The 57671-nt window shown below is 36.1% G+C and carries 46 protein-coding genes (2 of these 46 cut by a window edge); 19 read left to right on the top strand and 27 right to left on the bottom strand.

The features are described from left to right. The 7 genes from rfbA to BLT95_RS01520 all read right to left on the bottom strand — a co-directional run. A protein-coding gene (rfbA, locus tag BLT95_RS01550; protein ID WP_089664318.1) for a glucose-1-phosphate thymidylyltransferase RfbA crosses the window boundary here: on the bottom strand, nt 1-556 show its 5' portion. The gene continues 305 nt to the left of window position 1, outside the view; 556 of the gene's 861 nt are visible here — the first part of the coding sequence; it begins with the start codon at nt 554-556; its stop codon lies off the left edge, out of view. Nucleotides 557-563: 7 nt separating this feature from the next. Then, the gene (gene rfbB, locus BLT95_RS01545) at nt 564-1607 is read right to left on the bottom strand and encodes a dTDP-glucose 4,6-dehydratase (protein ID WP_089664317.1); all 1044 of its coding nucleotides are present in this window, start codon (nt 1605-1607) and stop codon (nt 564-566) included. A gap of 2 nt (nt 1608-1609) precedes the next feature. Continuing rightward, on the bottom strand, nt 1610-3004 hold the full coding sequence (locus BLT95_RS01540; protein ID WP_089664316.1) for a UDP-glucose 6-dehydrogenase: 1395 nt from the start codon (nt 3002-3004) through the stop codon (nt 1610-1612). Nucleotides 3005-3042: 38 nt separating this feature from the next. Next, the gene (locus BLT95_RS01535) at nt 3043-4323 is read right to left on the bottom strand and encodes a nucleotide sugar dehydrogenase (RefSeq protein WP_089664315.1); all 1281 of its coding nucleotides are present in this window, start codon (nt 4321-4323) and stop codon (nt 3043-3045) included. Next, nucleotides 4320-4988, bottom strand: coding sequence for a GNAT family N-acetyltransferase (locus BLT95_RS01530; protein ID WP_157718001.1), 669 nt, complete (start codon nt 4986-4988; stop codon nt 4320-4322). The genes BLT95_RS01535 and BLT95_RS01530 overlap by 4 nt, the downstream gene beginning before the upstream one ends. A gap of 64 nt (nt 4989-5052) precedes the next feature. Next, nucleotides 5053-6054, bottom strand: coding sequence for an SDR family oxidoreductase (locus tag BLT95_RS01525; RefSeq protein WP_089664313.1), 1002 nt, complete (start codon nt 6052-6054; stop codon nt 5053-5055). Nucleotides 6055-6364: 310 nt separating this feature from the next. Further along, nucleotides 6365-7372 (bottom strand): LacI family DNA-binding transcriptional regulator, encoded by a 1008-nt coding sequence (locus tag BLT95_RS01520; RefSeq protein WP_089664312.1) that lies wholly within the window; start codon nt 7370-7372, stop codon nt 6365-6367. A gap of 117 nt (nt 7373-7489) precedes the next feature. On the opposite strand from BLT95_RS01520, the gene BLT95_RS01515 reads away from it, so the two are divergent. The 4 genes from BLT95_RS01515 (at nt 7490) to BLT95_RS01500 (ending at nt 10007) form a co-directional block, all read left to right on the top strand. Next, the gene (locus BLT95_RS01515) at nt 7490-7954 is read left to right on the top strand and encodes a DCC1-like thiol-disulfide oxidoreductase family protein (protein ID WP_089664311.1); all 465 of its coding nucleotides are present in this window, start codon (nt 7490-7492) and stop codon (nt 7952-7954) included. A gap of 242 nt (nt 7955-8196) precedes the next feature. After that, complete coding sequence (locus tag BLT95_RS01510) at nt 8197-8517, top strand: phosphoribosylpyrophosphate synthetase (RefSeq protein WP_089664310.1); 321 nt, start codon at nt 8197-8199, stop codon at nt 8515-8517. A gap of 98 nt (nt 8518-8615) precedes the next feature. After that, nucleotides 8616-9113 carry a Dps family protein gene (locus BLT95_RS01505; RefSeq protein WP_089664309.1) on the top strand — a complete coding sequence of 166 codons (498 nt, stop codon included), beginning with the start codon at nt 8616-8618 and terminating at the stop codon, nt 9111-9113. Between the two features lie 12 nt (nt 9114-9125). Then, nucleotides 9126-10007, top strand: a complete 882-nt coding sequence (locus BLT95_RS01500) for a mechanosensitive ion channel family protein (RefSeq protein ID WP_089664308.1) — start codon at nt 9126-9128, stop codon at nt 10005-10007. A gap of 152 nt (nt 10008-10159) precedes the next feature. Here BLT95_RS01500 and BLT95_RS01495 read toward each other — a convergent pair whose 3' ends face one another. Then, nucleotides 10160-13879: a metallophosphoesterase gene (locus BLT95_RS01495; protein WP_089664307.1), complete on the bottom strand. Its 3720-nt coding sequence runs from the start codon at nt 13877-13879 to the stop codon at nt 10160-10162. 57 nt (nt 13880-13936) lie between these two features. On the opposite strand from BLT95_RS01495, the gene BLT95_RS01490 reads away from it, so the two are divergent. Next, the gene (locus BLT95_RS01490) at nt 13937-15121 is read left to right on the top strand and encodes a Pycsar system effector family protein (RefSeq protein WP_089664306.1); all 1185 of its coding nucleotides are present in this window, start codon (nt 13937-13939) and stop codon (nt 15119-15121) included. Here BLT95_RS01490 and BLT95_RS01485 read toward each other — a convergent pair. Beyond that, nucleotides 15113-17479 carry a GAF domain-containing protein gene (locus tag BLT95_RS01485; RefSeq protein WP_089664305.1) on the bottom strand — a complete coding sequence of 789 codons (2367 nt, stop codon included), beginning with the start codon at nt 17477-17479 and terminating at the stop codon, nt 15113-15115. The two genes, BLT95_RS01490 and BLT95_RS01485, sit on opposite strands and share 9 nt — an antisense overlap. 135 nt (nt 17480-17614) lie before the next feature. Here BLT95_RS01485 and BLT95_RS01480 point away from each other — a divergent pair, with 135 nt between their 5' ends. Further along, nucleotides 17615-18739, top strand: a complete 1125-nt coding sequence (locus BLT95_RS01480; protein WP_089664304.1) for a TlpA disulfide reductase family protein — start codon at nt 17615-17617, stop codon at nt 18737-18739. 43 nt (nt 18740-18782) lie between these two features. Here BLT95_RS01480 and BLT95_RS01475 read toward each other — a convergent pair whose 3' ends face one another. Both BLT95_RS01475 and BLT95_RS01470 read right to left on the bottom strand, forming a co-directional pair. Continuing rightward, nucleotides 18783-19469, bottom strand: coding sequence for an SIMPL domain-containing protein (locus tag BLT95_RS01475; protein WP_089664303.1), 687 nt, complete (start codon nt 19467-19469; stop codon nt 18783-18785). A 48-nt stretch (nt 19470-19517) separates the two neighbouring features. Then, nucleotides 19518-20165 (bottom strand): rhomboid family intramembrane serine protease, encoded by a 648-nt coding sequence (locus tag BLT95_RS01470; RefSeq protein WP_089664302.1) that lies wholly within the window; start codon nt 20163-20165, stop codon nt 19518-19520. Nucleotides 20166-20217: 52 nt separating this feature from the next. On the opposite strand from BLT95_RS01470, the gene BLT95_RS01465 reads away from it, so the two are divergent. Next, the gene (locus tag BLT95_RS01465) at nt 20218-21123 is read left to right on the top strand and encodes a lysophospholipid acyltransferase family protein (protein WP_089664301.1); all 906 of its coding nucleotides are present in this window, start codon (nt 20218-20220) and stop codon (nt 21121-21123) included. Here BLT95_RS01465 and glmM read toward each other — a convergent pair. After that, entirely contained in the window at nt 21120-22505 is a 1386-nt protein-coding gene (gene glmM, locus BLT95_RS01460; RefSeq protein ID WP_089664300.1) for a phosphoglucosamine mutase, read from the bottom strand. The genes BLT95_RS01465 and glmM overlap by 4 nt on opposite strands. Before the next feature lie 204 nt (nt 22506-22709). Between glmM and BLT95_RS01455 the strand changes: the two genes are divergently transcribed. After that, complete coding sequence (locus BLT95_RS01455) at nt 22710-23240, top strand: acyl carrier protein phosphodiesterase (protein WP_347584295.1); 531 nt, start codon at nt 22710-22712, stop codon at nt 23238-23240. A gap of 188 nt (nt 23241-23428) precedes the next feature. Here BLT95_RS01455 and BLT95_RS01450 read toward each other — a convergent pair whose 3' ends face one another. From BLT95_RS01450 to BLT95_RS01425, 6 genes are all read right to left on the bottom strand, one after another. Further along, entirely contained in the window at nt 23429-24511 is a 1083-nt protein-coding gene (locus BLT95_RS01450) for a M12 family metallopeptidase (RefSeq protein WP_089664298.1), read from the bottom strand. 216 nt (nt 24512-24727) lie between these two features. Next, nucleotides 24728-25768 (bottom strand): M12 family metallopeptidase, encoded by a 1041-nt coding sequence (locus BLT95_RS01445; RefSeq protein WP_089664297.1) that lies wholly within the window; start codon nt 25766-25768, stop codon nt 24728-24730. 462 nt (nt 25769-26230) lie between these two features. Beyond that, nucleotides 26231-27853, bottom strand: a complete 1623-nt coding sequence (locus BLT95_RS01440; RefSeq protein WP_157718000.1) for a hypothetical protein — start codon at nt 27851-27853, stop codon at nt 26231-26233. Nucleotides 27854-27953: 100 nt separating this feature from the next. Then, nucleotides 27954-29855: a hypothetical protein gene (locus BLT95_RS01435; protein ID WP_157717999.1), complete on the bottom strand. Its 1902-nt coding sequence runs from the start codon at nt 29853-29855 to the stop codon at nt 27954-27956. 70 nt (nt 29856-29925) lie between these two features. After that, on the bottom strand, nt 29926-31356 hold the full coding sequence (locus BLT95_RS01430; protein WP_157717998.1) for a hypothetical protein: 1431 nt from the start codon (nt 31354-31356) through the stop codon (nt 29926-29928). Nucleotides 31357-31756: 400 nt separating this feature from the next. Further along, nucleotides 31757-32764, bottom strand: coding sequence for a LuxR C-terminal-related transcriptional regulator (locus tag BLT95_RS01425; protein ID WP_089664293.1), 1008 nt, complete (start codon nt 32762-32764; stop codon nt 31757-31759). Between the two features lie 379 nt (nt 32765-33143). Between BLT95_RS01425 and uvrA the strand changes: the two genes are divergently transcribed. The 5 genes from uvrA to BLT95_RS01400 all read left to right on the top strand — a co-directional run bounded on the left by uvrA (nt 33144) and on the right by BLT95_RS01400 (nt 43172). Next, nucleotides 33144-35975: an excinuclease ABC subunit UvrA gene (uvrA, locus tag BLT95_RS01420; RefSeq protein ID WP_089664292.1), complete on the top strand. Its 2832-nt coding sequence runs from the start codon at nt 33144-33146 to the stop codon at nt 35973-35975. 12 nt (nt 35976-35987) lie between these two features. Then, on the top strand, nt 35988-36677 hold the full coding sequence (locus tag BLT95_RS01415; protein ID WP_089664291.1) for a TIGR00730 family Rossman fold protein: 690 nt from the start codon (nt 35988-35990) through the stop codon (nt 36675-36677). 77 nt (nt 36678-36754) lie between these two features. Continuing rightward, a complete protein-coding gene (locus BLT95_RS01410) occupies nt 36755-39565 on the top strand; it encodes a metalloprotease (RefSeq protein ID WP_231896391.1) in 2811 nt (936 codons plus the stop codon). A 197-nt stretch (nt 39566-39762) separates the two neighbouring features. After that, the gene (locus BLT95_RS01405; protein WP_089666813.1) at nt 39763-42162 is read left to right on the top strand and encodes an alpha-ketoacid dehydrogenase subunit alpha/beta; all 2400 of its coding nucleotides are present in this window, start codon (nt 39763-39765) and stop codon (nt 42160-42162) included. 137 nt (nt 42163-42299) lie between these two features. Continuing rightward, the gene (locus BLT95_RS01400; protein ID WP_089664290.1) at nt 42300-43172 is read left to right on the top strand and encodes an alpha/beta hydrolase; all 873 of its coding nucleotides are present in this window, start codon (nt 42300-42302) and stop codon (nt 43170-43172) included. Between the two features lie 44 nt (nt 43173-43216). Here BLT95_RS01400 and BLT95_RS01395 read toward each other — a convergent pair whose 3' ends face one another. Next, the gene (locus tag BLT95_RS01395; protein WP_089664289.1) at nt 43217-44056 is read right to left on the bottom strand and encodes a 1,4-dihydroxy-2-naphthoyl-CoA synthase; all 840 of its coding nucleotides are present in this window, start codon (nt 44054-44056) and stop codon (nt 43217-43219) included. 99 nt (nt 44057-44155) lie between these two features. Continuing rightward, on the bottom strand, nt 44156-44563 hold the full coding sequence (locus BLT95_RS01390; protein ID WP_231896390.1) for a DUF2059 domain-containing protein: 408 nt from the start codon (nt 44561-44563) through the stop codon (nt 44156-44158). A 154-nt stretch (nt 44564-44717) separates the two neighbouring features. Between BLT95_RS01390 and BLT95_RS01385 the strand changes: the two genes are divergently transcribed. Next, nucleotides 44718-45164, top strand: coding sequence for a hypothetical protein (locus BLT95_RS01385; protein WP_089664287.1), 447 nt, complete (start codon nt 44718-44720; stop codon nt 45162-45164). On the opposite strand, the gene BLT95_RS01380 is transcribed toward BLT95_RS01385, so the two are convergent. The 5 genes from BLT95_RS01380 to BLT95_RS01360 all read right to left on the bottom strand — a co-directional run bounded on the left by BLT95_RS01380 (nt 45161) and on the right by BLT95_RS01360 (nt 49870). Beyond that, a complete protein-coding gene (locus BLT95_RS01380; protein WP_089664286.1) occupies nt 45161-46006 on the bottom strand; it encodes a S1-like domain-containing RNA-binding protein in 846 nt (281 codons plus the stop codon). The genes BLT95_RS01385 and BLT95_RS01380 overlap by 4 nt on opposite strands. 98 nt (nt 46007-46104) lie before the next feature. After that, complete coding sequence (locus tag BLT95_RS01375; RefSeq protein WP_089664285.1) at nt 46105-46449, bottom strand: DUF2853 family protein; 345 nt, start codon at nt 46447-46449, stop codon at nt 46105-46107. Between the two features lie 69 nt (nt 46450-46518). Next, nucleotides 46519-48252: a 2-succinyl-5-enolpyruvyl-6-hydroxy-3-cyclohexene-1-carboxylic-acid synthase gene (gene menD / locus BLT95_RS01370; protein ID WP_089664284.1), complete on the bottom strand. Its 1734-nt coding sequence runs from the start codon at nt 48250-48252 to the stop codon at nt 46519-46521. Nucleotides 48253-48302: 50 nt separating this feature from the next. Continuing rightward, nucleotides 48303-49448, bottom strand: coding sequence for a chorismate-binding protein (locus BLT95_RS01365; RefSeq protein WP_231896389.1), 1146 nt, complete (start codon nt 49446-49448; stop codon nt 48303-48305). After that, the gene (locus BLT95_RS01360; RefSeq protein ID WP_089664282.1) at nt 49448-49870 is read right to left on the bottom strand and encodes a hotdog fold thioesterase; all 423 of its coding nucleotides are present in this window, start codon (nt 49868-49870) and stop codon (nt 49448-49450) included. Before BLT95_RS01360 ends, BLT95_RS01365 begins: the two co-directional genes overlap by 1 nt. Nucleotides 49871-49918: 48 nt before the next feature. Here BLT95_RS01360 and BLT95_RS01355 point away from each other — a divergent pair, with 48 nt between their 5' ends. Further along, complete coding sequence (locus BLT95_RS01355; RefSeq protein WP_089664281.1) at nt 49919-50554, top strand: esterase; 636 nt, start codon at nt 49919-49921, stop codon at nt 50552-50554. Nucleotides 50555-50644: 90 nt separating this feature from the next. Then, nucleotides 50645-51901 (top strand): Nramp family divalent metal transporter, encoded by a 1257-nt coding sequence (locus tag BLT95_RS01350; RefSeq protein WP_089664280.1) that lies wholly within the window; start codon nt 50645-50647, stop codon nt 51899-51901. A gap of 223 nt (nt 51902-52124) precedes the next feature. On the opposite strand, the gene BLT95_RS01345 is transcribed toward BLT95_RS01350, so the two are convergent. Continuing rightward, complete coding sequence (locus BLT95_RS01345) at nt 52125-52757, bottom strand: hypothetical protein (protein ID WP_089664279.1); 633 nt, start codon at nt 52755-52757, stop codon at nt 52125-52127. Nucleotides 52758-53059: 302 nt separating this feature from the next. Further along, the gene (dnaK, locus tag BLT95_RS01340) at nt 53060-54985 is read right to left on the bottom strand and encodes a molecular chaperone DnaK (RefSeq protein WP_089664278.1); all 1926 of its coding nucleotides are present in this window, start codon (nt 54983-54985) and stop codon (nt 53060-53062) included. A 214-nt stretch (nt 54986-55199) separates the two neighbouring features. Between dnaK and BLT95_RS01335 the strand changes: the two genes are divergently transcribed. The 3 genes from BLT95_RS01335 to BLT95_RS01325 form a co-directional block, all read left to right on the top strand. Next, complete coding sequence (locus tag BLT95_RS01335; RefSeq protein ID WP_089664277.1) at nt 55200-56633, top strand: L-serine ammonia-lyase; 1434 nt, start codon at nt 55200-55202, stop codon at nt 56631-56633. Nucleotides 56634-56647: 14 nt separating this feature from the next. Further along, complete coding sequence (locus tag BLT95_RS01330) at nt 56648-57337, top strand: CPBP family glutamic-type intramembrane protease (RefSeq protein ID WP_089664276.1); 690 nt, start codon at nt 56648-56650, stop codon at nt 57335-57337. A 144-nt stretch (nt 57338-57481) separates the two neighbouring features. Then, nucleotides 57482-57671: the beginning of a formylglycine-generating enzyme family protein gene (locus BLT95_RS01325; RefSeq protein WP_089664275.1), read on the top strand. It continues 845 nt past the right edge of the window; only the first 190 of its 1035 coding nucleotides appear in the window; it begins with the start codon at nt 57482-57484; its stop codon lies off the right edge, out of view.

Below are 57671 nucleotides of genomic sequence, written 5' to 3'. Positions count from 1 at the left end.
CTTCTTTGGCATAATCAACCACTTTATTATCATAGAAATAAAGTCCCGGCACAGCATATTTTGACTTTGGTTTTGTTGGTTTTTCTTCTATGCTTATCGCCTTATTATTCATATCAAACTCAACTACACCATAGCGCTGGGGATCTTTAACCGGATAAGCGAAGATTGAAGCGCCTTCTATATTGATCTTACTCCTTAAAAGCGCGCCCAAACCATTACCATGAAAAATATTATCTCCAAGCGCAAGGGCCACTTTTTCTGAGGCTATAAATTTTTCTCCTATTAAAAAGGCTTCCGCTAAACCCTTAGGCTCTTCCTGTACTTCATACTCAAAAGAGCACCCCAAGTGAGAGCCATCTCCTAAAAGTTTTTTAAAGGCTTTCTGATCATGAGGAGTTGTAATAAATAATATTTCCCTTATTCCCGCAAGCATTAATACAGAGATAGGATAATATATCATAGGCTTATCATAAACAGGTAATAATTGCTTACTAACTGCAATAGTTATAGGATATAATCGTGTCCCACTTCCTCCTGCTAAAATGATACCTTTCATACTTCTCTTAATTATATTGTTTACTATAATATCCCTGATATACTCCAGAAGTTACATTTTGCAACCATTTGTGGTTTGATAAATACCAGTTTATAGTTTTTTCTAAACCTTCTTCAAAAGTTACTGACGGTTTCCAACCTAATTCATTATTAATTTTATCTGCATCAATGGCATATCTTTTATCATGACCAGGCCTATCTTTCACGTATGTAATTAACTTTGCTGAATCTCCCTCATTTCGGCCTAATTTAATATCCATCAGTTTGCATAGTATGTGAATGAGATCTATATTTTGCCATTCATTAAAACCTCCAATATTGTAGGTTTCTTTTATCCTTCCCTGATGAAAAGCAAGATCTATAGCAGCAGCATGATCTTTGACAAAGAGCCAATCCCGTGTATATTTACCGTCTCCATAAACCGGGAGTTCTTTTTTATTTAAAATATTATTGATGAATAAAGGTATTAACTTCTCTGGAAACTGATTCGGACCATAATTATTAGAACAATTAGAAATTATATAAGGAAGTCCATAGGTTTCACCATAAGCCCTCACAAAGTGATCTGAGCCAGCCTTGGAAGCTGAATAAGGAGAGTTTGGATCATAAGGAGTATTCTCAGTAAACAACCCATCGTCACCTAACGTACCGTAAACCTCATCTGTACTTATATGATAAAAGACCTTATTAGTAAAATTATCCCAATATTTCCTTGCAGCATTCAAAAGGTTCAATGTTCCAATAATATTTGTTTTGACGAAAATTAAAGGATCATTTATAGAACGGTCTACGTGAGATTCTGCTGCAAGGTGTATTACATTGTCAAATTTATATTTCTCAAAAAGCGTTTCAATTTCTTCAGCATTATTAATATCTGCTTTCAAAAATGTATAGTTATCCTCTAATTCTACATCCCTCAAATTTTCAAGATTTCCGGCATAAGTTAGCAAATCAAGGTTGAAAATTTCGTATTCAGGATACTCTTTAACAAACAACCTCACCACGTGTGAACCTATAAATCCTGCTCCTCCAGTAATTAAAATTCGCTTCATATTTAACTTCCTATTGCATAAAATTCAAATCCAATTTCTTCCATGGTTTGCTTAACCAGTAACCTTCTACCGTCAAAGACAAATGCCGGTTTCAGCATATCTTTATAAATATTTTTCCAGTCCAGCTGCTTAAACTCATCCCATTCCGTTAAAACCGCAACGGCATGGCTCCCTTTTGTAGCCTCATAAGCATCGTTTACAACACTTACCAGGGAGCGGTTTTCCTGTTCACTTCTGGTTTCCAAGGAATCCAAATCAGCATAGATCTGTTCCATCTTAACCTTAGGATCATATACCACTATTTCGGCTTGTTCATTTAACAAATAGTCTGCCACATAGATAGCCGCCGATTCGCGGGTATCGTTCGTGTCTTTTTTAAAAGCCCATCCCAGCAAAGCAATTTTTTTACCGGAAACCGTATTAAATAAAGTCTTTACCATATTGGCCGCAAACCTTCGCTTCTGATGATCGTTCATTAAAATCACCTGCTCCCAGTAATCCGCTACCTCGTTTAGACCTAAAGATTTTGAGATATATACTAGGTTTAGAATATCTTTCTGAAAACAAGATCCTCCAAAGCCTACCGAAGACTTGAGGAATTTCACGCCAATCCTGGTATCCATTCCCACAGCTTTCGCCACATCGTTTACATCGGCTCCGGTTTTTTCACATAATTCAGACATTGCATTAATACTGGACACCCGTTGCGCTAAAAACGCATTGGCTGTAAGTTTAGATAATTCGGAGGACCAAACATTTGTAGTTAATAATCTTTCTCTTGGTACCCAGTGAGCATAAATATCTACTAAAGCTTCCACGGCTTCTTTACCTTCTATAGTATCAATATCTCCTCCAATAAGTACCCGATCGGGATTCATTAAATCATCTATCGCAGTTCCTTCCGCTAAAAACTCAGGATTAGAAAGGATTTGGTAACTCACACCATTTCCGGTATTATCTAATATATTCTTCAAGGCCTCCGCCGTGCGAACGGGCAAAGTAGATTTTTCTACGACGATTTTATCATTTTTTGAGACCCTTGCAATTTGACGGGCACAGAGCTCAATAAATTTAAGATCAGCAGCCATACCCTTACCTATTCCGTAGGTTTTGGTTGGCGTATTTACCGAAATAAAAATCATATCGGCTTCGTTGATAGCAGCATCGACATCGGTTGAAAAGAATAAATTTCTATCCCGAGTTTCTTTTACTACGTCCGACAAGCCGGGTTCGTAAATTGGAATATTCTCTACATCTTCATTATTCCAGGCTTCTATTCTTTCCTCATTTATATCTACTACGGTGACGTTTATTTCAGGACATTTTTGAGCTATCACTGCCATTGTAGGTCCGCCTACGTATCCAGCTCCTATGCAGCATATATTTTTTATTCTCATTCCCAATTATTTAGCTTAAAGTCCAAACAAAAATTAAATTATAATTTTTTATCACATTTATCACCAAGCACTCCCTTCACGTCATATACAACAGCATTCTCATTTTTCAACTGGCTAAAATCTAATTGTAAAAATTCTTTATGAGCAACCGTAAGAACAACGGCATCATACTTCGCTTTCGGAAGTTCTTTTACTGTGTGAAGTCCGTACTCGTACATTACCTCTTCGGGATTGGCTAGCGGATCATAGATAGTAACCTCTGTACCATATTCCTTAAGGTTCTTGATCACATCTACAACTTTGGTATTTCTAACGTCAGGACAATTTTCTTTGAAGGTAATCCCCATCACTAAAATATCGGCTTTTTTGATCCTTTGATCATTCTGGAGCATTAATTTAACAACCTCTGATGCTACATATTGCCCCATCGAATCGTTCATTCTCCTACCTGCAAGAATTATCTCAGGATGATAACCTATTTCCTGAGCCTTCTGAGCTAGATAATAAGGATCAACTCCAATACAATGACCACCTACCAAACCAGGTTTAAATGGAAGAAAATTCCATTTCGTTCCAGCAGCTTCTAAAACAGCCTGAGTATCAATCCCCATCATATTGAAAATTTTAGCAAGTTCGTTTACAAAAGCAATATTAATATCTCTCTGAGAATTCTCAATAACTTTCGCAGCTTCAGCTACTTTTATAGTTGGAGCTAGATGAGTTCCAGCTGTAATCACTTCAGCATAAAGCTCATTGACTTTTTTCCCAATTTCCGGTGTTGAACCTGCCGTAACTTTTAATATTTTATCTACAGTATGTTCTTTATCTCCAGGATTGATACGCTCCGGTGAATAACCTACAAAGAAATCCTCATTAAATTTCAAACCACTAATTTCTTCGAGAACCGGTATACACTCATCTTCTGTCACTCCGGGATACACTGTAGACTCATAAATAACAATATCTCCCTTCTTTAAAACCTTTGCGACTGTCTGACTACTCTTATATAATGGAGTTAGATCTGGCCGGTTATTTTTATCCACAGGTGTAGGGACCGTAATTATGTAGTAATTACAATTTTTTAAATCCTCAAAATTTGCTGAACAATAAAGCCCCTTTTTATTATCATCATCTTTTTTTAAAACATCCTTTAGAACTGAATTTTCTACCTCAAGAGTCGAATCGATACCATCCATTAATTCCTTTACTCTAGATTGGTTTATATCAAAACCAACAACGGGATATTTAGTAGAAAATAACCTCGCTAATGGAAGTCCAACATATCCAAGACCTATTACGGCGATTTTTTTTCTATTCATTTATTATAATTTATTTTCCAAAGGTGATAAACGAATTCCGGAGTTTGAAGTTCAAAGCCGAACCTTCTAAAAGCACCTAGGGCTTTTTTATTAATCTCTTGAGTACCGCTCACAAGATATTTGCATTTTTTTTCAATTAACTTGTTTTCAATTGCTCGCATAAGGGCAAAAGAGACTCCCTTCCCTTCATAATCCCGGTTCACTGCAAATAAAGGACCAAAACCATTATCTCCCTCTATTTTTAGAGTCCCAAAACCAACAACTTTTTCATCCACCTTATAAACTAAAACCTCATCAGCTACAATTCTTTTTACAGAATTGGTTATCCACTCTTCAAAAATTTTATCGTATGTTTCTTGAGATATTCGATGATCACGCCCAAATCTTCCCTCTTTTCCTGCCAATTTCGCTAAATCGATTAATTCAGGAGAAGGTATTTCATCTTTATAACTAAATATTTTAGGATGATTAATAGTTTTCGACTTAACTTCTTTAATTATTGGAACACGATTGTAAACCTTAACAATCTCATAATATCTATTTTCAAGCTTTTCAAAATCCGGTTTTGAAGAATTAAAAACTATTAGTTCTATATCCTGTTCATTTAATTGTCTTAATTTGTTATTTGAATTTTTCCAGAGAAAATCCTTCTTGGCCTTAGCCACTTGAAAACCAAAAAAATTTGTATCCCACTCTAGTAATTGAAAATTATCTGACATTTAAGTTTATCTATCTAAGGTTATTCCAATACCAGTTAACAGCCTCTTTAAGACCATCTTCAATATGAAACTCTGGTTTATATCCTAAAAGCTTCTCAGCTTTTTCAACAGAAGCTAACGAGTGTGGAATATCACCTGGCCGATTTGGACCATGCTTAACTTCCACTTTAGCAATTTCAGAGTCATATGCGGAAAGGTGCTTTTTCAAAAGTTGAGTAAGCTCTACAAGGTTCGTTCTATCACCTACGGCCGTGTTATATACCTGGTTTACAGCTTTAGGATCATCAGCTAATATTGCTAGTAAATTCATCTGAATCACATTGTCTATATATGTGAAGTCACGTGAATAAGTGCCATCACCGTTTATCAACGGACTTTCGTGCTTCATAAATTGCATAACAAACTTAGGTATTACCGCAGCATAAGCTCCATTTGGGTCCTGCTTTCTTCCAAAAACATTAAAATACCTTAATCCAATGCTGTCAAAATCATAAGATTTTTTAAAATTATCTGCATACAATTCGTTTACATATTTTGTAATTGCATAGGGAGAAAGTGGCTTTCCAATGTTATCTTCAATTTTGGGTAATGCTTCGGAATCTCCATAAGTAGAAGAACTTGCTGCATAAACTAAACGTTTTACGCCAGCATCCCGAGCAGCAACTAACATATTTAGAAAACCTGAAATGTTGACCTCATTACTAGTAACGGGGTCTTTTAAAGACCTTGGCACAGAACCTAAAGCTGCTTCATGAAAAACATAATCAACATCCTTGCAAGCTGTGTTACAGGTATTAATATCCCTTATATCACCTTCAATAAGTTCAAATGCAGAATTATTGATAATTGCATCCAGGTTCCTTTTATGGCCTGTAGCAAAATTATCCAGGCACCGCACTTCAGCGCCAAGAGAAATTAATGTTTCACAGAGATTGGAGCCAATAAAACCTGCTCCACCAGTTACTAATATTTTTGAAGTTGTAATTTTTTCTTTCTGATGTTCAGTGATCAAGATTTAAATTTTTAACAATTTGCAATGCGCAAATATAAAATATCTAGACAAAAATTTATTAATGCCGGACTTAAAGAATTGCCAAAATAGATAAGACCCTTATACCAAACCCATACCACGGAATAATTTAGTGTATATTCTTTTAATTAAATGCAATAATAATCTAACCCTAATAGAAAATTATTTTATGATTATCGTTCCCAACCGTATCATTTATTGATTCTCAAACAAAACTTTTGTAGAATTTGAGATTTAATAAAAACTTTTCTGTCTATTATTTCAATTATTGACCTTATTATTAAATTTAATTTTAAAACCTCGTAGACTCCAAATGAACCAAAGTCGTTGCGATAATTTTCTCTTGAAATTTACCCGATTCATATTTGCCATCCAGACGATTATTTAAAACCTCCACAGCGGTAGAACCTAATTCCTGAGGATGTTGTTCTATATAACTTAAGGAAGGAGTTAAAAATTCAGCGATATCTTTACTTATATAACCTATTAATTTCAAGTCTCCAGGAATATTTACATTTTCTTCGTAAGCGATTCTTGTAGCCATCATTGCACTCTCAAAATCTGTACACAGCAATGCTTCAACTTTTTCCTCAGTTATAAGTCTTTTAATTTTTTTTCTTAACTCATCTGGTTTCGTGCTGGTCGCTTTTAAAATCGCATTTTCGTAATCCAAAGCCTCCTCATAGCCTTTTATCCTAAGCTGACCTATGCCAACATGATGTATCGCTGATGCCAGTCCAATTTTTTCTAATCCCTTTGCCCCAAAATATTTAGCGGCATCATAAAAACTTTTCTCATCATCCACTCCTACCTTATCAGCCGGGAGACCTAAATTAATCCTGTCATAGATCACTACGGGAATATCATAATCTAAAAGAGCGAAAAGATGATCGTACTCCTGTTTTTTCTGAGTTTCTTCTGATACTGCTATCAAAACACCGTCTACAAAACCGGAAGTCAATAAATCACAAATTTGCTTTTCACGATCGAGGGACTCATTAGATATGTAAGTGATCACCTGCTGACCATGTTTTTGTGCTTCGGCTTCCATTCCTGAAAGTACCCTGGCAAAAAAACTATTTGAAATATTTGGGATTACTACCCCTATAGTGCCGGTCTTGCTTTTTTTAAGATTAACCGCAACAGGATTTGGCCTGTAATTGTGCAGTTTGGCAAGCTCCCTAACCCTTTCAGCAGTTTTAGGGCTTATTTCCGGACTATCATGCAAGGCTTTGGAAACTGTTGAAACGCTTACATTCAGTAGTTTTGCCAACTCTTTTAAAGTTATTTTACTTTTCATAGGCCATGTGGAAATTAAGTATAAAGGTTAAAAAAAATACTGAATTGGCACAAATAAAGATTTTAGTTTTGTTTTAAAATTAATTTTTAAGCCTCTATCTTTAAAAAAAGAAAAACATTGTTTGAAAAGATTAAATACACTAAAAACCCGCCTGCTAACAATATTCTGATATGGGATGGGGATTGCGGATTTTGTAAGTTTTGGAAAACCAGGTGGGAGATAAAGACCAAAGGGAAGGTTGATTTTAAAACCTTTCAGGAAGAGGCAGTCAAATTTCCAGATATTCCAGTAAAAGAATTTAAAAAAGCCAGCAGACTTATAGAAACTGATGGACAATTATATAGCGGACCAGATTCTGCTTACCGTAGTATGTGGCATTCTGGGAACAGGAAATGGCATGAATTATATTCTTCAAATACTATATTCAGATCCTTAAGTGATCATAGCTACAATCATATTGCTAAAAACAGAGCTTTATATTTTAAACTTACTAAAATTTTAGTTGGTGATAATCCTCTAAAGTTCAAACCCTATTGGCTATTATATCTAATTTTATTCATCATATTTTTTAGTTTTATATGAAAATGCCTAATTCATATTGGTTTTACATCCTTGCTGCGATGATAACAATTGTTGGCATAGTTACCGGATGGTATTTCTTTTTGTTGTTGGTGTTCCCATTAGGTTTTTTTAATTCCAACAAAGAAGACAATTAGGCTTCTCAACTCCCATATACACGGAGTTAAACTTATCCTAAACCTCCCTTAGTTTTTGCTTAAATGCTGCATTCAGTGTAATTTAATTTTAAATAAAATTGAACTAAAATGAAAGATTACGGTACACTATCACAAGCAATCAATAAATTGAAATTAGAAGAAGGATATGAAGAAGATTTCAATTTACTTGATGAAAAAATTGAACTAAAATCCAAAAAACAAAAATTCGGTGTTGAAGAATTTGAAGTAGATAAAGTATTACGATTTGAAGGTATGAGCAATCCAGATGATAATGCCATACTTTATGCGATAACTACTTCGAACAATCAAAAAGGAACCTTGGTTGATGGCTATGGGATTTCTAGCGGACAGATTTCAAAAGAAATGATGAAAAAACTAGACCTCAAAGACCATAGAGCTTTGGATTAACTATAGTTAAACTTCTATTAAAACCGTTTTGCAGGTTGGGCAAACCGCTTAACTATTATATTTTTGTATAGAAAATTAAAAAACAATAAATAAAAACTATGAATTATTTAGGTTTGGACTCAAACAAAACAAAAAAAACCGTTGAGGAACTTAACGTGCTTTTAGCCGATTATCACATATACTATCAGAAACTAAGAAATTTTCACTGGAACGTGATTGGTAAGAATTTCTTTGATCTTCATGAAAAATTTGAAGAACTTTATGATGATGCAAAACTCAAAGTTGATGAAATTGCTGAAAGAATTCTTACCTTAAGATATCAACCAACAAGTAACTTGAGTGATTACCTTAAAGATGCTAACTTAAAAGAATCCCCTTCAGATATTTCAGACAGTAAAATGATCGAATTACTATTGGAGGACCACGGATTGCTTCTTAAACAGATGAGAAAAGTTGTGGATGTTGCAGATGCAGGCGGAGATGAAGGAACTATTGATCTTATTGGGGCTTACATTCGTGAATTAGAAAAAACGAGCTGGATGTTGGATGCATGGAAAATGAAAACCAGTGAACAGCATAAACCCGTAAAAAAATAATTCCCTTAAAATATGCAGGACTTCAACATTCAAGATTCAATAAAAGGTATCTGGGATAAATTAGAAGGTTGGATGGACACTATCATTTTAGGTCTACCCAACTTTCTTTTAGCTATTCTGGTTTTCATCATATTTATTTTTATAGCTAAATATGTTGGGAAGATATTCGATAAAATTTTCCACAAAAGCATCAAACAGGATTCCATCAGGCAAATGGCTGTAAAAGTCATTAAAGCAATTGTAATACTCATTGGTTTCTTTATAGCTCTAGGCTTATTAAATCTGGACACAGTCCTTACATCAGTACTTGGTGCTGCCGGTGTGGTTGGTCTGGCTATAGGTCTTGCCTTGCAAGGAACTTTAAACAATACTTTTTCCGGGTTAATATTAAGTTTCCTGCCAGAACTTCAAATTGGTGACTGGGTAGAAACGAATGGTTTTGCTGGTTCTGTAATGGAAATCAATCTCAGGAATATTGTTATAAAACAATCAGACAATAATTATGTGATAATCCCTAATGGTAAGATCATAGATGAACCTTTCAAGAACTTTACGAGAACAGCGCGATCCAGAGTTTTTGTGAATTGTGGTGTTGGTTATTCTTCAGATCTTGAAATGGTAAGAGAACTTACCATTAAGACCATTGAAGACATTTTCCCTCAAAGGGGAAATGAAGAAGTGGAATTAATGTTTCAGGAATTTGGTGATAGTTCTATTAACTATGTTCTGAGGTTCTGGACAGATGTAACGAAAAACAGGGATATATTAATTGCTCAAAATACTGCAATAATAGCTATCAAGAAAGCTTATGACGCTAAGGGTATCAATATTCCATTCCCAATTAGAACTATAGACTTTACCAATAAATTATCTCTTAATAAAAATGGAGATTAATAATATGGATTAAAACAAAAAAAGCCCGCTCAAAGTAATGAGCGGGCTTTTTTTATTCAAGATTTTAAGAATCCCTAATAACGTGCAGATATTGATAAGCTATTTCAGTACAATATCATCTAAAAAGCTTAAACACTTTCTATATATTTTGATTAGAATTTAAGACCTAAAGAAAATTGAAATCTTGCTCCTTCACTTCCTGCAAACATGCTAACTTTTCCCTGGATTGCATCTGCACTATTTATCCATAGTCCGCCTCCATAACTATCATGCCACACCTTAGAGTTTTCGTTCTCAGTCCAGACTCTACCTAAATCATAACCTCCATAGATCCCCAACTGGAATGGAAGAAAACTTGTTTTTACGGTATCAAACGAGTAGCGAAGATCAGCTCCTGCACCAAAAGAACTTTTACCGGAATATCTTTCCAGTCTATAGCCTCTTAATCCACTTTCCGCTCCTAATTGTGCGGATTGATAAAATTCATATTCCTGACCCATATTAATATGAGCCTCTGCCCTTGTTTTCAAAACAAGCTTTCTATTTCGCGTAAGCGCATTGTAGAAGCCCATATACGGCTTGAAATAACCATATTGACGGTCTGGATTGGCTGTATTCATTTTAGCACCAAGATTTAACTCAAACAACATTCCTCTGGTAGGTGCCAGACGATTGTCATAACTTTCATATCTATACATGGCATCTAATCCTGCAAAATATTTTCTTTGGAAAAAATCGGGATCAGAGTTTACAAAATCTTCAGTAATGAATCTTCCCTCGTCATCTTGCACCTCAATACCTTCAAAGCTTGCAGTGAACCCAAAGAAGCTACCAAAAGGTGTTTTATTTACTAATGCAGCCTTAGCTGAGTATTCATTTAAGCCTACTCTATTATAATCTAATTCAAGATCATCCTCAAAGTTCCTGGTCTCATTTCCGAAACCAAAGAAATTTTCGGAATACTTTGGGCTTGTATAATGCGCGCCCAGTAATAGATTATATTTTCCAATAATACTTGCAAATTCAGCCTCGTAGTTCAATTCAAATCCATTTGTAGCAGAATGATATTCCCCGTAAAAGGTATATTGAGACGTAAAAGGATTTCTTTTGAACTTATTAATGGACTTCACATATTCCAGACTAAAAGAAAATGCCTCATCTGGATTATAACCTAGATCTGGAAGTATAGAACCAGACGAAAACGTCTTTTTATCTTTATCGTAAGTATTAATCTCATAGTTATCTGTAAATCTAACTTTAGCATTCGTTAGTTTATTTACAGTATTGGGAAGCGATTTATGATCGTACAATTTTAAATTAGCTCCATTATCTATGGTATAGATATCGTTATTCTGCCCCCCGATGACCCGGACGAATATTTTAGAATCTCCTGTTCCCTTTACTTGAATTTTATCATCATCATCCAATCCATAAACCCATATCTCTTTGGTCTCACTGAATTTATAAATTTTATCACTTAGATTTTCAGCTCTTTCACCATCTTTATTTCTGGTAATGGTCACTCTCGTATTTCCATCTTCCAGGCGTACTACATCGATGAAATCATCTTTATCTGTACCAGTAACAATCGCTAATGCGGCCAGTTTGTCGTAATATCGCTTTGCGATCTCAACAATATTATTACGCCGCCCTTTCACGTTATTTATAAGCGTTTCTGTTGTTTCTCCCATTGTTTCTTTTGGCAAATTAGAAAAAGCATCAATTATGGCTTCATCCGTTACATTCTCCTGAATGTATTTAGCCTGAGTGAGCCATGCTTCTTTGCCGGTATTCTGTAAAAGCGACCTGTCAAGTCCCATGGCAGCGATATTAAACCACTCCACATCTTTAATGTCATCTCCATATACAGCAAACTGATTAGCAAAACCAGTGAGTGCGCGCAGTGTTCCAAAAAAAGCTCCGTCAAAATTTGAAAACACCTGGTCGCGATCCCTTGGTATTGGTATAAAATGGTGCTTACCCTCAGCATCTTCTACTTCGGCCCATCTCCATTGATCCTGATGTCTATCCCAGTCACCAATAAGCATATCAAAAATTCTTGCCCTCACATAGGCATCTTCATCCAAAATGTACTTCTCATCCCTTCTCAATCTCTCAATCATATCTGCAGTACTTACGATATCATGACCCGGACTTCCAAAATTTTCATAATCTTTCCAGCCCTCCTCTGGTCTTTCTACAATCATATAGATATCATCCCCATGAACAGAATTATATTTTCCCAGAGCTTCCTGTTTTGGTAAATAAAAAACTTTTGGATTGGTATGAAACACCCCCGCAGCATCACTAAGCCCAGGAATTGCAAGAAAACCATATGGATGGGCAGCAGTATAAAAGTCTGTAAGCAGGTTTTCAGCAACCGTATTCTCCAGTTTATTTTCTACAGGCTGATTTTTAAATGCCACGTTTTGAAGAAATAACAGCGCATCTTTTCTTAATCTTCTAATATTATACTCTCTGCCTAAACTATCTTTTACTCTCAAAGAAACAGTTTGATGTCCTCCGCCTTCACGAACAACTTTCAAACCACCATAGAGCGTATCAAGGTCAGCTACTTTTAAGTTTACATTTGTCCCATAAAGTTCACGATATCTTTCACCCCAGACAGTTTCATGAACGGGGCTCTTATCTGTATCGTCTTCTTTATAAATAGAAGTAGTTATTGTTTCCGGAAAACTATCAGGATAATCCTTGAACTCAAATGGAACAGGGGTTTCTAAAATCTCTTTCTGAAAAAGCAATTTTGGTTTGTTGTCCTGATTTCCATAAAAACTCACCCAGGATGAACCATCCTTAAAAATATCCAATACCGCAAAACCCTGGCCATTATAGGCGAAAACACCGTCATTACTTAAAGTGGCATATGAAGCTTTAGATCCAGAACCAGAAACGATCTGTTTAACACTGTCATGCTCAATATATTGAAGCGAATGCTCATGCCCCGATGCGAAGATCACTCTTTCAGACCCCTGGGCTATTACAGATAATCTATTTGCCAGGGATTTATATCTATTATTCTGTGCATCCTGAATAGAAACTCCACCCGTAGTTCTTATCAACGTCGCTAAAGAACCCAGAATAGGCAACGGTATTTTCTTCTGGGATGGGTAAATATGCCTATCTATTGTATACTGACCACCATGCACTCCATTGGTATAGATAGGGTGATGCAATGCAATTAAGACCGTTTTATTTTGATTTTTCTTTATTTCAGATTCCAGTTCCAGGAACATAGCTTCCCTGGTCTTAATCTGTTCACAATTATCATTAATCTTTGGATTTTTATCCCAGTCTTCCAAATACCATTGAGAATCAATAACAATAAGCTGAATATTTTCTGAGATCTCTAAAGATTCAAGACCACAGCCAATCTCCGGGCTCCAAAGTAAAATATCCTCAAACTTACTTTTCAAATAATCTTTTTGGCGTTCTAGACCATTCAACTTTTCATTATACCAGTCATGGTTACCGGGAATAACTACTACTTTTCCCTTATAATTTTCTATAGCATCCAGTTGAGCATCCAGGCGATATTCAGCCGCCTCCCGATCTGGAGATCCTTCCGGCGGCATTCCGTCAGGATATATATTATCCCCTAAGAATATGGTATAATTTTCTGTTCTGTTTACAGAATCCAGGTATGTTTTAAAAGCAATAAGACCTAAAGAGGTTCCCCCGGGAGGAGAATAACCACCATCTCCTAACAGATAAAAAGACTTTTCAACTTCCTTATTATTGGGATATCCAAACTCAGATGTTGGCTCTCCATCTCTATATTTAGGTTCCACTGTAGCACAGGAATAAACAAGAAATAAGATGATAAACGGGGCTAAAAGTTTAACTTTTTTCATAGAAATTATTGGTCAATTTTTTTTGTAATTTGGTCGATGTAATAAAGAACTTCATGTATGAATAATCTCATTGAGAAAGCTGATAAATTTGTTGAAGATTTATTTAAAGAAAAACTGCCAAATACCTTTATATATCACAACTACCAGCACACAGAACGCGTGGTTAAAAGTACTAAAGAATTAATCGATAATTCTGAAATTAATGTTAAAGAGGCTGAGGCACTTATTCTTGCAGCCTGGCTTCACGATACGGGTTACATTCATACATACAAAGGTCATGAGGAGAAAAGTGCTGAAATTGCCGAATCTTTCCTGAAAGAAAATAACGCTACCGAAGATCTCATTGAAAAGGTTAAACAATATATTCTGGCCACCAGATTTTCAAACACTCCAAATTGTTTGGAAGAAAAGATTATTAGAGACGCAGATTCTTCTCACTTTGGGAAAGATTATTTTGAAGAAACCAGTGAGTTTTTAAGACAGGAACTGGAGCTTCATAATATCAAGAATTTTACAAATGCCGAATGGCTTGAAGAAAACATCCTGGTTTTCACAGAAAAACATCAATTTTATACAGATCACGCAATTGAAGAATGGAAACCTAAAAAGGAGGAAAATCTTTTAGAGCTTATTGAAAGTAAAAACAAACAGGAGAAAAAATTAACAAAAGAAGAGCATAAGGCCAGAATGAAGGCCAAATACAAAAATGAGAATCCGGAAAGAAGTATCCAGACCCTCTTTAGAGTTACCCTAAGAAATCACATTAAGCTAAGTGATATAGCAGATACCAAGGCGAACATCCTGCTTTCTGTAAATGCGATCATTATTTCCTTGGCACTGGCCAACCTAATTCCAAAGCTGGAAGCTGAATCTAATAAACACCTCCTTATTCCAAGCCTTGTTCTTGTATTATTTAGCGTTGCTTCCATTATTCTCTCAATTTTATCTACACGTCCAAATGTGACCAGTGGAGAGTTTACAAAAGAACAGGTTAAGAACAGAAATGTAAACTTATTATTCTTCGGAAACTATCATAAAATGCCTTTCGAGCAATTTAAATGGGGAATGAATGAGTTAATAAAAGACAAAGATTATGTTTATGAAATGCTCATGCTGGATCTGCATTTGTTAGGTAAGGTGCTACATAGAAAATATTTTCTTTTACGCCTTACTTATACTGTCTTTATGATGGGTATCATTATCTCGGTAATAGCCTTTATTCTTGCATTTTACCTAATGTAACTCTTCCATTAAATCTTCGTAGTTAATAGTATTTTCAGGGTGGTTACGGTCTGGGGAATAAAGAACATTCACCCTGATGGCTTTTAATCCCACTACCCCCTGAACATCTTCTAAATCCAGCAGTTCAATATCTTCCCCGAAGTAATTTTTTGCCTGAAGATATTTAATGTATTGAAGATACTCCCTTTCATCACTGCTTTGAGAGTAGACTATGGTCATCTTTCCTTTTTGGGTCACCCGCTCTTCGGTTCCCTTTACGAATGCTTTATCAATTCGTTTCTTGATGATCTCATACCTGGCGTTATACGTGCCATCGACATCAAATTTCTTTTCATCCATTCTATAGCGAATAGACATTGTACTGTTATATACGAGAATAAGAGAAGCTGCTTCTAATTTTATGGGAGTATTCTCCTGTAATTGATAGAAACGGTTTTCCATCTCACACATCGTACTTAACTGCCACAACCTTAGATTAAAAAGATAAACCTTATTAAATGGTCTTTTGTTGGCCATAGATGCACCAATGTACATGTTGTGATCTACACCATCTGTTTTATATCTTTCAAAATAGTGGGGATATATTTCCTGTGCCTGAATTTGTTTTCTGTCAATATATCGTGACATGGTTCTATTGATCTGTTGTACTGTTTCATCGTATTTTTTTCGATGATTATAAACCAGTCCGGTCTCAGGATTCAACATTTCAGTATAATCCTTCACCAGCTCTCTAATATCTTCAGATTGCTTTTTTAGATGACTCATCAACGGATTCACCTCTTTTTTCAGCAAATTGAAGACCTTCTGCTCGCTGCTGGCATTAAGATGATCCTGTAATTCTCCTTTGAAATCTGAAATTCGATATTTTACCTGATCATAAATAGGTAATTCCTCTATCTCGTAAGCCTTTTTAATAATGTCGAGTATAATCTCCAACTGATCGAGAAGATCTTTTTTAATAGCTTCATTTCGAGCTTCAGATGAAGCAACAATATCTATTTGACCATATAACGGATATACATCTTTAAAAGATATATCCTTAAAAGAAGCAAGCCCGTCCTTGTCATAATCTTTGATAAATTTCTTAGCCTCCTTTTCAAACACCCAAAGCACGCTGGGATGTATAGATGTGCATTCACTCTGTATAACGGCTTTTACCCTATTTTCAAAGTCGTTCCTGTTTCTTTCTACCGTAGTCACAATGTAAGGTAGAATATCATCCAGCTTTATAGCGTTAATACTGTTAAGCTCATTCTTTCTTTCTGATGCGAGCTCAAGAATTCCCAGTAATCTTCCATTCTTTGCGATAGGAGCAAGCAAACAGCTTTTTACCTTATTTTTTTCAAGATTCTTGGCAAGCAGGTTTTTATTTTTCTTAAGATAAGCGTCTACATTGGAGATCGTGAAGTAAGAATTCTCATCGATAAGCTTTTGCATGCCGCCTTCACAAATTCCCGTCTCACAATCATTAACCAATTGATCATCCAGAATAAAACTTTTCGCTTCTTCATTTTCCATTCTTTCAAAAACCATATCCCGGCGGTTAAAAACGGTAAAACCTACCCTAAGATCTGGGATTTTATATATGGATCTAAATATCTCCTGTAATTTTTGAAGTTCTTCTGCTTCATTAACTTCCTCAAACAGCAATGTAGTTTTTAGTTCAGAGATCGCGTCATCAATGGTCACATCAGTTAGATTCACAATCGTAAAACCTTTGAAAATATAACTGTTTGGCGGAAATTTATCTTTCCATAATTGAAGATCGTCCACATTCTGCAGTAAAACGTCAACATCTTCCTGGGTGATTTCCGGAGCTTCTTCTTTTTTAAAAATCTCAACAAAATCGGCATTCATCGCTATCCTGTAATGCCTTTTTATTCCATCCTTATCTGGAATATCGTAATACATAGGTCTGGAAATATCAACCTTGTAATTGTAATACTGTCTTAGAATTTGAATACATACAAATATGTAAATCAACTCCTCATCCATATTTCTAAACGAGATCTCAAAATCTTTCCCTGCATTTTCAAGAATTTGTCTTAAGCGTTTCGAGGAGTTAAACAGAATATTATGAAAGGGCACTGCAGCAGCCTTAATCTCATTGTTTGTTAAAATACTGGGAAATAAATCATCCAGAAGAATACTAATAGGCTCTTTATATTTCTTAAGAAGTTTAGGGTCTTCAAAGCCCTCGGTCAATTCAGGATAATCAGATATATACTCGAGCATTTTTTCCATGTATTCTCTGGAAATACTGCTCTCAACTTCCTTTACTTCCTTTTCATACTGCTCTATTACTTTATGAAAGCTAATATGAATATCGAAAGGAAAATCTTTTAATTGCTGCATCATAACCCGATAATTTAATGTAAAAATAAAAGTTAGCGAAGTCCCGTGAAGGAAGAATGTTTAAATTAACAATAATTTATAAATATAGGATATCTAAGAGCCATGAGTTCTTTATTTTTGTATAAAATCAAATGTAAAATGAGGAAAATTTCAATACTCTTATTCGCGTTCGCACTTTTATTAGCAGGCTGTCAGGAAGACACGAAGGGATATTTTTTAAGCGGAACGATTGCCGGCCTTGAAGATGGCAAAAAGGTATATATTTCTGAATATGATGCTGAGACCAATTCAACCAAACCACTGGATACCACTACTATTCAGGAAGGAAAGTTTGAGCTGGATCTGGAAGAACGAGATCTACCTAAACTTAGCTTTTTAAGATTCGAAGGAGTAAACGGCAATGTGATCTTTATTTCTGAAAATGAAAAGATCAATTTTGATATTGATAAAGACAGTCTCAGAAATACAAGAATAAGCGGAGGTAAAGAGAATAAAGCCCTTTCAGAATACTTAAACCATTTAAATGAGCTGAATAGAAAAATGGGAGATATGCAAAAAGAAATGCAGCAGGCAATGATCTCTAAAGACAATGCAAAACTTTCCAGTCTTCGTGAGGCTCAACTTGAATTAAGGGATAATGATGAAACTTTTAAGAAAGATTTATTCAGTAGAAATAAAGATGCGTACCTCTCCGTAATGCTCTTGACAGATATGCTTAAAATGAGAACTCTTTCTTCTGCAGAAATAAGGGAAATGTATGACGGAGTTTCAGACAGAATTAAAGGAACTGCAATGGGGAAAAACCTGAAAGAAACCTTAGAACAATATAAAGCTGCTGAAGTTGGTAGTAAGGCGCCAGATTTCTCTGGTCCTACTCCTGAAGGAAACGAAATTGCGCTGAACGATAATCTAGGTAAAGTGACCATCGTAGATTTTTGGGCTGCCTGGTGTAAACCCTGTCGTGTTGAAAATCCTAACCTTGTAAGAACTTACAATAAGTATAAGGATCAGGGGCTTACTATTATTAGCGTGTCTTTAGATAGACCGGGACAAAAAGATAGATGGGTAAAAGCTATTGAAGATGATAATTTAGAGCAATGGAACCATGTTTCTAATTTGCAATTCTGGAACGATCCAATTGCCCGGAAATATAGAATTTCAGCGATTCCTGCAACCTTTATCCTTGATGAAGAAGGTGTTATCGTTGCTAAAAACTTAAGAGGTGATGCTCTGGAAAATAAAATTGGAGAACTTCTTCAATAATCTTAATTTGTATCTCAAAAGAAAAGCGCCTTTCGGCGCTTTTTTATTTCAGTTCAAAACCAACATTTACTTTAATTTTAATCTCCAGTTCTCCAGGTGCAATGGTTTGCTCACTTCCTTTTGCAGCACTCATCTCAACCGCCGCATCCATTCTATACACCGGCTGGAAACTATTATAATCCATTTCGCTTATAGAAACTGCTTTACCAATATCCTGCCCCAATGGTTGCGCTAACTCTCTGGCTCTATTTTGAGCGTCGAGAACTGCTATTTTCCGGGCTTCTTTTTCATATTTCTCCATTTCAGAAGATTTAAACTGAATCCCGTCTATTCTATTCAGGCCATTTTCCAGTAAGCCTTTCATTATCTTCTCATAATCCTTAAGATCTGCCAGTCTTATAGAAATAGCCTGATTCGCGACATAAGAATAGCTCTTATCATTATAATCATATCGTTTATTCAGGTTAATATATTCAGTTTTAATATCCTTTTCATCGATATTCTGTGATTTCAAATATTTGATCACCTTATTAACCACTTCATCATTTTGTTTTTTCACCTCAGCCGCTGAGGAGCCTTCATGCTCTATCCGTGATTTGATTAGGACTTCGTCTGGTTCTACTTTAACTACACCTTCACCTGTAACGTTCACCATAGATCGCTCTAAATTTTGCTGAGCCAGCATTGGTATTGTAGCAATTATGGTGAGTACAAAAAATAACTTTTTCATATTAAATAGTTTTTAGTTTGGATATGTATAACCAAGAAGAGTACCAAACTATATATAGCCGGTTCTTTGTAATAAAAAAAGAATTACAATTGGTATGGCCAAGAGAATAACCATAAGAAGATGACTTTCAAAAACCCACGGTGCTAATAGCATTGTTAGGATGTATCCACCAGTGGCTCCTCCAAAATGCGCATCATGACCAATATTATCTGATCTTCGCTTCATCCCGTAGATGGTATAGAATAGATAACCTATTCCAAATACATAAGCGGGAATGGGAATGATAAAGAACAAGCCCAGGGTCATATCTGGTTGCAATAAAATTGCCGAATATAAGATCCCCATCACAGCACCGCTGGCACCAACCGCCGTATATTGTAAATCATTTTTATGGAAATAATACGAAAGTAAATTACCCAATAATAAACTACCAATATAAATGACTAAAAAAGCCGGTGCGCCCATCCCATAGATCACCACATTTGCAAAGAAATACAGTGTAAGCATATTTACAAAAAGATGCCCGGTATCTACGTGAAGAAAACCAGAAGTAAAGATTTGAAACTTACCTCCCCTCTTTATATCACCAATATTGAATTTATATTTATTAAAAAACTCCCTATCACTAAAACCTTTAAAAGACACTAAAACGTTCACCGCTATAATGGCAATTGTTACAAGGCTTAAATCTCCCATATTTGCTTAAGTTAAATTTCAAATATACCATATATTTGCGGAAAGAATTTTTATGCAAGGCTTAGTTTTCTGGTTAATCTACCCTATCCTGTGGTTTATTTCCATTTTACCTTTTCGAATTTTTTACATCGTTTCAGATATTATTTTCGTTCTCGTTTATCACATCATTGGCTACAGAAGAAAAACCGTTCGTGAGAACCTTGAACTGGTCTTCCCTGAAAAATCTGCTTCAGAAATAAAACAGATCCAGAAAAAGTTCTATAGTCACATGTGTGATATGTTTTTAGAGATGGTGAAAAGCATTAGTATCTCTGAAAAGGAAATTGAAAAGCGTTTCACTTTTACTAATGTTGAATATTTAAGGAAATTAGAGAGTCTTGATAAAAGCCTAATCGTTATGTTAGGCCATTATGCGAGCTATGAATGGATAAATGCCCTTCAACTATATGGACTCAAATACAGAACCTACGGTATTTACAAGAAAATAAAGAATAAACAATTTGATGACCTGGTAAGGAGAATTAGAGGCAGATTTGGTGGAACACTAATAACTACAAGTAAAACAACGGAAGTAATACTCAGCAATAAAGAGAAAGGTATATTAAGCAATTATGCCATGATCGCAGACCAGTCTCCCAAATTAAGTAGGGCAAGAACCTGGATAGATTTTATGGACATTAAAGTTCCAGTTTTTGAAGGGTCAGACAGACTTGCGAGAAAAATGGATATGGCCGTTGTCTATTTACATGTGGAAAAAGTTGGGCGCGGCTATTACCAGGCTACTTTAAAACCAATTACTGAAGATGCTCCCAATGAACCAGAACATGCCATTACCAAAAAATTTGTTCAGTATCTGGAGGAGCAGATCTATAAAAAACCTGAATATTATTTATGGACTCATAAACGATGGAAACATCGCAATGAGCCCAAACCTAAAAATGCTGAAATAATTGACTAAGCTATAATAGTTTCTATCTCCCTGATCATTTTTTGAGCAAGCTCATCAGCTTCCTGCTGAGACTTGGCTTCTGTATAAATTCTAATGATCGGCTCTGTGTTAGATTTTCTTAAGTGTACCCAATTTTCAGGAAAATCAATCTTCACGCCATCTACGGTGGAGATTTCCTCTTCTGAGTGTCTTTTTTCAACGGCTTTCAATACACCATCTACATCAAGCTCTGGAGTTAACTGAATTTTATTCTTACTCATAAAATAAGAAGGATACTCATTTCTAATTTCTGAAACCTTTCTGTTTTTTTCAGCTAAATAAGTAAGGAATAATGCCGTTCCAACAAGACTATCTCTTCCATAATGAGACTCTGGATAAATAATTCCTCCATTACCTTCTCCTCCAATCACGGCTTTATTATCTTTCATTAGCTTTACAACATTCACCTCGCCAACTGCACTAGCCTCATAACTACCATTATGTTTTTTCGTAATATCGCGAAGGGCCCTGGAAGAAGATAAATTACTTACCGTGTTGCCCGGCGTCTTTGATAGCACATAATCTGCACAGGCTACTAGAGTATATTCTTCCCCAAACATTTCGCCTTCCTCATCTATAAAAGCCAATCTATCAACATCTGGATCTACCACAATTCCAAAATCTGCTTCTTCTTTTTTTACGAGTTTACATATATCAGTTAAATGTTCTTTCAATGGTTCCGGATTATGCGGAAAATGACCATTTGGTTCACAATAAAGCTCAACAACCTCCACTCCCATTTTTTTCAATAAAGCAGGAATTGCAATTCCTCCTGTTGAATTTACTGCATCTACCACAACTTTTAATTTAGCATTTGCCACTTTTTCAGCATCTACCAGTTTTAATTTTAAAACTTCTTCAATATGCCTATCTATGTAATCCTCAATAACAGAGATTTCACCAAGATCATCAACTTCTGAGAAATCAAAGCCTTCGCTATCGGCTATTTTTAAAATTTCAGCTCCGGCTTCACCATCCAGAAATTCACCCTTACTATTAAGCAGTTTTAAAGCGTTCCACTCCTTCGGGTTATGGCTTGCGGTAAGTATAATTCCGCCATCAGCCTCTTCAAGGGGAACAGCCACTTCTACCGTAGGGGTGGTAGACAAGCCCAGATCTACAACATCAATTCCCAGACCTGTTAGCGTGTTCATCGTTAATTCCTGAATCATCTTACCAGATATCCTGGCGTCTCTACCAACAACCACCTTTAACTCTTTTTTTCCTGATTCCTTTTTTAACCAGGTTCCATAAGCAGCGGCAAATTTTACAGTATCTAATGGAGTAAGATTTTCACCTGTTTTTCCTCCAATAGTTCCTCTTATTCCAGAAATCGATTTAATTAATGTCATTTTACTATTCAATATTTAAAACTAGTTTAATATAAAGATTGTAGGGTTTTCAATATGGAACAAATATACATGGCTGCATTCCTTCTCTCCAAAACTTAACAGAAATTAACCCTGTAATTCTATAATTTGTACCTTCCCACCATGAACTTTCTGGCCCATATTTATCTTTCTGGTGAAAATGAACAAGTGAAAATTGGTAATTTTATGGCCGACTCCATCAAGGGAAAGAAATACCAGAAATATCCTGAAGATATTCAAAAAGGGATCATACTTCACAGGGCGATTGATTATTATACCGACACTCATCCCATATTTAAACAAAGTACCCAAAGGCTGTTTTCTGGTTATAGCCATTACAGCGGAATTATAGTCGATATTTTTTATGACCATTTTCTAGCGGCCAATTGGGAGCAATATTCAAAAGTCCCCTTAGAAGACTATAGTCTTGATTTTTATAAGCTTTTAGAAGATAATTTTGAGGTCTTACCTCCAAAAGTAAAAAGCTTTTTACCTTATATGATTAATGACAACTGGTTATTAAGCTATTCCGAAATTGATGGTATAGAAAAAGTACTTTCAGGTATGAACAGACGCACAGGCAGGAAATCTAATATGAACCTGGCGGTAAAAGAATTAAATGAATATTACAGCGAATTTGAGAATGAATTTAAAATATTCTTTGAAGATGTTATTAAATTTAGCGCAGCGAAAATTGAAGAAATAGAGATTCTTTAAAAAATCATTTAAAATCGGCTATCCATGGGAACACCTATGTTGGTATACTGACGGTTACGTCTTGGATTTTAGAAAATTTTCTCCGAAAGAATAGTAAGAAAATTCAAGTCTCATTATGAGAATATTGTAGTCATATAAAATTAAAAAAGGCCGGTTAAACAGGCCTTTTTTAATATGAAATGAAGATCTTATTTTACAAATCTCCATCTACCTTTAATTAGTTCAACTTCTTTAAGTTTTCTACCTTTTTCAACCCACCAGGTATCATCCTTTCTTAAAACCATTACACCTTCTATCACGTAATATTCTCCGTTGATGTATTCTGGTTCCGGATTGGTTGGTTCAGGCTCTGTTGGCTCTGGCTCCGTTGGCTCTGGCTCAGTGACCTCACCTGGATACATAACATTAATACCTTCCACATCACCATTTGAAAGAGCAGAACGTTGTACAGAATACAATGAACCATCAATTTTTGTAATAGTGGGCTGCCCATTAGCAGAAAATGAATAAGGACTGTACATCATTATAGAACCAAGATCCAGACCTGCACTATAATCAGCGCCATCCCAACCCGCTTCTTCATAGGTATAAAAATTATGTTCTCTACCTGAAGAAATATTATCAAAATGAACGGTAATAGTCTGATCCCTGTCTGCCCTACTTTGCTCATGCCATAATCCCACAGCATGTCCTATCTCGTGAATAGTATTACCTGTGGAGCACGCATCAGCTAATGTAATTGGCTGTCTTCCTCCAACCATTCCTACATAAGATGAACATCCGCCTCCAGGTACAAAATCTACATAATTTGATTCTGAAGTTCGCTGTACAAATTTTACCGCAGTATTACTTTCCCAATGAGTAATTGCATCCATTACTCTCTGCTTATTAGGTAAGGATGAGTCAATTTCATAATAAACAATATTGTCTGGCCAGAAGGCCTGAGTACGACCAACACTTTTATCGGTTATTTTCTCATCTGCCTCTAAAATTAGATTCACAGGTGGTGTTTGAGATATATTTGCATCTGGAAGAAAGATATCTCCCTGATAAACATACTGACCATTAAATTCTTCAACCGGAAGTTTTCTTCCCGCAAAATAAACATTAGAAACAGCTCCTTCTTCACCGGGATACGCTATTTCTGTAAAATCATCTTTAAAAATCGATCGGGATTGATTTTCCTCCGTCAGGGAGTCAGATAGATTATCATCGCTACAGGCCGTAAGAGCTAATAGCGGAATTGCAATAAAACATTTGAAAATTTTCATAAGTAGGACTTATTTGGTTAAACTAAAAGAACTGAATTAGATTTGGACTATAATTCAATTTAAATTGTATTTCATCGATAAAAATTACTTTTTATAGAATATTAATTTTTCTGAAATTTTGATTGTTAAAAATTTAACTGTGCAAATAATCCACACTAATGTGTTTTTAACATTTTATTTACACAGTTAAGGTTGATTATTATAATTAAAAGCTGTTTAGAAGACATATCTCCATCTCCCATCAACAAGCTCTACCTGCATCCAACCTATAGTAGAATTGTAGAACCATCTATCCCAGTTTCTAAGAACTGTAAGTCCGTTTATAGTATAATATTCTCCATTCAAATAAGTAGGAGTCGTACCGCCTCCACCAGAAGATGGATACATTGAATTTATCCCCTGGACATCACCATTAGATAAAGCAGATCTTTGAACACTATAGGTAGATCCATCCTTTTTTGTAATAGTTGGCTGTCCATTACTTGAAAAAGCATAAGGACTATACATCATAATAGATCCAAAATCAAGCTGTGTAGTAAACTCTTTTCCGTCGTAATTATTCTCTTCGTAAGTCTCGAAATTATAGTCACGCCCGCTTTGAATATTATTAAAATGAATTGTGATATAACTATTCCTGTCTACCCTACTTTGCTCATGCCATAAGCCCATAGCATGACCTATCTCATGTATGGTATTTCCCGTAGAGCAAGCGTCTGCTAATGTTATATTCTGTCTTCCACCTGTCATTCCCACATATGAGGAACATCCTGATCCCGGTGTGAAATAGATGTAATTTGATTGCCCTGAACGCTTTACAAATTCAATATTAGTATTGGCTTCCCAGTGACTAATAGCATCATAAACACGATCTGTATCAGGCAGACTACTATCAATACTATAATACACCGTATTATCAGGCCAGTAGGAAGAAGTACGGCCAACACTCTTTTGCGGTGCAATTTCGCCTTTTTCATAAACTACTTTTACCGGACTTTTAGAAGCTTTATTTTTAGGGATAATGATATCTCCCTGGTACACATACTGTCCGTTTACATCTTCAACAGGTAACTTAATCCCTGTATAGTAAACATCCGTTACACTTCCATAATCATCTGGAAATGCCACTTCGGTAATATCATCACTTTGTTTGCTTGTTTGGGTTTGATTTTCGTTTTCGATTTGATCTGTAATAGGGTCTTCGCTACAACCAATAAACACAAGGATTGGTAGCAAGAGGATCAACTTCAATTTTTTCATAAGTAGGTCTTTTAATTTGTTTTAAAATTGTTTATTCCTTTTTTGTTCGCTCAGTGATTTACAAAGTTTATTCCAAAAATATTAACGAAAATTATAGTTAAAATTTTAACAATCAATTTCTTACAAGAACATATGCTGAATAGAAATCATTCAGATTTGGGTTTTTAACTTTATCTTCCATATTTTCTTATAAAAACTTCCGAAACCATCAGATTTTATAGTGCTTTACAAAATCAAGGCTAGTTTTAAAAACATTTAAAACACTGACAAACAGTGACTAACATATCATTTTTTTTAAATTCAACACAGTTTTTTTCTTTTTAAATAAAAAAAGGCTGTCTGGAAAAGATCCAGACAGCCCATACAACATTCTCAAATTGAGAATGAGTAAATTAACCCGCAAAATTAGTCACCCCCCGGTCAAATAATTGAGTCGGGTTAATATTTTTCTACTATACATTATTAAGCAGGTGGGCAGATATTTCCACTTACTCTAATATAAATAGGATAACTAAAATTACCTTCTACCGTATTATTTGTATCATTTTCATCGACACAAAATACATCTCCATTCTCAGTATCCTTTATCTCAATTAAATACTGAGGTACTGTTGCGCTTCCGGAATTCCAATTATATTCTATTCCAGCATTGGTTAAGGTAATTCCAAAAGTTGCAGCATCTATCGCTGGCTGATTCGCATCAACTATTGGAACACCCGTATCCAGACCAACCTCTGCATAAGAACTACTTGTTTGATCTAAAACAATTCCTCTAAAACATGTGTTTGCTGGGTCTGGAATACTTAAATTACACACTACAGGTCCACCTGTCTCTCCACAAGTTTTATCTGGATTATTGATACAGCCATCATTTTCAGCACCATTATCAATATCATCACCATCACAGTCAAATCCATCGAAATTAGGATTACTTGGATCACATTTATTTAATAGATCGTCATTATCACAATTTGCCTCCGGATCGGTTTGATCACATCCATTTCCTCCACCATCTGGAATTTCTCCACAATTAAAGAAAAGGTGTAAGTACTCTATATTCGCAGTATCTGCATCGGTAATCTCCCCGTCTTCATTGGTATCAAGAACAGCTAGAATCTGTGCCCAACTTAAGGTACCCACTATTGGATCTGTACCTGCGGCACTGCCATATACGCCATCCCAGTCCTCTAACGTCAGTCTATAAGTTAAATAAGCTCCCGTATCATTTGGACCAGGCTCTGGAATTGGAATACACAATGGTCTTGCGAATGGCCTGTCTGTAGGTCCATCAACTTCTTCTCCATCATTATTATAGTAACCTACCATATTGGTCTCAGGTCCTACCAATGGAGTATTACTTTCTGGATTCTCAATATTAGTTCCATACCATAATTCCAAACTATAGTTTGCTGGATAATCCCTATTTCCTACACAGTAATTTGCGAAGAAACAGAAGTTATATATTTTTCTAGGCAGAATATCAAAAAACACAAATCCGTATTCATTTACATCACGCTGGTCATAACACAATACTTCTACGTCTACATAGCGCTTCTCTCCATCAAAAAGATTAAACTCTAGAGGAAGTGGATTTTCTACAAATTCAGACAAGGTTCCTTCTCCATCTCCATCATCAAAAGGAGCGATCCAGATTAAATCTTCCATGTCTTTATCTTCATCTGAATAAACAAAGAATTGTCGCAACGTATAAGTTCCCGCTGGCAATTTCAATGCCTCTTCATAAACGGTAAAATAATCTATAACATTATCATTGTTATAATCTTCAGCTACAATCTCAATATCCAGAATAATATCATTTGCATTACTCGTATTATCCTTATCTCCAGGGCGTAACACAATGCTCGCCAATACAGGAGTATCATCACTACATGCTGGAAGATCATCTATAAGATGGGTACGATTCAAATTTAAAATATCATTTAAGCTCGCTCCAATGGTTAATGTGGCCAGCTTCTCTGAGGAGGGATCATTAATATCTACGCCTGTTGGCTCGTCTTTACTACATCCGGTCATTAGTAACGCGCAGAGCGTGAAAAATGCCAGATAATATTTAAATTTTTTCATAATTAAAAGTTTTAATATTTAGAATGGTTATTAGAAAAAATGGTTATTAGAAAAAGCTGACCAGAATAAGAATACACCTGGTCAGCCATAGTTATTAAATTTAATCATCGTCGTCTTCTCCGCAAACATCTCCATGAACAGCAATCCAGAAGTCACCATCACCGCTATAGGTAAATTGGTAAATATTTGGGTTATCTGAATCCGGATTCTCATCAGTAAGCCCATCAACATCATTTAGTTTATCGAATTGACCGGGTGCTGCTGTTGTTGGCATCATATCGCTAGTGTATATATGAAGTGTATTTAGGTTAACATCAGATTCGGCCTCTACGGTTACAGTAATTGTAGAACCGCTAGATGATACTGTCACCTTACCAGCCAGATAACCGTTATTATCGTAATCGTTCTGTCCAGCTCCTGCAAAAAATGGAAACTCACCAACAGATCCACCTTCAAAATTATCTGATCCTACTCCGAATTCTTCTGCCCAACCCCATCTAGCAGAAATTTTAAGGTCATCATCATCTTTTTTAGTCCATGTATGATCTCCATACATCCAGGCTGTTTCACAACCTTTTTCACCATCATCACATTCATCGCCAAAAATATATGGACAGGGATCACAATCCCCAATTAAACCATCACCATCAAAGTCTCTACCTATACAATCATCATCTGGACAACCAAATGAACCTGCAGAACCTACATTATCAGGACATTGGTCGCATGCATCTCCTACATCATCTCCGTCATCATCATCTTTTTGATCTTCATTATCTACAAATGGGCAGTTATCACATGCATCACCTAAACTATCATTATCACTATTAAGCTGATCTGTATTTGCATCACCCGGGCAGTTATCACATGGTAGTCCTATATTGTCATTATCTGGATCTGCTCCATCAGGACAGGTTGGATCACCTCCTCCTGGCCGGTCTTCACAATCAAAGAAAAGATGTAAGTACTCTATGTTGGCGGTATCCGCATCGGTAATCTCTCCGTCTTCATCGGTATCGAGGAATCCAAGGATCTGCGCCCAACTCAGGGTACCCACTATTGGATCTGTACCTGCAGCACTGCCATATACGCCATCCCAGTCCTCTAACGTCAGTCTATAAGTTAAATAAGCTCCGGTATCATTTGGACCAGGCTCTGGAATTGGAATACACAATGGTCTTGCGAATGGCCTGTCTGTAGGTCCATCAACTTCTTCTCCATCATTATTATAGTAACCTACCATATTGGTCTCAGGTCCTACCAATGGAGTATTACTTTCTGGATTCTCAATATTAGTTCCATACCATAATTCCAAACTATAGTTTGCTGGATAATCCCTATTTCCTACACAGTAATTTGCGAAGAAACAGAAGTTATATATTTTTCTAGGCAGAATATCAAAAAACACAAATCCGTATTCATTTACATCACGCTGGTCATAACACAATACTTCTACGTCTACATAGCGCTTCTCTCCATCAAAAAGATTAAACTCTAGAGGAAGTGGATTTTCTACAAATTCAGACAAGGTTCCTTCTCCATCTCCATCATCAAAAGGAGCGATCCAGATTAAATCTTCCATGTCTTTATCTTCATCTGAATAAACAAAGAATTGTCGCAACGTATAAGTTCCCGCTGGCAATTTCAATGCCTCTTCATAAACGGTAAAATAATCTATAACATTATCATTGTTATAATCTTCAGCTACAATCTCAATATCCAGAATAATATCATTTGCATTACTCGTATTATCCTTATCTCCAGGGCGTAACACAATGCTCGCCAATACAGGAGTATCATCACTACATGCTGGAAGATCATCTATAAGATGGGCACGATTCAAATTTAAAATATCATTTAAGCTCGCTCCAATGGTTAATGTGGCCAGCTTCTCTGAGGAGGGATCATTAATATCTACGCCTGTTGGCTCGTCTTTACTACATCCGGTCATTAGTAACGCGCAGAGCGTGAAAAATGCCAGATAATACTTGAATTTTCTCATAATTAAAAGTTTTATATTTAGAATGGTTAAATTGAAAAGGGCCAGAAATTTCCAGCCCTTTTTTTAGGAATTAGTATTCATTTAATTCTCCACAACCAATTGGTCCTTCATCGTCATGTAAAACTACGGTACGATCATCCAATGGGTCCAACGTTGATTTTAAAGTTGCATTATAAGAAGGGAAATCACGTTGGTAGTTCAGGAATCCTCCGGTTATTGCTTGAGGCCAGGAATTATCTGGATAATTCAAAGCGAGTAAAACACCACCATAGGAATCACAATCAGCATTCTCATGAATATGTTGAGTATAAGTCTCACCTGATTCTAAATTAGCCGCTACTACGGTAGAATTTAAAATGTTATTTTCAATTTTAAAGTATGCAAAACCTACCGTTTCACCATCGCCTAAAGACTTTATACAGGCCTTATATTTTTCAGAGGTATCACCTGGCTCTTCAAATGGTGGAGGTGGTGCGATACCACAATTATATTGAAAATGTAAATATTCCAGAGTTCCATCATCAATCCCTTGATCATCAGTACCAAACCTGGCTTTAATTTCAGCTACAGAATAAACACCGGTAAAGATCAGTTTGTCATCGCCATCATATCCTGGTGTATCAGAAAGTAAAGTAATTTCAAAATAGAACTCCTCATCTAAATCATTATCGGTTCCTGGTTCATCAGGAAGAATAAAACATAATGGTTCAGCACTGGCAGTTTCTCCACTACCACTAACCATATTTTCTTCGTCAGTATATAATACAGCTCCAACCGATTCTGTATCACTATTCCATCTCCATACGTCAACACTATACGAACCTACATAATGTCTTCCTGCATCTGTACAATAATTTAAGAACATACAAAATTGAATAGCTTCTTCTGGTATAATATCGAAAAACACATATCCATATTCATTCACGTCACGTTGATCGTAACATAACACTTCCACATCTACATAACGTTTTTCCCCATCAAAAAGATTGAATTCCAACGGAAGCGGATTGTCTACAAATTCAGATAAAGTACCTTCACCTGCTCCATCATCAAAGGGAGCGATCCAAATTAAATCTTCTTGATCTTTATCCTCATCAGAATAAACATAGAAACGTCTCAAGGTATAAGTTCCTGCTGGTAGTTTTAGTGCTTCTTCATAAACCGTAAAATAATCTACCTCATTATCATTGTTATAATCTTCAGCAACTATTTCTATATCCAGGACAATATCGTTGGATACATCCATATTCTCCTTATTCCCAGGACGAAGTATGATACTTGCGAGAACAGGAATATCATCGCTACATGCAGGTAAATCATCTATGAGATGAGCACGGTTCAAATTTAAAATGTCATTTAAACTAGCACCAATAGTTAATGTAGCTAGATTATCTGAGGAGGGATCGTCAACAACTACTTCTGTTGGACTGTCTTTACTACACCCGGCTAAGAGTAGCGCGAACATTACGCAAAATGCCAAATAATGTTTAATTCTTTTCATAATAATTAAGTTTTGGTTAATAAAAATTTAGAATGATTAAAATTGTTATACTGTCCTTATGTTCCCGGTAGTCCAGGAAAGGAGAATTATAGATCAAAAAATCTTGATTTAAATACTGGTAAGTACGGTTGGGAGTGACTAGGTTTTCATAATTAGTAGTATTGGTTAATAATAGTTAGAATGGTTAATAAATAATATATACAACACTCCCAGCGGGAGAGAAATGCATCAATTCAAAAAAGTTAAAAAGATTTGGGGGCAACGTGTAGGTTCAATATATAAAGGGGGGAGTTTTTATATTGAATGATGTAAATGTATGAAAGAGCTTTCCTTCATCGTATGGGGGAATTCCCCTATTATTTTATTTAAAATACTTGTTTAACAGTATTTTACAATTCGTTTAAGACATTGGAAAATCTACCAGGTTGTGATTAATGGCATAAATGATACTTTCCAGAATAGTTTCAGAATTAGTTCTTTTTATAATATTAGATCTGTGCTTTTCAATAGTCTTGGGAGAGATAAACAAAGTCTCTGATATTTCCTTTGTTTTATAACCCTTACAGAGCAATGCGATCACCTCTTTCTCTCTTTTGGTAAAACTAAAATCTGTTAGTTCACTATTCTCTTTAAAACATTTTTCAACCTGGTCTGCATGACTCCCTATATTATCGTCAATAAAATATTCATCTCCAGAAAAATCTATGAGCATAATGAACTGATCTGTAATACTACGACTTAGCTTAGAAAAACTAATCCTTGCATTTCTTAATTTATCATTATGCACCAGCAAAGAAGTTGTCGTAACAGCCTTCATATGCTTACCCCTTGCAAAGTTTCTCAGACTGGTTTTAACCTTTGCTTTATTTTCAATATTAACCAGGTCTGTAAGTTTTACCCCGTTGGTTTTTTCTATTCTAAAAACTTTCTTGAAAGCATCGTTCATGGCGATAATATTGTTCTGTTGAAGTAAAACTATGGGTTGTGCCATTAGGTTAAACAGTCCCATAAAACAATCATGCCAGTAATTAAAGTTCTTCTGACCGCAATTTTTAAGAACCAGAGCGGCTATTTGATCCATCTCCATATTTTCTGGCAGATATTCATCAATTAAGGACTTATATCTCTTTTTCATGATCATTAAATCTTCATTCCTGCCATAAACAACTAAAAAACTTTTTGTAAGAAAATGAGTTGACTTAAAATTCTTCAGATTTCTGAAATCTGAAGCTTTACTATATGAAGTCTTGTCAAAAAATATGGTGTCTGGAAGGAGGGTAAGCGCAATATTATATGCGACGTGGATAGATTTCTCAACCGTAATTTCATAGTTGACACTAACCTGCTCAATAATCTTCTTAGAAAAATCCTGATTCTTACTAACTAATAGTAGTTGTTTTTTTTCCATCTTCAATCGGCATTAAAATTTAATAATCTTCGTTTGGATATAGGGGCCTATATTCCAGGTATATTTAAACACTGTTAAATATTAAAAAGATTTGGGAAAGGGGGTTGCAGGGATATTCAAATATAGGTGATTCCACCTATTTTCCGTAAAAATACCGGTAATATTATACTGACATTCAAATACTTAAATAGAAGTTGAAATCATCATTTTAAGACTCTAAATTCATTCTTTAACTTTTCGTATTGTTTTTGATATATCTTGCATACCTACCCAGCCTGAGTAATTATGGCAAAATTTACAGCTATCTTAACATCAGTAGATTGACAATAGCTTTCTAAATAATAATACAATAAGTAACTTTGCCCCCTTGAAAAATTTTATGGCAAAATCTGAAGATAAAATTGAAGTACTCGGAGCCCGGGTTCATAATCTTAAAAATATTGATGTTTCTATTCCCAGAGAAAAGCTGGTAGTTATCACAGGTTTATCGGGATCTGGGAAATCGTCACTGGCTTTTGATACTATTTATGCGGAAGGGCAAAGACGATATATCGAAACCTTTTCGGCTTATGCGCGTCAGTTTCTGGGAAGTCTTGAAAGACCCGATGTAGATAAAATAGAAGGTCTTTCTCCGGTTATTGCCATAGAACAAAAAACCACTTCTAAAAATCCGCGTAGTACTGTAGGTACCATTACAGAGATCTATGATTTCCTGCGACTGCTTTTTGCCAGAGGTGCCGAGGCATATAGTTATAATACCGGCGAGAAAATGGTAAGTTATACCGATTCTCAAATCAAAGATCTTATTCAGGAGGATTTTGAAGGAAAAAAGGTAAGTATTCTCGCTCCTATAATTAGGAGTAGAAAAGGACATTATAGAGAACTGTTTGAACAGATCGCAAAGCAGGGCTTTATTAAAGTTAGGGCTGATGAAAAAGTGGTGGACATTGAAAAGGGAATGAAGCTAGACCGCTACAAAATCCATGATATCGAAATTGTCATTGACCGGTTAAAGATTGAAAACAAACCAGATTCAGATAAACGACTTGAAGAAAGTATCAAAACTGCGATGTATCACGGTGATGATACTTTAATGATCCTGGAACAGGATAGCGGAAATATTAGATATTTTAGTAGAAATTTAATGTGTCCTACCACAGGAATTAGCTATCCTAATCCTGAACCCAATAGCTTTTCTTTTAATTCGCCCAAAGGAGCCTGTTCTAATTGTAATGGAATTGGAACTCTATATACAGTAAATACCAGTAAGATCATTCCAGACCCTTCAAAGTCTATCAAGAATGGTGGTTTGGCTCCTCACGGTCCACAAAAAAAGAACTGGATATTCTCACAGTTAGAACTAATTTCAGAAAGGTTTGATTTTAGTTTAAACGATCCTATTAAAAAAATCCCGGAAGATGCCCTGCAAATGATCCTGCATGGAGGAAAAGAGAAATTCTCCCGGGAGTCTAAATCACTTGGAATCACCAGGGATTATAAAATAGATTTTGAAGGAGTTGCCACATTTATTGAGACCACCTATAGAAATAATGACTCAACTTCTTTAAGAAGATGGTCCAAAGAGTATATGGATAAAGTAATTTGTCCTGAATGTGAAGGCTCCAGACTTAAGAAAGAAGCCTTATATTTTAAGATCTACAACAAGAATATCGCTGAATTATCTCAGCTTGATATTACAGATCTTTTTAACTGGTTTGATGGAATTGAAAAACATCTTAGTCAAAAACAATTACAGATCGCAGAAGAGGTTATCAAAGAAATTAGAACCAGGCTTCAATTTTTACTTGATGTAGGGTTAACATATCTTAATTTAAATCGTGGTTCAAAATCACTTTCAGGTGGTGAAGCCCAAAGAATTAGACTGGCTACTCAAATAGGTTCTCAGTTAGTCGGGGTTTTATATATTCTAGACGAACCAAGTATTGGGCTACACCAGAGAGATAATGAAAAATTGATCAATTCTCTGGAGTCACTTCGTGATATTGGCAATACAGTTATTGTGGTTGAACATGATAAGGACATGATTGAAAGGGCAGATCATGTTATTGATATTGGACCGCGAGCAGGAAAACACGGTGGAGAGATCATAAGTGAAGGAACTCCCGCTGAACTTATGGAGCATGACACACTCACTGCAGATTATCTTAGCGGAAAAAAAGAAATACCTGTTCCTAAAGAACGACGCAAAGGGAATGGAAAAAAATTAGAGCTGAAGGGAGCTACTGGTAATAACCTTAAAAAAGTAAACATCAGTATTCCTTTAGGAAAAATGATTGCGGTGACCGGAGTTTCCGGAAGTGGAAAATCAACCCTGATCAACGAAACCCTATACCCCATTATGAACGCTCATTATTTCAATGGAGTAAAAAAGCCGAAACCTTATAAAAGCATCAAAGGACTTGATCACCTGGATAAGGTCATCGATATTAATCAGAACCCTATTGGCCGTACCCCAAGATCTAATCCTGCTACTTATACCGGCGTATTTTCAGAAATAAGAAGTCTTTTTGCTAAAACACCAGAGGCACTTATAAGAGGCTATAAACCGGGACGTTTCAGCTTCAATGTAAAAGGGGGAAGATGTGAAACCTGTAAAGGTGGCGGACTAAGAGTTATAGAAATGAATTTTCTTCCAGATGTTTATGTGGAATGTGAAACCTGCCAGGGAAAGCGTTTTAATAGAGAGACTTTAGAAATCAGGTACAAAGGAAAATCAATTTCTGATATCCTTGAGATGACGATAGATGAAGCCATTCCGTACTTTGAGAATATCCCGAAAATCTTCAGAAAATTAAAAACGATTCAGGATGTTGGATTAGGCTATATTAGTCTCGGGCAGCAATCTACCACCCTTTCTGGCGGAGAGGCTCAGCGTATAAAATTAGCGACTGAGCTTTCTAAAAGAGATACCGGAAATACTTTCTATATATTAGACGAGCCAACAACCGGTTTGCATTTTGAAGATATTAGAGTTTTGATGGATGTTCTTAACAGCCTGACCAATAAAGGTAATACAGTATTGATCATTGAACATAATATAGATGTAATTAAGATGGCAGACCATATTATTGATATTGGCTATGAAGGTGGAAAAGGCGGTGGCGAAGTGGTTGCCGTTGGAACACCCGAAGAAATTATAACAAACAAGAAGAGCTATACAGCACAATTCCTTCGCAAGGAATTAAACTAACCAAATGAAATAATGAAGACACATAATAGAAATAAAGCCTGGAACGAGATTAAGACCAACGATTCCTGGGCGATTTTTAAGATCATGGGAGAATTTGTGAACGGCTATGAAAAGTTGAGTCAAATTGGCCCATGTGTATCAATCTTTGGTTCGGCAAGGACCAAACCAGACATGAAGTACTATAAGCTGGCTGAAAGAGTCGCTAAAAAAATAGTTGACCATGGCTATGGAGTAATTACTGGTGGTGGCCCGGGAATTATGGAAGCTGGTAATAAAGGTGCTCATCTTGCCGGAGGAACTTCTGTGGGCTTGAATATAGAATTACCGTTTGAACAACATGACAATCCTTATATTGATAATGATAAAAGTTTAGACTTTGATTATTTCTTTGTGCGTAAAGTAATGTTCGTAAAGTATTCCCAGGGGTTTGTAGTAATGCCAGGAGGCTTTGGTACCCTTGATGAACTTTTTGAAGCGATCACACTCATCCAGACGCATAAAATAGATAAATTCCCTATTATACTGGTAGGAAGTGAGTTCTGGGGAGGTCTCGTAGATTGGATCAAAACTACCTTGCTAGATAGTTTTAAAAACATAAGCGCAGTAGATATAGATCTGGTACAGGTGGTAGATACAGAAGACGAAGTGATAGAAATTCTTGACCAGTTCTACGACGAATATAATCTTAGTCCTAATTTCTAGTTAACAGGCCTGCTGAAGGTATTAAAGTTTGTTTATATTTAGCCCTGATTGCTTATCAGGACTAAATCTATTACTAGTTGAAGAACCTTCCGTTACTCCTTATTCTTATCTTATTTTCAGGTTGGCTTTCTGCGCAGAATGCCATCAATGTGAACGCGCGTCTTGTTGACAGCACACATAGCATACTGGTAGATCAGGATATAACATTTGTAAATTCTGAAGAAAGAGAGCTGGTAAGCATATATCTAAATGACTGGAATAATGCTTTCAGCTCTAAAACCTCGGCATTAGCAAAACGTTTTGCTGAAGATTACGCAAGACGTTTTCATTTTGCAAAAGAAAGAGAGCGTGGTTATACGAGTATCAATTCAATCGAAAACAAATCTGATGGTACACTGGACTGGGACAGACCGGGAAACGTGGCAGATCTCATTAGAATTAAACTCAAAGAACCTTTAGCAGCAGGAGATTCTATTCAGTTACACCTAAATTATCAGGTAAAAATTCCTGATGATAAGTTTACTAGTTATGGCCGGGATGACCTTGGCAATTATAAACTCAGGTATTGGTATTTAACTCCTGCACCCCTGGATAATGGCTGGAAATTATACAATCACAAAGATCTCGGATTACAATATTTAAACCCGCATTCTATTAATATTTCCATTGATATCCCAACTGAATATTATGCAGCGTCTGGGCTTGATCTATTAAGAACACAAACTAACAAAGGCTTTAAGACCATAACTTTTCAGGGTGACCATAGGGTAGATACCAAAATGTATCTTACCAGGTCTTTTATTTTTGAATCTATAAAAGCTAATTCTACTCAGGTTATTACCAATATTGAAGATGAAGATATTCAGTTCGATGTTAAAAATACGCTTCTGGAGCGTAGCGTGGAATTTCTGCATAAAAGACTTGGGAAATATCCTCATAAAAATATTTTCGTTACACAGGAAGATTATTTAAACAGTCCTATTTATGGTTTAAATCAATTACCTGGGTTTATAAGACCTTTCCCTGATGGTTTTCAATATGACATCAAACTATTTAAAACCATCACCAGTAATTATCTCGAGAACACCATATTCTTAAATCCGCAGGAAGAAAAATGGGTGACAGATGCTATTTTGGTGTCCCTTATGATGGACTATGTAGATGAGTATTATCCAAAAATGAAACTCATTGGGAATCTTAGTAAGATTATAGGTATTCGCTGGTTTCACGCTGCAGATCTGGAATTTAATGATCAGTACCAGTTTTTTTATATGAATATGGCACGGATGAACCTGGATCAGCCACTTACCACAAGTCAGGATTCTCTCGTAAAATTTAATAAAAATATCGCCAATGCTTATAAAGCAGGTGTTGGTATTAAATATTTGGAGGAATTTCTGGAAGATGAGTCGGTAAAAGAATCAATTTCAGAATTCTATTCGACATATAAATTAAAGCCCACTAAGGAACAGGATTTTGTTGATGTGCTCGAAAAAAATGCAAAAAAGGATATATCCTGGTTCTATGAGGATTATGTAGGAACAAATAAGAAAATAGATTTTAAGATCTCGAATGTAGATAAGCTTCAGGATTCGCTAAAAGTGACCATAAAGAACCTTCGTGACAATAATATGCCAATAAGTCTCTATGGCTTAAAAGACGGTGAGGTAAAATATAAAGAATGGGTAGAGAATGTTACAGACACAAAAAGTATAATTATTCCCAATTATGAATTTGAACGTCTGGCCCTAAATTATGAACAGGAAATTCCAGAATTCAATCAAAGGAATAATTATGAAGGAGTGTCTAAACTTTTTGATAAGCCTTTACAATTCAGGCTATTTCAGGATGTAGAAGATCCTCGCTATAATCAAATCTTCTTTATGCCTGAATTTGAGTACAATTTATATGATGGTGTTTCAATAGGCCCAAAATTGTACAATAAAACAGTTTTAAGTAAAACCTTTAATTTTTCAATATCCCCTAAATATGGTTTTACAAGTAAAACGATGGTAGGTTCGGCATCATTTTATAATGCGCATCAATTTGAAAACAAGGAACTTAATTTAATTTATTATGGGATTGGAGGCTCCCGTTTTTCTTATGGATATAATCTTTTCTATGAAAAAGTTACTCCATTTCTAGTTTTCTCTTTTCGAAACTCCTATTTGAGAAGCAATGAAAGGCAACGACTTTCAATTAGAAATATCAATGTAAGCAGAGATCAGAATCCGGAAGATCCATTACTGGTGCCAGATTATAACGTTCTTAATGTTAATTACAGTTATAGCAATCCTAATTTTCTGAAACATCTAACCGCATCCCTGGATTACCAGCTTTCAGATAAATTCAGTAAAATTTCAGCAACTGCTGAATACCGTAAACTTTTCACCAATAACAGGCAGATAAATTTAAGGTTTTTTGCAGGTACCTTCTTGTACAATGATGTAAGCTCTAATGATTATTTCAGTTTTGCCCTGGACAGACCTACAGATTATTTATTTGATTATAATTATTACGGAAGAAGCCAGGGAAGCGGATTATTTAGCCAACAGATCATTGTTGCTGAAGGTGGTTTTAAATCACAACTGCAACCAGAATATGCCAATCAATGGATCACCACTATGAATGCCAGCACCAATATCTGGAAATGGATCTATGCCTATGGAGATGTTGGGCTTGTTAAAAATAGAGGTGACAATGCTGCACTTCTATATGATTCAGGAATTAGGGTGAGCCTGGTACAGGACTATTTTGAGCTTTTTTTGCCTGTTTACTCCAACCTGGGATGGGAAATCGACGAGCCAGATTATGACCAGAGAATTAGATTTATTGTAGCCCTGGATATTAATACGCTCATCAGGTTATTTACCCGCCGCTGGTATTAGATCAGCAAAATATATTTATTAAAACATCCTTAGCTTCATTTCGATATTATCAACGAATTCTTAAGAACGAAGCCATTGTTTCTAAAATAAATAATAAATATGAGTTAAAATTGCATTATTATCAATTTTAGCTCGAATATTTGAATTGTATTTAATCATAGTTTTCGCTACATTTGTTACCATTCAAAATAATGTTCATGCAAAGCGAAACACAAACTGAAAACTCAATTTCATTTGATGAATTCAAATCTCAGGTTCTGGAAGATTACAAAACTGCTGTAACCAGTAGAGAATGTAGTTTATTAGGCCGTAGAGAAGTACTTACCGGAAAGGCGAAATTTGGAATTTTTGGAGATGGAAAGGAAGTACCCCAGCTAGCAATGGCCAAAGCCTTTAAGAATGGAGATTTTAGATCTGGTTATTATAGGGATCAAACCTTCATGATGGCGATAGGCGAACTTACCCCGGAACAACTTTTTGCCGGTTTATATGCCGATACCAATATAAAGAATGAACCAATGTCTGGAGGTCGCCAGATGGGCGGTCATTTTATGACTCATAGTCTGGATGAAAATGGCGATTGGAAAAATTTGTTGGAGCAGAAAAACTCCAGTTCTGACATTTCTCCTACTGCCGGGCAAATGCCTCGTTTATTAGGCCTGGCACAGGCTTCCAAGATTTATAGAAATGTAGAGGGCATTAAAGCTGATAAATTTTCTGATAACGGAAATGAAATTGCCTGGGGAACTATTGGAAATGCCAGTACCAGTGAAGGCCATTTCTGGGAAACTATAAATGCCGCCGGCGTATTGCAAGTTCCTATGGTTATGAATGTATGGGATGATGAATACGGTATTTCAGTTCATGCAAGACATCAGACTACTAAAGAAAACATCTCTGAAATCTTAAAAGGTTTTCAAAGAGATGAAAATAATAAGGGCTATGAAATCATGGTGGTAGAAGGCTGGAATTATCCTGCTCTTGTAGACACTTATGAAAAAGCTGCTGAAATTGCCCGAAAAGAACACTGCCCTGTACTAATTCATGTAATCGAATTAACACAGCCTCAGGGACATTCTACTTCGGGATCTCATGAGAGATATAAATCTGAAGAAAGATTAAAGTGGGAAAAAGAGCATGATTGTAATCTGAAATTCAGGGAATGGATGATTGAAAATGATTTTGCTACTTCAGATCAATTAGATGAACTGGAGAAAAAGATCAAAAAAGAGGTAAGAGCTGCCAAGCATGAGGCCTGGACGGCTTATTTAAAGCCAAATCTTACTAAACAAAAAGAGTTAGTTAAACTACTTGAAGATGCTGCCAACGCAAGTTCTAACGCTAATTTTATAAAATCCTTAAAAAAGGAAGTTTCAGGCAATAAAGAGCCCTTTAAAAAAGATATGGTCTCTGCTGCTAGAAAAACGCTTCGATACTTAATTGGAGAAGATAGTGATGCAAAAACGGCGATCATCAACTGGCTACAGGATTTTTCTGAACAGGCTTATGATGATTACTCTTCTTATTTATATAAAAAAGAAAATACCCAAACTGAAATTCAGCCAACTTTTGATGATGATTCAGAAGAAGTAGATGCAAGAATTATTTTGAGGGATAATTTTGATGCAATATTTAGCAAATATCCTGAAACCTTAATTTTCGGTGAAGATTCCGGTGAGATCGGTGATGTGAATCAGGGACTTGAGGGAATGCAAAAGAAATACGGCAAATTCAGGGTTTCAGATACCGGTATTAGAGAGGCCACTATTTTAGGACAGGGAATTGGAATGTCCATGCGTGGTTTAAGACCAATTGCTGAAATTCAATATCTGGATTATGTGATGTATTGTCTTCAGGGAATGAGTGATGATCTTGCCACAGTACATTACAGAACAAAAGGTAAACAAAAAGCGCCTCTAATCGTTAGAACCAGGGGTCATAGACTGGAAGGTATCTGGCACAGTGGATCGCAAATGGGAGGTTTTCTAAACCTTCTTAGGGGTATGTATGTGCTTGTACCCAGAAATATGACCAAAGCGGCAGGTTTTTATAACAATTTATTAGAACTGGACACCCCGGCAATGGTTATTGAATGTCTTAACGGATATAGGTTAAAGGAAAAGCTTCCAACTAACTTAGGAGAGCTTAAAACGCCTATTGGAGTTACAGAGACTGTTAAAGAAGGTAGCGATATTACTTTGGTTTCTTATGGTTCTACTTTGAGAATTGTTGAAGAGGTCGCTAAAGAATTAAATGAAGTTGATATTGATGCCGAAGTAATTGATATACAGTCATTACTTCCATTCGATGTTAATCATGATATCGTGAAAAGTGTAGAAAAAACCAACCGATTATTGGTGATAGATGAAGATGTTCCTGGTGGGGCTTCTGCATATATTTTACAAAAAATTCTTGACGAACAGAATGCTTATAGATTTTTAGACAGCAAACCACAAACACTTGCTGCTAAAGAACATAGACCTGCGTACGGAACTGATGGAGACTATTTCTCGAAACCATCTGCAGAAGATATTTTTGAAAAAGTTTATGCTATTATGCATGAATCGAATCCTTCTAAATACCCTAAACTAAGATAAAAAGATAATTATCACATATAATATAAGCCGCGAACTCATTCGCGGCTTTTTTATTTATTTTAACCATACCTTATAATTATCTTCTGAACTAACACTAAGTAAAATCGTAGCTTTAGTTTCATCTCAAATAGAAATATATGGCTAAGGATATTCAGAGTATCATCGATCAACATGAAAGATCAGGAAAGTATTTAGAGGTAAATGGCGTAAAGACATTTGCTCTGGATAAAGGAAGTGGTGAAGTTGTCCTTTGCATACACGGAGTGCCTACCTCTTCCTATTTATACCGGAAAGTTATCGACGCCCTAACTCAAAAAGGATTCCGTGGAGTTTCTGTAGACCTTCCCGGACTTGGCCTGGCAGACAGGCCGGAGGATTTTGATTATGACTTTGATAATTTTTCAAATTTTCTAACAAAGGCCTTAAAGAAACTTGATATAGATAAATTTCACCTGGTAGTGCATGATATAGGTGCACCCATAGGATTTGCCCTCGCAGCCCGAAATCTTGAAAAAGTACAATCTCTAACCATTTTAAATTCCATGATCAATATTCAGAATTTTAAGAAGCCGCTGGTGATGAGGCCATTTGAAAAGAAAATACTTGGTGAAGCAGAATTGAAAACCATAACACACACCACCTGGCCAATCATGTTTTCTCAAATGGGAGTAAATGACGCTTCTAAAATTCCTTCAGCTGAAATTAAAGCTTATGTAGATCTTTTAAAAAGGGGCGATAATGGAAAAGCTTTTCTCAAAATCATGAGAAATTTTAATCAGACTGAGGAATTCCAGGCATTGATTCTAAAGGCTTTGAAAAATGTAGATTATCCTATTCAAACCATTTGGGGAGAAGATGATCCGGCTTTGGATTATAAGACTTACCGTAAAGAAATTGAGAAGTATACAGATTCCCGGGAAACCCATTTATTATCCTCCCGTCATTTTTTACAGGAGGAAGTATATGAAGAAATCGCAGAAAAGATCGCTAGCCTGGCTCGTAAAGTTTAGCTAGGACAAACGCATATACAGTACACAGCACTCAGTACTGAATCTTAAGGGATCCATTTTTTCTCAAAATCAGGCTTTCTTTTTTCCAGAAAAGCATCCCTGCCTTCTTTTGCTTCATCGGTCATATATGCCAACCTAGTCACTTCACCAGCGAATACCTGTTGTCCCACCATTCCGTCATCAGTCATGTTCATGGCAAATTTCAACATCTTTATAGAAGTAGGAGATTTTTCCATGATTTCCTGTGCCCATTCATATGCAGTATCTTCCAGTTCATCGTGAGGGATCACAGCATTTACCATACCCATTTCATAAGCTTCCTGAGCAGAATAATTTCTACCTAAAAAGAATATTTCCCTGGCTTTCTTCTGCCCTACCATTTTTGCTAAATATGCCGAGCCGTAGCCTGCATCAAAGCTGGTTACATCAGCATCAGTTTGCTTGAATATCGCGTGCTCTTTACTGGCAAGCGTAAGGTCACATACCACATGAAGACTGTGACCGCCTCCAACTGCCCAGCCCGGCACCACGCAAATAACCGCTTTCGGCATAAAGCGTATCAACCGCTGAACTTCAAGAATATTTAATCTATGGTAACCATCCTCACCTACATAGCCTTGATGTCCTCTCGCCTTTTGATCTCCCCCACTACAAAATGCCCATTTACCATCTTTAGTAGATGGACCTTCTCCTGAAAGTAAAACTGCTCCAATGGAAGTATCTTCATGGGCGTTATGAAATGCGTCCAGAAGTTCTGAAGTGGTCTTAGGTCTAAATGCATTTCTTACATCTGGTCGGTTAAAAGCGATTCTTGCAACACCCTTAAACTTCTTATAAGTGATATCTTCGTATTCTTTTACTGTTTCCCATTGAATTTTAGACATGATGATTATTTTGAGTAAAAATAGAATTTTCCATTGATTTCGGAAAGAAGAATAAAAAAAGCCTGCTATCAAAAGCAGGCATTACAAATAGGGTAAATATTATTGCTTCATATATTTAGCCATTAAGGGCTGAAGCTCCATGCCCCAGGCCTGGCCTATTTCCATTCCTTTTTTAGTAAGTTCAGGAGTTACTGCCACCATTTTCTTACCTACTGGTGTGGCATAAAAATCCAGGATTTTATCCAGCTCTTCTTCAGTAAAACTTTCAGTATATACAGCCGCCATTTTTGTATAAAGTCCCTCAGTACTTTCAGCAAGTTCTTTTTTGAAAGCATCACGATTTTCTTCAGGAACCATTTCAATAATAGGTTCCGTCATGATATCAAACTGCTGTCCTGCGGTTAATTTGATAAGCTTCACTGCTTTTGCCTCAAAAGTATCTGCTTCCTGAGCGAATGAAGTCAAACTGATCGCAAGAATACTTAAGGTGAAAATAATTTTTTTCATATTTGAATTTGAATTGAATAATTTATCCACGAAAATAAACGTTTTTAAGTTTTAGAAATTAAGACACGGATATTTTTTTGAAGAATAACTTAATTTCTGAAATCAAATTATGTAGAATTGCATTGTTTTTGATGTAGATTCAAAAAACCATTAAATGAAATTCCGGTTACTCATATTGCTTCTATTTATTGGATCTTTTGTCCAGGCTCAGGAATACTGGGATCGTGAAGATTTTGAAATTAGCAACAGGAGTATAGATAACACCTGGAGGGAGTTCAGTTTTAACTGGCAAACACAGTCAAAATTTAATCTTCCCGACGGTTCTTTCCTGCATTTAAAAGATCACATTCAGGATGATCAGATAGATATGCTGGCAGCGATCAATAAAATGAATAAAAACCGTGTACAGCGAGAGGTAGATCTTGGTTCCCCACTTCCTCAGCAAAAAAAAGAAAAGAAAATTTTCGAAATATCCGGGGATGTTAGAACCAGGGATCGAGACGACATTTTCATGAATCCCTACTATCCTGCTTTTCTAAACACCTATAATCAACGTGGCTTTGGTACGAGAAGATATACCTCACCCTATAATTACAATTAATTATCCTGGTCTTCCTTTAAAAGAATTCCATCGTCTCTGATTTCAATAAGACGTTGCTTATATAGCGTCCCGATTGCTTTTTTAAAACTCTTTTTACTCATCTGGAGCCTGCTTTTAATATCTTCTGGAGCAGATTTATCAGTTAGATCCAAAAAGCCACCGGCATCCTTTAATTTATCCAAAATTTTCTGGGCATTCGGTTCAATACTCCTATATCCAGGTCTTTGAAGAGTAATATCTATCTTATTATCCTCCCGTATTTTTTTAATGAAACCTCTTAGTTCATCACCAATTTTTAAAGTTTTAAAAACCTCATCATGATAGATCAAACCCAGGTGTAATTGATTTATAATTACATTAAAACCAAGATCGGTATGGTTACTCACCAGTAAATTCACCTCTTCAAAAGGTTTCACCGTTAATACAGAATTATCCAAGAAAGAATGCACTTTTGAAGATGCGGCCAGCCTTTCAGTTTCCAGATCCAGGTAGCAGAAAACAAGATATTGTTCTCCTTTTTGCATAGGAATTACCTGCTCTTTAAAAGGCACAAAAAGGTGTTTCTCCAGTCCCCAATCAAGAAAAGCTCCAAATTTACTTACCTCAACACATTTAAGATTTTCAAATTGGTCACGCTTTATTTTTGGTTTTAGCGTGGTCGCTACCGGTCTTTCCTCGTGATCAAGATATACGAAAACATTAATTTTATCATGAACCATCCAGGTTTCGGGAACATATTTATTGGGAAGTAACACTTCATCCCCTTCATCATTTTCAAGATAAATACCGTGATCGGTCTCCCTGATAATTATTAGTTCGTGAAATTCACCTATTTGGATCATAGCATAAAATTTAGCACACAAAGATACTGTTAATCGTATATAAAAAAATCCGTTTTAAGGAATATCCCCAAAACGGATTGAATTTCTTCATATTCCTATTAATCGAATAAACTTTCTTTCTTAAAATGCTTTGTAAGTAGGTAGTATACCACTACCCTATATTTGTTTCTGTTAGATTTTCCATATTTCTCCAATACCTGATTTACTGCCTCATTTGCCTTTCCTTCATCGGTAACACCAAGCTTTTTCATGATGAAATTTTTCTTAACGGTCTCCACTTCAGATTCGCTGGAAGAAGATACGGTTTCAGCATCGGCATTATAAATACTGGGGCCTGCGGCTTGTGCAATTTTCCTGATAAGATCAACATCTGGATTATCTTCTCCAATCTTAGACCTTACATCGTCTATATACTTACCTACTTTTTCATCAAGTTTACTCATAATTATAGTTTTTTAGTTTTTCCAATTGTAATATAGTAATTATGAATTTTAAGAAAGATAAGATGATGTTTAAGATTTCATAAAATTGAAATATTCTAAGAGAACTTCATCGTTTAGCTTTCTAGGGGTAAAAATCTCCAGAAGTTTTGGTTTTCCTGTTTCTGAATAAAATTCTTGCATTGCAGATTGAATTTCTTCTTCAGAATTTGCTTTCGAATACTCAAAATTATAAAGCTCACAAAGTGGCTCCGCTTTTAGATCATGTGTGGTTTCAAAGTACCTCTCGAAATTTTCCGTATTCTTTTTTCCCGGAAGTATTCTGAAAATTCCACCGCCATGATTATTCAGCACGATAATCCTGAAACTGGAAGGAATATAATTGTTCCATAAAGCATTGCTATCGTAGAAAAAGCTAAGATCGCCTGTAATAACCGTTACTGGCTCCTTAGTGCTCACTGCAGCTCCTACAGCGGTAGAAACACTTCCATCGATGCCACTGGTGCCACGATTACAAAACATTTTCAAATTCTTATCCCATTGAAATAACTGGGCGTATCGTATGGTAGAACTATTCCCGAAATATAGAATTGAATTTTGAGGAATTTTCTGATAAATTTCCTGTACAGCCTTAAGATCTGAATATGGAATTTCAGCCATGTATTCCTGATGTCTTTGCTGTCTTTTCTCTTTGATATTTTTCCAGAAAGCTCCATAATTACTATCTGTGGTTTTAGTCAACGGAAAGAATTCAGAAAAAAATGAATTTACATCAGTTTCAAAATGTTTATTTAAACAGAAAAAGGTGTTATACGCTTTTTTAGAATCTATATGCCAGTGATGTTTCGGACTGTAATTTCGTAGAAAGGATTTGATCTTTTTCGAAACGATCATTCCGCCAAAAGTCAATAGAATGTCCGGCTGGAGTTTTTCAAATAATTCCTGTTTGTTTTCATCTTTTTCAATAGGTCCGATTAAAGTGTCTATCCTGGTGAAAAATTGATCCTGGTGTAGATTAGAGGTAGTTTCGGTTAAAACGATCACACTGGGATCATCTGCAAGTTTTTTTAGAAACTCTTGTTCCACGGCATCTGGCTGAGCCACGCCTACGATCACCATTATTCGTTCGGCTCTATTCCATTCATCAGCATAATTCTGAAGCTGATTTTTGGAATAATGCCTTTCTTTGATCTCCGGGAATATTTGTAAAGGATTCACTTCAATATTTTCGACGGTATCATAAAGAGGTTCATAAAAAGGAACATTGATATGCACAGGTCCTTTCTCCTCGATTGCCTTATTCAAAGCAAGGTTAATCTCCCGTTCATTATGTTTTCGTGCTTCAAATTGTTTCTGCTGAAGTTTAGTATCCTCAGTTTCATTCTCCAACACCAATTCCGAATATAGGTTAGCAGAATAAAGAATGTGATTTTCAAATACGTTCTTTTGCCTGATCGTTTGTCCGTCACCAATATCAATTCGTTCCACGGGCCTATCAGCAGATATAATAACTAAGGGAATATCACTATAAAAAGCTTCCGCAATGGCCGGGTAATAATTTAAAAGCGCAGACCCTGAAGTACATACCAAAGCCACGGGCTTCTTTAATTGCTGTGCCATTCCCAGGGCAAAAAAAGCAGCACAACGCTCATCCACGATGCTGTAAGGAGTTATATCGTCATGATGGGTGAAACCAATGGTTAGCGGTGCATTCCTGGAACCTGGAGAAATCACAACATGTTTGATATCTTTGGCCACACATAACGCAACCACCGAGCGGGCAACGGGAATTTTTGAATACTTCATAGATTCCCAAAATTACAATTTAACAGTAATTTGAAAGATAATTTTGAAGCTTATTTAACAAGAACCGCTTTCATGGTCTGGGATTTGTTCACAGTTTCCATCCACTCATCTGCTGCGTTTGAATCTTTAGTAATTCCACCGCCTACAAAAATTCTGGCATTTCCATCCTTCAACTTCATACACCTTAAATTCACGAATAGATCAGTTTTTGTAGAAATGGCGGCAAATTGTTGATTTTCCTGATTTCTTCGGTTGGAATTTCTCTTGTTTTCTGTCTTCATATTCAGTTCTCCGAGATACCCCGAATAGAACTCCCTATTATAATCTTCTTGCTCTAAAATAAAGCTAAGGGCTTTTTGTTTGGGTAGTCCACAAACCGCAGGAGTTGGATGTAAGGTTTTCACCAGATTGTCCAGATCATCAAGGCTATCTAATTTTCCTGAGATATCGGTACAAATATGCAATAAACTACCGGCCTTTGCTGAATATGGGTTCGTGGCATTTATATTGTTTACTCCCCTGGTTTTTTGAAGGGACTTCAGAATATAATCGGTAACGAATTCCTGTTCTTCTATTTCTTTTTTTTCCCACTCCACCTCTATTTCACCTTTAAAAATTTGAGTTCCCGCCAATGCCATTGTTTTGAAACGGTTTCGCTCTACATTCAAAAGTGTTTCAGGAGTTGCGCCCAGCCAGTAACCGGTTTCAGGATGAAACCACACATAAACAAAAGCTTGTGGATATTTATTCAGGAGATTCTTAAAAATCCTGATGGGATCTGGATCATATAACTGAACTCGCTCAAATCTGGACAATACCACTTTTTGCATGTCTCCTTCCTTTATCGCATTGATGCCCTTTTGAACCAGATTTTCATGAACTTTCTGGTCCTCCTCCATATACTCAAAATCTATGGTTGAAGAAAACTCATTAAGCCTGTCATCTAAAATCGTTTCGGCTGGGTATTGGAATTCAAAACAACTAGAATGATCTGTTGGGATTAAATAAGAATTAGCTTCCGAATTAAATGGAGCGAATACGAATCCGCTTTCAGAAAGATCTTTTGTTTTATGAGAAAATTTATCATTCTGCATTAAGGCTTTTACCTTGTTAGAACCGGGTTTTCTATAAACCACAAATGGATTATTATCCTGTAAATGTGCTTTTAATTCCTGAAAAAAATCATCCTGCTCCATTATTTTTCTTGTTTTGGAAGTGCAATAGTGGTAAGTTTTACGATAGAAATAAGATTCGCCGCCTCATCTGTAATCCTGATCTCAAATAACTGGGTAGTCCTACCTTTATGAACAAAAGTGGCTTTTGCAAAAACCCAGCCTTCTTTAATACTTTTCAAATGATTTGCAGAAATTTCAATTCCACGAACAAAATATTTATCGGTGTCCAGGAAAACATAACTGGCCATGCTGCCAACACTCTCTGCCAGAGCTACACTTGCGCCCCCATGTAAAACTCCATCCGGTTGGTGCACTCTGGAATTTACCGGCATTTTAGCCACCAAATAATCGTCGCCAATTTCAGTAAATTCTATTTCAAGAGTTTCCATCAGCGTATTTTCACATACTTTTTTTGAAAGCTCTAGCAGTTCTTCCTTCGTCATCGTTTAAAAGATTGGTTACTTTGTAAAAGTACAAAACAGCAAAGAACCATGAGCAAAGAGAAAAGTGTTTCTTATTCAATATCCAACACCTATTCAACCTTAAATCAGAAAACCCATAAGACTAAGAACGTGTGGCTGGTTTTTCACGGAATTGGTTATTTAAGCCGGTATTTCCTGAAGTACTTTAAGCATTTGAATGCAGATGAAAATTATATCATCGCCCCTCAGGCTCAGTCTAAATATTATTTGAATGGCGAATACCGGCATGTAGGTTCTTCATGGCTTACGAAGGAAAATACCGAAACGGAAATTGAGAATATGCTGAAGTATCTTGATGCAGTTTTTGAAGCTGAAAACTTATTTGAAGTAGAAAATTTGAATATTCTGGGATACTCACAAGGAGTTTCAGTAGCCACCAGATTCGTGGCCAGAAGAAAAATTGAGTGTAAGAATTTGATCATGCATTCCGGGAAAGTTCCGCAGGAATTAGAGACAGAAGATTTTAAATTCCTGGATAACACCCATTTTACTTTTATATACGGAACAGAGGATAAATATCTGGAAAATGGAATTATCAAAGTAGAAGAAAAGAGACTGCACAATTTATTTCCTAATAATTTAAGAATTGAAAGTTTTAAAGGCGGGCATGAAGTAAATACTGAATTGATCTCAAAATTTGCTTAATTTGATCCTATCATGTCATCCTGAACTTGTTTTCAGGATCTTATCATTTGAAAACTGAAACAAGTTTAGCTTGACGCATAATAACCATTAATGAATAACAAATCTAAAAGCTCCATTTTAAAAACTTTAGGCCCCGGATTTCTTTTAGCCGGAGCAGCCATCGGCGTTTCTCACCTGGTTCAGGCTACCCGTGCAGGCGCAGATTATGGTTTTTTACTATTATGGGTTTTAATACTTGCCTGCATTACCAAATATCCATTTTTAGAATTTGGACCACGTTATGCCGCTGGAACAGGCAATCATTTAATTACAGGATATAAAAAACTGGGTAAATTCCCTTACTGGACTTTCATACTGATCACCGTTGGAAGTATGTTCATTATTCAGGCAGCGGTCACTATCGTAACCGCTGGTCTTGCTGAAAAATTATTCGGGATGGGCTGGTCTACGTTTACCTGGAGTTTTATCATTATTGGTATTTGTATAGCACTACTTTTAATCGGGAAATATCCCGCACTCGACAAAACTATGAAAGCCATTGTAAGCCTTCTTGGAATAGCGACTTTACTGGCTGTGATTTTAGCTTTCGGAGATGGCAGACTGGGAAATGCTATAGCCATAGAAACACCTGATATCTGGAATAAAGTAGGAATTGCGTTTATCATCTCATTTATGGGTTGGATGCCTATTCCGCTTGATGCTTCTGTATGGCATTCTATCTGGACCAAAGAAAAAGCAATTGGAAATAAAAAGAAAACTACTTTAAAAGAAGCTTTTTTTGATTTTAATGTCGGTTATTTCGCTGCGGCTATTATCGGACTTCTGTTCTTTTTAATGGGAGCTTTGATCATGTTTGGAAGCGAAATGAATTTTTCGGGAAACACGGTTGAATTTTCAGGGCAATTAATAGATCTCTACGGAAAAACTTTGGGAGACTGGAGTAAACCTTTAATTGGTATTGCAGCCTTTATTGCCATGCTTTCCACTACTCTTGCAGTAACCGATGCATTTCCCAGAGTGATTTCGGAAGTTTTTTCCGAAGAAAAATCTGAATGGGGAAAAGAAGAAAAGTGGAATAGCTATAAATTGAATGTTTTTATTATTCCCATACTTTCACTGCTCATATTATTTTTTTTCACAGCTTCCTTTACGGTTTTGATTGATTTAGCTACTGCTTTATCTTTTCTTTCAGCACCCTTTCTGGCCTGGTTTAATTATAAACTGGTTACGTGTAATGATCTTAAAAAGGCAGACAGGCCAGGTAAAGTTTACCGTATATTCAGTTTAATCTGTTTTGTGATATTAATTGGCTTTAATGTTGTTTATATCTATACACTCTTTAATTAAGTAATTTTCATGGTCATTTCATTTTTCGGAAATGACCAGTGTATCATCCAGCTGAACTTGTTTCAGCTTTTCATCAGATCCTGAATCAAATTCAGGATGATGTAATAGCCCATAAAAAAGCCTCGCATTTCTGCGAGACTTTAAACATTTATTACGATTCGATATTTTGCAGATCCTCGCCCTAATCGGGATAAGTTTAATCAAATCTTATTCTTATTATAGATTACACACAGGAATTTTCATCAACAGAAAACACTTCTTCTTTAAGCACTTCAATCTCGCCATTAGATTTGATTAAAAGATGATATCTATTACTTTGAACAGGAGTACAATAACTAACTGTCTTTAATACAATAAGTTCAAAGTTAGAATTCACCTCTTTAATAGCACCAGCATCGATATCGTTAATTCGAAAGTAATAATCATTCGCCCGGACCCAAAGTAAAGCTTCGTCTTTTGTATTTATATCACCTAGAAATTGAAGTAATTCAGCTTTGGAACCTACCAAATGATTTTGACCATCAGCCTGATATTTTAAATAAAAAAAACATAATCCCGGAAGGCAACTGGGTGCAAAACCAAATTCTGGTTTTAAATTTCTAAATTCCTCCTGGCATAATTCTTCTTCAGCATCAACACATATCACTCCGTTTTGCACTATTATCTCTTCATCAAAATCATCACGGCCCTTTACTAATGCATAATTAAGCTCCCAATAACTAGTTTCTACTTCGGGATTGAGATCATCAAAAGGATATTTTTCAGAAATTGGTTCAAATCCATCGGTAGTGATGGAATCATCAGTACTACAAGAAACTAAAAAAATTAATGCAGAAATAAATATTACCTTCTTCATACTGACAGTTTATTAAAAGATACAGAAACTACGAAATAGTTGCGTAATATAAATAAATAGAGCGTAACCAATTAATGAGTGGGCTTTATGGTTTGCTCAGATTTCAAACTGAATTTTAGAGATTACTTGCTTCGCTCAAAATAAGCTATTCTCTATATTTTACTGGAACAAAACTTTTGGCTAAAAAAAAAAGCACGACCCAATTAGATCGTGCTTTTACTTTATTTAGATTTGTAAAGATCCCTCGCTATGCTCGGGATAAGCGATTCAGAACATCTTGTTTTACAAGATATGTTCGCTGCTTACTTTACTTCTTCAAAATCTACATCTTCTACATCATCTCCACTCTTGGCGTCTCCACCTTCAGCTCCGGTTGCACCTTGTTGTGGTCCACCTGGCTGTCCGTTTGCTCCACCCTGAGCTTCTGCCTGCGCTTTATACATCTCTTCTGAAGCTGTTTTCCATGCTTCATTGATCTTATCTAAAGCTGGAGTGATTTGATCAAGCTCTTTAGTTTCGTAAGCTTTCTTCAACTCTTCCAAAGCATCTTCAATTGGCTTTTTCTTATCATCAGATAATTTATCACCAAATTCTTTCAACTGCTTTTCAGTCTGGAAGATCATTGCATCAGCTTCATTCAGCTTATCAACTTTCTCTTTTGCCTGCTTATCTGCATCAGCATTTGCTTCAGCCTCTTTCTTCATTTTCTCGATTTCCTCTTCGGTTAATCCTGAAGAAGCTTCGATACGAATATCCTGAGACTTACCAGTTGCCTTATCTGTAGCGCTTACTTTAATGATACCGTTGGCATCAATATCAAAAGTCACTTCAATTTGAGGAGTTCCTCTTGGCGCTGGCGGAATTCCGTCTAAGTGGAATCTACCAATAGTCTTATTATCTGTCGCCATTGGACGCTCTCCCTGTAGCACGTGGATCTCCACTGAAGGCTGATTATCTGCCGCTGTAGAGAATGTCTGTGACTTCTTAGTTGGAATCGTCGTGTTAGACTCGATCAGCTTCGTGTTCACTCCTCCCATCGTTTCAATACCTAGAGAAAGTGGAGTTACATCAAGAAGTAATACATCTTTAACATCTCCTGTAAGTACACCACCTTGAATAGCTGCTCCAATTGCAACAACCTCATCCGGGTTTACACCTTTAGAAGGTTTCTTTCCGAAGAATGCTTCAACTTCTTCCTGGATCTTAGGAATACGGGTTGAACCACCTACAAGAATCACTTCATCGATATCACTTTTTGAAAGACCTGCGTCACTAAGTGCTTTTTTCACCGGCTCCATAGATCTTGTTACTAATTCCGCAGCTAACTGCTCGAATTTAGAACGAGAAATTGTTTCTACAAGGTGTTTTGGTCCGCTTGAAGTAGCAGTTACGTATGGAAGGTTAATTTCTGTTTGAGAAGAAGAAGACAACTCGATCTTCGCTTTCTCTGCAGCTTCCTTCAAACGTTGAAGTGCCATAGGATCTTTTCTAAGATCAATATCTTCAGCTTTTTTGAAGTTATCTGCAAGGTAATCTATTAATACTTCATCAAAATCATCACCACCAAGATGCGTATCACCATTAGTAGATAACACTTCAAATACACCATCTCCTAATTCAAGAATAGAAATATCGAAAGTACCACCACCAAGGTCATACACCGCGATCTTCTGATCCTGAGATTTTTTATCCAATCCATAAGCCAATGCCGCAGCAGTAGGCTCGTTAATTATTCTTCTAACTTTAAGACCTGCGATCTCTCCAGCTTCTTTTGTTGCGTGACGCTGAGAGTCATTAAAATATGCAGGTACGGTAATTACCGCCTCGGTTACATCCTGTCCAAGATAATCTTCAGCAGTTTTCTTCATTTTCTGAAGTACCATAGCAGAAAGTTCCTGTGGAGTATAAAGACGCCCGTCTATTTCTACACGAGGAGTATCATTATCACCTTTTTTTACAGTATAAGGTACTCTTCCTGCTTCCTTTGAAGATTCAGAATACTTATTTCCCATAAATCTCTTTATGGAAGAAATAGTCTTAGTTGGGTTTGTTACTGCCTGACGTTTTGCAGGATCACCCACTTTTATTTCGCCACCTTCTACGAATGCGATCACAGAGGGTGTAGTTCTTTTTCCTTCAGCATTAGGTATCACCGTTGGCTCGCTACCTTCCATTACGGCTACGCAGGAGTTTGTGGTACCCAAGTCAATTCCAATTACTTTACTCATAACTATATAACTTGTTTTTTACGTTAGTTTATCATTTTTACACTCACAGAAAGTCAATCATTATGCCAGCGAGAATCTTCTGACAGGTTGTCACTTTTTTCAAACACCTTGTCATTAGTCTGTTTTCATCATCCACTATAACGATATAATTTTCGTGATTTTTCATGCGCAGCATTGACAATTCCTTATTTTTGTCTTCAAATTTATATTCTGAATGCGAAAAATTGAATGCATTAGTGTTTTTGACATGCTAAAGGTGGGTGTGGGTCCTTCCAGTTCACATACTTTGGGTCCCTGGAGAGCTGCACAGCGTTGGATAGACGAACTGAAGAAAAAAGATCGTTTTGATCATGTTGAAAAAATTCACGTAGATCTTTATGGTTCTTTAAGTCTTACCGGAAAAGGCCATGCTACAGATATCGCTACCGTTCTCGGTTTATTAGGACATGATCCAGTAACTATGGATATTTCTATTATTGAATCTGAAATTGAAAGAATTAAAGATACAGGTAAGTTATTACTGAACGGAGAAAAGGAAATAGACTTCAACTTTATTGATGATGTAAAATTCAATAGAAAATTTCTAGAATTTCATCCTAACGGAATGACTTTTAGAACTTCCTTGAAAAATGGCAAAACAACCTCTTCTTCATTTTATTCTATCGGTGGTGGTTTTGTGGTTAAGAAGGAACGAAAGAATGCCAGTAAGAAAATGAAAAATTTCCAGGAGTTTCCTTTTCCTGTTGAAAAAGCTACAGAATTGCTTCAGTATTGTAAAGCTGAAAACAAGCCTATTTCAGAAATTGTTCTGGAAAACGAACGTTCGTTACGAACTGATGAGCAAATTGAGGCTAATTTCAGACAAATCTGGGATACCATGCTGGAATCTATGTATATAGGTTGTCATACGGAAGGTACCCTCCCAGGAGGTTTAAATGTCAAGCGACGTGCGTTTGAAATGCATCAGCGTTTGATTGGCGAAACGGCTTATACCAATGTTGAAGACTGGATCCCGGCCATTAGACAAACAGAAGTAAAATTTCGCCAGATACTAAAATGGGTTAGCTGTTTCGCACTAAGCGTAAACGAAGTGAATGCATCTCTGGGAAGGGTAGTAACTGCTCCAACCAATGGAAGTGCAGGAACAGTTCCCGCGGTGATGATGTATTATATGACTATTGAAAATCACGAGGCTACTTTTGAAGATATGAAACGATTTATGCTCGTAGCCGGAGAAATAGGAAGTCTTTTTAAGAAGGGAGCCACGATTTCGGCTGCTATGGGGGGGTGCCAGGCAGAAATTGGTGTTTCTTCAGCAATGGCTGCCGGAGGGCTCACCGAATTACTTGGTGGTACCCCCGAGCAGGTTTTAATGGCCAGTGAAATTGCCATGGAACATCATCTTGGACTAACTTGTGATCCTATAGCCGGACTGGTTCAGGTGCCCTGTATTGAGCGAAATGCCATGGGAGCCATCAAAGCTATCAATGCTGCCGAAATTGCTTTAGAGAGTGATGCAACTAAAGCGAAAGTTCCGCTGGATAAAGTAATTGAAACCATGTGGGATACGGCGAAGGATATGAACAAGAAATACAAGGAAACTTCTGAAGGGGGGCTTGCTGTAAAGGTGAACTTAAGTGACTGTTAAAACAGCTTGAAAATTTGAATGTACTTGGGGATAACAATCTTGAACTTAAAGTAAAGAATCTAATTAGGAATTTTGCTTTAATGATCTTGTGTTATTTTCTCTTCTTTGCAGTTTTACAAATACTTAATGTATTAATTTTTGATCTCGATCTTCAAAAATATAACCAGAGTGACATTCTGGAGACTCTCAAAAACAGTCCTTTAAAATTTATATTTCTGGCCGCTATTGCAGCACCTGTGATAGAGGAAAGTATTTTTAGAAGTGTTCTAAAACCAGATGCCACTAGTTTAAAGATCTTTATTTGTGCAATTCTTTACATTATTGGTTTAATCCTTATTCCCGAAGAATCACATTGGACTTTAAAGTATATTTTGCTCCTGGGAGTCCTCTCTTTAATTTATTATGCTTTAGGAGAACTTATTCCGGCCAAACTATATAGAAAAACCTGCTATTGGTTTCATAGATATTATCTCATAATATGGATTCTGGGCGCGATTCTATTCGGCTTTGTACATATTTATAATTATGTAGAAACTTTCCAGTTAGACCTGGTATTATTCCTTATGATCTTCCCGAGAATTATAGCCGGCTTTTTCTTCGGAAAAATAAAACTGGAGAACAAAGGAATGATCTGGCCTATTTTAATGCATAGTATGAACAATTCATTGGTTTTGATCATTATTCTCCCTTTCACTTTCTCTTAAATCAAAATTTTTAAAGAAACTTATGATCATTTAATAAGTATCAAAGTGATATGCAATGAATCTTAAACAGATAACTTATCTGATTTATAAGCGTTCATAAACCGGATAATTTATCATTATATTTGAAACTTAATATTCAGATAAATGCCATTGAATTTTAAGTCTTTTCTTATCCTCTTTTCGAGTTTTTTTATTCTGATGTCCTGTAATGAAAAGAAACGATCAGAGCCGGTTCAGGTAGTTGAACAAAAACCGGAGATCGATACCGGTGACTATCATGAAAATTACCTAAGAGAGATTTCTTTTATAAAAACACGTTCAGATTCTGCTTCAA

Origin of the sequence: Gramella sp. MAR_2010_147 (assembly GCF_900105135.1) — a bacterium.
GTDB lineage: Bacteria > Bacteroidota > Bacteroidia > Flavobacteriales > Flavobacteriaceae > Christiangramia.
This window is presented reverse-complemented; position numbering and strand designations above follow the sequence as displayed.

Excerpts from the sequence above, each read along its gene's own strand:
- BLT95_RS01440 (WP_157718000.1), bottom strand. The coding sequence starts at position 27,853 with ATGAAAAAATTTAAATATTATCTGGCATTTTTCACGCTCTGCGCGTTA.
- BLT95_RS01345 (WP_089664279.1), bottom strand. The coding sequence starts at position 52,757 with ATGAAGAAGGTAATATTTATTTCTGCATTAATTTTTTTAGTTTCTTGT.
- BLT95_RS01380 (WP_089664286.1), bottom strand. The coding sequence starts at position 46,006 with ATGATCCAAATAGGTGAATTTCACGAACTAATAATTATCAGGGAGACC.
- BLT95_RS01510 (WP_089664310.1), top strand. The coding sequence starts at position 8,197 with ATGAAAGATTACGGTACACTATCACAAGCAATCAATAAATTGAAATTA.
- BLT95_RS01350 (WP_089664280.1), top strand. The coding sequence starts at position 50,645 with ATGAATAACAAATCTAAAAGCTCCATTTTAAAAACTTTAGGCCCCGGA.
- BLT95_RS01495 (WP_089664307.1), bottom strand. The coding sequence starts at position 13,879 with ATGAAAAAAGTTAAACTTTTAGCCCCGTTTATCATCTTATTTCTTGTT.
- dnaK (WP_089664278.1), bottom strand. The coding sequence starts at position 54,985 with ATGAGTAAAGTAATTGGAATTGACTTGGGTACCACAAACTCCTGCGTA.
- BLT95_RS01375 (WP_089664285.1), bottom strand. The coding sequence starts at position 46,449 with ATGAGTAAACTTGATGAAAAAGTAGGTAAGTATATAGACGATGTAAGG.
- uvrA (WP_089664292.1), top strand. The coding sequence starts at position 33,144 with ATGGCAAAATCTGAAGATAAAATTGAAGTACTCGGAGCCCGGGTTCAT.
- BLT95_RS01480 (WP_089664304.1), top strand. The coding sequence starts at position 17,615 with ATGAGGAAAATTTCAATACTCTTATTCGCGTTCGCACTTTTATTAGCA.
- BLT95_RS01540 (WP_089664316.1), bottom strand. The coding sequence starts at position 3,004 with ATGAGAATAAAAAATATATGCTGCATAGGAGCTGGATACGTAGGCGGA.
- glmM (WP_089664300.1), bottom strand. The coding sequence starts at position 22,505 with ATGACATTAATTAAATCGATTTCTGGAATAAGAGGAACTATTGGAGGA.
- BLT95_RS01400 (WP_089664290.1), top strand. The coding sequence starts at position 42,300 with ATGGCTAAGGATATTCAGAGTATCATCGATCAACATGAAAGATCAGGA.
- BLT95_RS01335 (WP_089664277.1), top strand. The coding sequence starts at position 55,200 with ATGCGAAAAATTGAATGCATTAGTGTTTTTGACATGCTAAAGGTGGGT.
- BLT95_RS01450 (WP_089664298.1), bottom strand. The coding sequence starts at position 24,511 with ATGAAAATTTTCAAATGTTTTATTGCAATTCCGCTATTAGCTCTTACG.
- BLT95_RS01445 (WP_089664297.1), bottom strand. The coding sequence starts at position 25,768 with ATGAAAAAATTGAAGTTGATCCTCTTGCTACCAATCCTTGTGTTTATT.
- BLT95_RS01485 (WP_089664305.1), bottom strand. The coding sequence starts at position 17,479 with ATGATGCAGCAATTAAAAGATTTTCCTTTCGATATTCATATTAGCTTT.
- BLT95_RS01365 (WP_231896389.1), bottom strand. The coding sequence starts at position 49,448 with ATGGAGCAGGATGATTTTTTTCAGGAATTAAAAGCACATTTACAGGAT.
- BLT95_RS01435 (WP_157717999.1), bottom strand. The coding sequence starts at position 29,855 with ATGAGAAAATTCAAGTATTATCTGGCATTTTTCACGCTCTGCGCGTTA.
- BLT95_RS01470 (WP_089664302.1), bottom strand. The coding sequence starts at position 20,165 with ATGGGAGATTTAAGCCTTGTAACAATTGCCATTATAGCGGTGAACGTT.
- BLT95_RS01505 (WP_089664309.1), top strand. The coding sequence starts at position 8,616 with ATGAATTATTTAGGTTTGGACTCAAACAAAACAAAAAAAACCGTTGAG.
- BLT95_RS01475 (WP_089664303.1), bottom strand. The coding sequence starts at position 19,469 with ATGAAAAAGTTATTTTTTGTACTCACCATAATTGCTACAATACCAATG.
- BLT95_RS01355 (WP_089664281.1), top strand. The coding sequence starts at position 49,919 with ATGAGCAAAGAGAAAAGTGTTTCTTATTCAATATCCAACACCTATTCA.
- menD (WP_089664284.1), bottom strand. The coding sequence starts at position 48,252 with ATGAAGTATTCAAAAATTCCCGTTGCCCGCTCGGTGGTTGCGTTATGT.
- BLT95_RS01390 (WP_231896390.1), bottom strand. The coding sequence starts at position 44,563 with ATGAAAAAAATTATTTTCACCTTAAGTATTCTTGCGATCAGTTTGACT.
- BLT95_RS01430 (WP_157717998.1), bottom strand. The coding sequence starts at position 31,356 with ATGAAAAGAATTAAACATTATTTGGCATTTTGCGTAATGTTCGCGCTA.
- rfbB (WP_089664317.1), bottom strand. The coding sequence starts at position 1,607 with ATGAAGCGAATTTTAATTACTGGAGGAGCAGGATTTATAGGTTCACAC.
- BLT95_RS01455 (WP_347584295.1), top strand. The coding sequence starts at position 22,710 with ATGGCCGACTCCATCAAGGGAAAGAAATACCAGAAATATCCTGAAGAT.
- BLT95_RS01415 (WP_089664291.1), top strand. The coding sequence starts at position 35,988 with ATGAAGACACATAATAGAAATAAAGCCTGGAACGAGATTAAGACCAAC.
- BLT95_RS01405 (WP_089666813.1), top strand. The coding sequence starts at position 39,763 with ATGCAAAGCGAAACACAAACTGAAAACTCAATTTCATTTGATGAATTC.
- BLT95_RS01490 (WP_089664306.1), top strand. The coding sequence starts at position 13,937 with ATGAATAATCTCATTGAGAAAGCTGATAAATTTGTTGAAGATTTATTT.
- BLT95_RS01425 (WP_089664293.1), bottom strand. The coding sequence starts at position 32,764 with ATGGAAAAAAAACAACTACTATTAGTTAGTAAGAATCAGGATTTTTCT.
- BLT95_RS01385 (WP_089664287.1), top strand. The coding sequence starts at position 44,718 with ATGAAATTCCGGTTACTCATATTGCTTCTATTTATTGGATCTTTTGTC.
- BLT95_RS01535 (WP_089664315.1), bottom strand. The coding sequence starts at position 4,323 with ATGAATAGAAAAAAAATCGCCGTAATAGGTCTTGGATATGTTGGACTT.
- BLT95_RS01465 (WP_089664301.1), top strand. The coding sequence starts at position 20,218 with ATGCAAGGCTTAGTTTTCTGGTTAATCTACCCTATCCTGTGGTTTATT.
- BLT95_RS01360 (WP_089664282.1), bottom strand. The coding sequence starts at position 49,870 with ATGACGAAGGAAGAACTGCTAGAGCTTTCAAAAAAAGTATGTGAAAAT.
- BLT95_RS01395 (WP_089664289.1), bottom strand. The coding sequence starts at position 44,056 with ATGTCTAAAATTCAATGGGAAACAGTAAAAGAATACGAAGATATCACT.
- BLT95_RS01500 (WP_089664308.1), top strand. The coding sequence starts at position 9,126 with ATGCAGGACTTCAACATTCAAGATTCAATAAAAGGTATCTGGGATAAA.
- BLT95_RS01520 (WP_089664312.1), bottom strand. The coding sequence starts at position 7,372 with ATGAAAAGTAAAATAACTTTAAAAGAGTTGGCAAAACTACTGAATGTA.